The organism is Pseudomonas sp. DCA-1, assembly GCF_046523955.1.
GTDB classification, from domain to species: Bacteria; Pseudomonadota; Gammaproteobacteria; order Pseudomonadales; family Pseudomonadaceae; genus Aquipseudomonas; species Aquipseudomonas putida_Y.
The window spans coordinates 2,614,226-2,670,258 of sequence record NZ_CP169881.1 but is presented as its reverse complement, the minus strand read 5'-3'; the positions used below and the strand labels follow the sequence as shown (position 1 = coordinate 2,670,258).

General features: G+C 62.0%; 51 protein-coding genes and 3 pseudogenes (2 of these 54 running past the window's edge). 31 read left to right on the top strand and 23 right to left on the bottom strand.

Annotated elements, in window-relative coordinates:
* The 4 genes from nrfB to ACE4QZ_RS12505 all read left to right on the top strand — a co-directional run.
* Positions 1-1,646, top strand: partial view of a cyclic di-3',5'-guanylate-activated glycosyltransferase NrfB gene (nrfB, locus tag ACE4QZ_RS12520; RefSeq protein ID WP_103444481.1) — the 3' portion only. 529 nt of this gene lie to the left of the window's left edge; 1,646 of the gene's 2,175 nt are visible here — the last part of the coding sequence; the start codon falls outside the window, past its left edge; it ends in the stop codon at positions 1,644-1,646.
* Positions 1,643-4,624, top strand: a complete 2,982-nt coding sequence (locus ACE4QZ_RS12515) for a phage receptor (RefSeq protein WP_410480449.1) — start codon at positions 1,643-1,645, stop codon at positions 4,622-4,624. Before nrfB ends, ACE4QZ_RS12515 begins: the two co-directional genes overlap by 4 nt.
* Positions 4,624-5,463 (top strand): DUF4434 family protein, encoded by an 840-nt coding sequence (locus tag ACE4QZ_RS12510; RefSeq protein WP_279934707.1) that lies wholly within the window; start codon positions 4,624-4,626, stop codon positions 5,461-5,463. Before ACE4QZ_RS12515 ends, ACE4QZ_RS12510 begins: the two co-directional genes overlap by 1 nt.
* 122 nt (positions 5,464-5,585) lie before the next feature.
* Positions 5,586-6,677, top strand: coding sequence for a sensor domain-containing diguanylate cyclase (locus ACE4QZ_RS12505; RefSeq protein ID WP_021782956.1), 1,092 nt, complete (start codon positions 5,586-5,588; stop codon positions 6,675-6,677).
* A 34-nt stretch (positions 6,678-6,711) separates the two neighbouring features.
* On the opposite strand, the gene ACE4QZ_RS12500 is transcribed toward ACE4QZ_RS12505, so the two are convergent.
* On the bottom strand, positions 6,712-8,010 hold the full coding sequence (locus ACE4QZ_RS12500) for an ATP-binding protein (protein ID WP_021782955.1): 1,299 nt from the start codon (positions 8,008-8,010) through the stop codon (positions 6,712-6,714).
* Positions 8,011-8,016: 6 nt separating this feature from the next.
* Positions 8,017-8,718, bottom strand: a complete 702-nt coding sequence (locus tag ACE4QZ_RS12495; protein ID WP_279934711.1) for a response regulator transcription factor — start codon at positions 8,716-8,718, stop codon at positions 8,017-8,019.
* A 163-nt stretch (positions 8,719-8,881) separates the two neighbouring features.
* Here ACE4QZ_RS12495 and ACE4QZ_RS12490 point away from each other — a divergent pair, with 163 nt between their 5' ends.
* The 3 genes from ACE4QZ_RS12490 (at position 8,882) to mobA (ending at position 13,834) form a co-directional block, all read left to right on the top strand.
* Complete coding sequence (locus tag ACE4QZ_RS12490) at positions 8,882-10,057, top strand: efflux RND transporter periplasmic adaptor subunit (protein WP_028697189.1); 1,176 nt, start codon at positions 8,882-8,884, stop codon at positions 10,055-10,057.
* A gap of 11 nt (positions 10,058-10,068) precedes the next feature.
* A complete protein-coding gene (locus ACE4QZ_RS12485; protein ID WP_279934713.1) occupies positions 10,069-13,197 on the top strand; it encodes an efflux RND transporter permease subunit in 3,129 nt (1,042 codons plus the stop codon).
* Positions 13,198-13,258: 61 nt separating this feature from the next.
* Entirely contained in the window at positions 13,259-13,834 is a 576-nt protein-coding gene (mobA, locus tag ACE4QZ_RS12480) for a molybdenum cofactor guanylyltransferase MobA (RefSeq protein ID WP_021782951.1), read from the top strand.
* 207 nt (positions 13,835-14,041) lie between these two features.
* On the opposite strand, the gene ACE4QZ_RS12475 is transcribed toward mobA, so the two are convergent.
* The 5 genes from ACE4QZ_RS12475 to peaA all read right to left on the bottom strand — a co-directional run bounded on the left by ACE4QZ_RS12475 (position 14,042) and on the right by peaA (position 20,372).
* On the bottom strand, positions 14,042-15,715 hold the full coding sequence (locus tag ACE4QZ_RS12475) for a fatty acid CoA ligase family protein (RefSeq protein WP_279934715.1): 1,674 nt from the start codon (positions 15,713-15,715) through the stop codon (positions 14,042-14,044).
* A 134-nt stretch (positions 15,716-15,849) separates the two neighbouring features.
* Positions 15,850-16,971, bottom strand: a complete 1,122-nt coding sequence (peaD, locus tag ACE4QZ_RS12470) for a quinohemoprotein amine dehydrogenase subunit beta (RefSeq protein WP_021782949.1) — start codon at positions 16,969-16,971, stop codon at positions 15,850-15,852.
* 31 nt (positions 16,972-17,002) lie between these two features.
* The gene (gene qhpC / locus ACE4QZ_RS12465; protein ID WP_014590799.1) at positions 17,003-17,326 is read right to left on the bottom strand and encodes a quinohemoprotein amine dehydrogenase subunit gamma; all 324 of its coding nucleotides are present in this window, start codon (positions 17,324-17,326) and stop codon (positions 17,003-17,005) included.
* Between the two features lies 1 nt (position 17,327).
* A complete protein-coding gene (gene peaB / locus ACE4QZ_RS12460) occupies positions 17,328-18,758 on the bottom strand; it encodes a quinohemoprotein amine dehydrogenase maturation protein (protein ID WP_084851053.1) in 1,431 nt (476 codons plus the stop codon).
* A gap of 48 nt (positions 18,759-18,806) precedes the next feature.
* A complete protein-coding gene (peaA, locus tag ACE4QZ_RS12455; RefSeq protein ID WP_031322210.1) occupies positions 18,807-20,372 on the bottom strand; it encodes a quinohemoprotein amine dehydrogenase subunit alpha in 1,566 nt (521 codons plus the stop codon).
* A gap of 403 nt (positions 20,373-20,775) precedes the next feature.
* Between peaA and ACE4QZ_RS12450 the strand changes: the two genes are divergently transcribed.
* Both ACE4QZ_RS12450 and ACE4QZ_RS12445 read left to right on the top strand, forming a co-directional pair.
* The gene (locus ACE4QZ_RS12450; protein WP_021782946.1) at positions 20,776-22,269 is read left to right on the top strand and encodes an aldehyde dehydrogenase family protein; all 1,494 of its coding nucleotides are present in this window, start codon (positions 20,776-20,778) and stop codon (positions 22,267-22,269) included.
* 138 nt (positions 22,270-22,407) lie between these two features.
* Entirely contained in the window at positions 22,408-23,721 is a 1,314-nt protein-coding gene (locus tag ACE4QZ_RS12445; RefSeq protein WP_103444484.1) for a hypothetical protein, read from the top strand.
* Between the two features lie 37 nt (positions 23,722-23,758).
* On the opposite strand, the gene ACE4QZ_RS12440 is transcribed toward ACE4QZ_RS12445, so the two are convergent.
* Genes ACE4QZ_RS12440 through ACE4QZ_RS12425 form a run of 4 tightly spaced genes read right to left on the bottom strand, consistent with a single transcriptional unit; the run spans position 23,759 to position 29,356 of the window.
* Positions 23,759-25,051 carry an NAD(P)/FAD-dependent oxidoreductase gene (locus ACE4QZ_RS12440; protein ID WP_103469734.1) on the bottom strand — a complete coding sequence of 431 codons (1,293 nt, stop codon included), beginning with the start codon at positions 25,049-25,051 and terminating at the stop codon, positions 23,759-23,761.
* The gene (locus ACE4QZ_RS12435; RefSeq protein WP_021782937.1) at positions 25,044-25,721 is read right to left on the bottom strand and encodes a peptidase S8; all 678 of its coding nucleotides are present in this window, start codon (positions 25,719-25,721) and stop codon (positions 25,044-25,046) included. Before ACE4QZ_RS12435 ends, ACE4QZ_RS12440 begins: the two co-directional genes overlap by 8 nt.
* Positions 25,711-27,444, bottom strand: coding sequence for an ABC transporter ATP-binding protein (locus ACE4QZ_RS12430; RefSeq protein WP_279934720.1), 1,734 nt, complete (start codon positions 27,442-27,444; stop codon positions 25,711-25,713). The genes ACE4QZ_RS12435 and ACE4QZ_RS12430 overlap by 11 nt, the downstream gene beginning before the upstream one ends.
* Before the next feature lies 1 nt (position 27,445).
* The gene (locus ACE4QZ_RS12425; protein WP_021782935.1) at positions 27,446-29,356 is read right to left on the bottom strand and encodes a sigma-54-dependent Fis family transcriptional regulator; all 1,911 of its coding nucleotides are present in this window, start codon (positions 29,354-29,356) and stop codon (positions 27,446-27,448) included.
* A gap of 182 nt (positions 29,357-29,538) precedes the next feature.
* Here ACE4QZ_RS12425 and ACE4QZ_RS12420 point away from each other — a divergent pair, with 182 nt between their 5' ends.
* Positions 29,539-29,739, top strand: coding sequence for a hypothetical protein (locus ACE4QZ_RS12420; RefSeq protein ID WP_157829265.1), 201 nt, complete (start codon positions 29,539-29,541; stop codon positions 29,737-29,739).
* 65 nt (positions 29,740-29,804) lie between these two features.
* Here the strand turns inward: ACE4QZ_RS12420 and ACE4QZ_RS12415 are convergent, their stop codons facing one another.
* Positions 29,805-30,806: a zinc-dependent alcohol dehydrogenase family protein gene (locus ACE4QZ_RS12415; RefSeq protein ID WP_021782933.1), complete on the bottom strand. Its 1,002-nt coding sequence runs from the start codon at positions 30,804-30,806 to the stop codon at positions 29,805-29,807.
* A gap of 107 nt (positions 30,807-30,913) precedes the next feature.
* Between ACE4QZ_RS12415 and ACE4QZ_RS12410 the strand changes: the two genes are divergently transcribed.
* Positions 30,914-31,792, top strand: coding sequence for a LysR family transcriptional regulator (locus ACE4QZ_RS12410; protein ID WP_279934728.1), 879 nt, complete (start codon positions 30,914-30,916; stop codon positions 31,790-31,792).
* 62 nt (positions 31,793-31,854) lie between these two features.
* On the opposite strand, the gene ACE4QZ_RS12405 is transcribed toward ACE4QZ_RS12410, so the two are convergent.
* Positions 31,855-32,679 (bottom strand): AraC family transcriptional regulator, encoded by an 825-nt coding sequence (locus tag ACE4QZ_RS12405; protein WP_021782931.1) that lies wholly within the window; start codon positions 32,677-32,679, stop codon positions 31,855-31,857.
* A 130-nt stretch (positions 32,680-32,809) separates the two neighbouring features.
* Between ACE4QZ_RS12405 and ACE4QZ_RS12400 the strand changes: the two genes are divergently transcribed.
* Together ACE4QZ_RS12400 and grxC are read left to right on the top strand one after the other, a co-directional pair.
* Positions 32,810-33,328, top strand: coding sequence for a carboxymuconolactone decarboxylase family protein (locus tag ACE4QZ_RS12400; protein ID WP_021782930.1), 519 nt, complete (start codon positions 32,810-32,812; stop codon positions 33,326-33,328).
* Positions 33,329-33,341: 13 nt separating this feature from the next.
* Positions 33,342-33,596, top strand: a complete 255-nt coding sequence (gene grxC / locus ACE4QZ_RS12395; RefSeq protein ID WP_021782929.1) for a glutaredoxin 3 — start codon at positions 33,342-33,344, stop codon at positions 33,594-33,596.
* A 116-nt stretch (positions 33,597-33,712) separates the two neighbouring features.
* Here grxC and ACE4QZ_RS12390 read toward each other — a convergent pair whose 3' ends face one another.
* Both ACE4QZ_RS12390 and ACE4QZ_RS12385 read right to left on the bottom strand, forming a co-directional pair.
* A complete protein-coding gene (locus ACE4QZ_RS12390; RefSeq protein ID WP_279934731.1) occupies positions 33,713-34,099 on the bottom strand; it encodes a putative quinol monooxygenase in 387 nt (128 codons plus the stop codon).
* Positions 34,100-34,314: 215 nt separating this feature from the next.
* Positions 34,315-34,569 (bottom strand): annotated as a pseudogene (locus ACE4QZ_RS12385) (alcohol dehydrogenase catalytic domain-containing protein); the annotation flags it as partial.
* A gap of 105 nt (positions 34,570-34,674) precedes the next feature.
* Here ACE4QZ_RS12385 and ACE4QZ_RS12380 point away from each other — a divergent pair.
* The 3 genes from ACE4QZ_RS12380 (at position 34,675) to ACE4QZ_RS12370 (ending at position 36,788) form a co-directional block, all read left to right on the top strand.
* A complete protein-coding gene (locus ACE4QZ_RS12380; RefSeq protein ID WP_101196012.1) occupies positions 34,675-35,565 on the top strand; it encodes a LysR family transcriptional regulator in 891 nt (296 codons plus the stop codon).
* A gap of 114 nt (positions 35,566-35,679) precedes the next feature.
* A complete protein-coding gene (locus tag ACE4QZ_RS12375; RefSeq protein WP_031322204.1) occupies positions 35,680-36,258 on the top strand; it encodes a TetR/AcrR family transcriptional regulator in 579 nt (192 codons plus the stop codon).
* A 53-nt stretch (positions 36,259-36,311) separates the two neighbouring features.
* Positions 36,312-36,788, top strand: a complete 477-nt coding sequence (locus ACE4QZ_RS12370; RefSeq protein WP_021782924.1) for a DUF1348 family protein — start codon at positions 36,312-36,314, stop codon at positions 36,786-36,788.
* A gap of 206 nt (positions 36,789-36,994) precedes the next feature.
* Here ACE4QZ_RS12370 and cynR read toward each other — a convergent pair whose 3' ends face one another.
* On the bottom strand, positions 36,995-37,876 hold the full coding sequence (cynR, locus tag ACE4QZ_RS12365) for a transcriptional regulator CynR (protein ID WP_028697198.1): 882 nt from the start codon (positions 37,874-37,876) through the stop codon (positions 36,995-36,997).
* Positions 37,877-37,986: 110 nt separating this feature from the next.
* Between cynR and ACE4QZ_RS12360 the strand changes: the two genes are divergently transcribed.
* Entirely contained in the window at positions 37,987-38,646 is a 660-nt protein-coding gene (locus ACE4QZ_RS12360) for a carbonic anhydrase (protein ID WP_028697199.1), read from the top strand.
* 38 nt (positions 38,647-38,684) lie between these two features.
* Complete coding sequence (gene cynS, locus ACE4QZ_RS12355) at positions 38,685-39,155, top strand: cyanase (RefSeq protein ID WP_021782921.1); 471 nt, start codon at positions 38,685-38,687, stop codon at positions 39,153-39,155.
* A gap of 70 nt (positions 39,156-39,225) precedes the next feature.
* Here the strand turns inward: cynS and ACE4QZ_RS12350 are convergent, their stop codons facing one another.
* Complete coding sequence (locus ACE4QZ_RS12350) at positions 39,226-40,092, bottom strand: DMT family transporter (protein ID WP_101196010.1); 867 nt, start codon at positions 40,090-40,092, stop codon at positions 39,226-39,228.
* Between the two features lie 121 nt (positions 40,093-40,213).
* Between ACE4QZ_RS12350 and ACE4QZ_RS12345 the strand changes: the two genes are divergently transcribed.
* The gene (locus ACE4QZ_RS12345) at positions 40,214-41,596 is read left to right on the top strand and encodes a PLP-dependent aminotransferase family protein (protein WP_021782919.1); all 1,383 of its coding nucleotides are present in this window, start codon (positions 40,214-40,216) and stop codon (positions 41,594-41,596) included.
* A 19-nt stretch (positions 41,597-41,615) separates the two neighbouring features.
* On the opposite strand, the gene ACE4QZ_RS12340 is transcribed toward ACE4QZ_RS12345, so the two are convergent.
* Together ACE4QZ_RS12340 and ACE4QZ_RS12335 are read right to left on the bottom strand one after the other, a co-directional pair.
* The gene (locus ACE4QZ_RS12340) at positions 41,616-42,950 is read right to left on the bottom strand and encodes an ATP-binding protein (protein ID WP_028697200.1); all 1,335 of its coding nucleotides are present in this window, start codon (positions 42,948-42,950) and stop codon (positions 41,616-41,618) included.
* Positions 42,947-43,606 (bottom strand): response regulator transcription factor, encoded by a 660-nt coding sequence (locus ACE4QZ_RS12335; RefSeq protein ID WP_021782917.1) that lies wholly within the window; start codon positions 43,604-43,606, stop codon positions 42,947-42,949. The genes ACE4QZ_RS12340 and ACE4QZ_RS12335 overlap by 4 nt, the downstream gene beginning before the upstream one ends.
* A 132-nt stretch (positions 43,607-43,738) precedes the next feature.
* Between ACE4QZ_RS12335 and ACE4QZ_RS12330 the strand changes: the two genes are divergently transcribed.
* The 7 genes from ACE4QZ_RS12330 (at position 43,739) to ACE4QZ_RS12300 (ending at position 49,925) form a co-directional block, all read left to right on the top strand.
* Entirely contained in the window at positions 43,739-44,062 is a 324-nt protein-coding gene (locus ACE4QZ_RS12330; protein ID WP_101196008.1) for a PepSY domain-containing protein, read from the top strand.
* A gap of 91 nt (positions 44,063-44,153) precedes the next feature.
* Complete coding sequence (locus ACE4QZ_RS12325) at positions 44,154-44,624, top strand: DUF2271 domain-containing protein (RefSeq protein ID WP_021782915.1); 471 nt, start codon at positions 44,154-44,156, stop codon at positions 44,622-44,624.
* Between the two features lie 25 nt (positions 44,625-44,649).
* Positions 44,650-46,830 (top strand): PepSY domain-containing protein, encoded by a 2,181-nt coding sequence (locus ACE4QZ_RS12320; protein ID WP_021782914.1) that lies wholly within the window; start codon positions 44,650-44,652, stop codon positions 46,828-46,830.
* Positions 46,820-47,785, top strand: a complete 966-nt coding sequence (locus ACE4QZ_RS12315; protein WP_021782913.1) for an FAD:protein FMN transferase — start codon at positions 46,820-46,822, stop codon at positions 47,783-47,785. The genes ACE4QZ_RS12320 and ACE4QZ_RS12315 overlap by 11 nt, the downstream gene beginning before the upstream one ends.
* Positions 47,786-47,837: 52 nt before the next feature.
* Positions 47,838-48,539 (top strand): VIT family protein, encoded by a 702-nt coding sequence (locus ACE4QZ_RS12310; protein WP_031322201.1) that lies wholly within the window; start codon positions 47,838-47,840, stop codon positions 48,537-48,539.
* Between the two features lie 113 nt (positions 48,540-48,652).
* On the top strand, positions 48,653-49,129 hold the full coding sequence (locus ACE4QZ_RS12305; protein ID WP_021782911.1) for a GNAT family N-acetyltransferase: 477 nt from the start codon (positions 48,653-48,655) through the stop codon (positions 49,127-49,129).
* Between the two features lie 130 nt (positions 49,130-49,259).
* The gene (locus ACE4QZ_RS12300) at positions 49,260-49,925 is read left to right on the top strand and encodes an SOS response-associated peptidase (protein ID WP_103469739.1); all 666 of its coding nucleotides are present in this window, start codon (positions 49,260-49,262) and stop codon (positions 49,923-49,925) included.
* A gap of 266 nt (positions 49,926-50,191) precedes the next feature.
* Here ACE4QZ_RS12300 and ACE4QZ_RS12295 read toward each other — a convergent pair whose 3' ends face one another.
* Complete coding sequence (locus tag ACE4QZ_RS12295) at positions 50,192-50,572, bottom strand: cupin domain-containing protein (RefSeq protein WP_021782909.1); 381 nt, start codon at positions 50,570-50,572, stop codon at positions 50,192-50,194.
* A gap of 108 nt (positions 50,573-50,680) precedes the next feature.
* On the opposite strand from ACE4QZ_RS12295, the gene ACE4QZ_RS12290 reads away from it, so the two are divergent.
* Entirely contained in the window at positions 50,681-51,571 is an 891-nt protein-coding gene (locus tag ACE4QZ_RS12290) for a LysR family transcriptional regulator (RefSeq protein ID WP_103462429.1), read from the top strand.
* 400 nt (positions 51,572-51,971) lie between these two features.
* Here the strand turns inward: ACE4QZ_RS12290 and ACE4QZ_RS12285 are convergent.
* From ACE4QZ_RS12285 to ACE4QZ_RS12275, 3 genes and pseudogenes are all read right to left on the bottom strand, one after another.
* Positions 51,972-52,226, bottom strand: a pseudogene (locus ACE4QZ_RS12285) (GrpB family protein); the annotation flags it as partial.
* An 81-nt stretch (positions 52,227-52,307) separates the two neighbouring features.
* On the bottom strand, positions 52,308-52,850 hold the full coding sequence (locus tag ACE4QZ_RS12280; RefSeq protein ID WP_279934740.1) for an AAA family ATPase: 543 nt from the start codon (positions 52,848-52,850) through the stop codon (positions 52,308-52,310).
* A gap of 454 nt (positions 52,851-53,304) precedes the next feature.
* Entirely contained in the window at positions 53,305-53,418 is a 114-nt protein-coding gene (locus tag ACE4QZ_RS12275; protein ID WP_410480448.1) for a DUF2199 domain-containing protein, read from the bottom strand.
* Positions 53,419-53,722: 304 nt separating this feature from the next.
* Here ACE4QZ_RS12275 and ACE4QZ_RS12270 point away from each other — a divergent pair, with 304 nt between their 5' ends.
* The 4 genes and pseudogenes from ACE4QZ_RS12270 to ACE4QZ_RS12255 all read left to right on the top strand — a co-directional run.
* Positions 53,723-54,007, top strand: coding sequence for a type II toxin-antitoxin system Phd/YefM family antitoxin (locus ACE4QZ_RS12270; protein ID WP_028697205.1), 285 nt, complete (start codon positions 53,723-53,725; stop codon positions 54,005-54,007).
* Positions 53,973-54,272: a Txe/YoeB family addiction module toxin gene (locus tag ACE4QZ_RS12265; protein ID WP_028697206.1), complete on the top strand. Its 300-nt coding sequence runs from the start codon at positions 53,973-53,975 to the stop codon at positions 54,270-54,272. The genes ACE4QZ_RS12270 and ACE4QZ_RS12265 overlap by 35 nt, the downstream gene beginning before the upstream one ends.
* Positions 54,273-54,437: 165 nt before the next feature.
* A pseudogene (locus ACE4QZ_RS12260) lies at positions 54,438-54,724 on the top strand (site-specific integrase); the annotation flags it as partial.
* Positions 54,725-54,763: 39 nt separating this feature from the next.
* Positions 54,764-56,033, top strand: the 5' portion of a protein-coding gene (locus ACE4QZ_RS12255; protein WP_003248141.1) for an ABC-F family ATPase. The gene runs 317 nt beyond the window's last position; only the first 1,270 of its 1,587 coding nucleotides appear in the window; its start codon is at positions 54,764-54,766; its stop codon lies off the right edge, out of view.

Sequence of the window (56,033 nt, the reverse complement as noted above, 5' to 3'; positions counted from 1 at the left end):
CCATGGAGCTGCGCCTGTTCAACTACCTGCTGCCGAACAAGGACATGATCCAGATCCCGGTGTATCCCTACGCACCGGAGTGGAAGGGCTTTACTGCCGGCCACTATGTCGACGAGTTTGCCGAAAACCACGGCAAGGACGTGATCGTGCGCGAAGCGCTGACCGGCCAGGTGCCCAGTGCCGGCGTCGGCACCTGCTTCAGCCGCCGCGCCATCAGCGCACTGCTCGAGGACGGTGACGGCATCGCCTTTGACGTACAGAGCCTGACCGAAGACTACGACATCGGCTTTCGCCTGAAGCAAAAGGGCATGAAGTGCATTTTCGCCCGCTATTCCATCACCGACCCAGCGCTGACACTGAAGCAGGAATGGCGCCCGGGCATGAGCCGCGAATTCTCCCAGGTGATTTGCGTGCGCGAGCACTTCCCGCGTGACTGGCAGCATGCCATCCGACAGAAGTCGCGCTGGATCGTCGGCATCGTGTTCCAGGGCACCAGCAATCTCGGCTGGAGCCGAAAAGGTGCGCTCAACTACTTCCTCTGGCGTGACCGCCGCGGGCTGTTTGCCTACCTGCTGAGCTTCCTGGTCAACCTGTTATTGCTGGTGTTGCTGGCCATGTGGCTAGTCACGGTGCTTGCGCCGGAGTCCTGGCGCTTCATGTCGATCCTCAGCGACAGCTGGTTGCTGTCGAACCTGCTGTGGCTGAACGGCCTTTTGCTGCTCAACCGGCTATTCCAGCGCGCCTGGTTCGTCACCCGTTTCTATGGCATCGGCGAGGGCTTGCTGTCGGCGCCGCGGATGATGTGGAGCAACTTCGTCAACTTCTTTGCCAACCTGCGTGCCCTGCGCCAGGTAATGGAAATGGGAGATTCGCGGCGCGTGGCCTGGGACAAGACCACCCACGAGTTCCCCGCCATCGCCGCCCCGGCTCGCACACCACTGGGCCAGCGCCTGGTGGCCAAGGGCCTGATCACCGACGAACAGCTGCAGCAGGCGATCACCAGCCCGGTTCGTCGGCGACTGGGCCGCGAATTGCTACTGCGTGGCTGGCTGAACAGCGAGCAGTTGGTGGCCACCCTGGCCGAGCAACTGGATCTGCCCTGGGCACCGCTGAACCCGTTCAAACTCGACCCGCAACTGATCGCCAAATTGCCACGCAAGCTGGCCACCCATTATGGTGTACTGCCAGTGGACGAAGACGGCGACACGCTGATCCTGGCCAGTGAAAGCCCGGTCAGTCAGGTGTCGCTGGGCGTGATCAGCCGCCAGCTGAAGCGCCCGGTCAAGGCACGCCTGGCTCCCCAGGGCCGGGTAACGCTTGGCCTTCGCTACCACTACCCAAGCCGCTGGCAGCATCAAGAAACCCGAGACATGCTGGCCGTGCTTGAACGCCACCAGGACGACGAAGCGCTGCTGGAACGGGTCTGCCATCATCAAGTGATGCTAGGCGCGCTACTGCAGGTGCGCGGCATGGTCCCTGTCACCCTGTTCAACCAGGCGTTGATCGACTTCGACCCCGAACACCAAAGCCTCGGCGAGCACCTGATCGCCCGCGGCATCATCACCAGACAGGTGCTGGAGCAGGCCCTGATCGAACAGGCCAGTGAACAGCAAGTAGCGATTGATCTGACCCGGGAGGTGGCATGAAGCCGCGTTTTTCCCTCACCTTTACTGGCCTGCTGCTATGCTCCGCCGCCCTGCCCGTTGCCGCTTCGGCGCCGATGACCGACTTCCAGCGGTTCACCAGCTTTCCGTTCATGGACCGCAGTTATCGCGAGGCCAGGAAAGACAACTGGGCTGAAGTCGAGCGCCTGACCCGCCATGTGCTGGGCCGGGTGCCGAACAACGACGAAGCCCGCGCCCTGCTGGTCGAAGCGCTGGCCCACCAGCGCCGTTACAAGGAGGCCCAAGCGCTGGCCGAGCAGCTAGGCAACAGCCCCGAATACGCTGACGCCCTGCTGGAGCTGCGCCTGACCTGGATCGAGCAGGACCCGCCTCCGGCCAGCCAGGTGGAGCAATGGCTGGGCGCCAGCGACGGCAGCCACCGGATACACCTGTGGCAGGCCTACAGCCTGAGCCTGGCCAAGTTTGGAGGCGCTGCCAAAGCACTGGAATGGCTCAACCAGCTGCCGCCCGGGGAGGACGGCCAGGTACTGCGCCTGGCCCGGGCCAACTTTGCCGAACAGTTGCGCAACTGGAAAGAAACCATCGAGCAACTGCAGCCGCTGGCCGACACAGGCCAGTTACCTGCCGAAGACTGGCAACGCCTGGCCAATGCCTATATCCAGCAAGTCGACGAGAAGGGCCTGACTGCGCTGCTGGCCCACGCCCCCTCCGCCGCAGCGGCCAACCGCGCCATTGCCGTCGGCCACCATCAACAGGCCCAACGCTGGCTGCAGTCGCTACCGCCTGATCAGCTGCAGCACCCCGAACAGCGCCAACAACTCTGGCAACTGGCCCGCGAAGGCGACGATGCGGCGCTGGTACGGCGCCTGAGCAACGACCTGCAGCGCCCCTGCCTTGAAACGGTCGACTGGCTGTCACATCAAGACCCGGACCTGGCCCGGGACCAGTTCAAGGGCTGCTCCGCCAGTACCAACCCAAAGGCTTATGCCGTGCTCAGGCAGCGCCTGTATGGCGCCCCACCACCACCCCCGCAGCCGCGCACCGCCGCAGAATGGGAACAACGCTATCGGCAGACCGGCGACTTCGCCGCACTGGAGCAAACCACCTTCCTGTTGACCGAACAGGGCTACGGCGATCACGCACGGCAATTGCTGGAGCAGGCCTACGACCGCCACCAGGGCCGCCTCGACCCATCGCTGCTACAGCGTCTGGGCAACCTGTATGCCCGCAGTGACGGCCCACTGGACAGCCGCCGCATGCTCGGCCTGATACCCCGGGTAAACGCCAACACCCGCGCCCAGTTGCTCGGACGGCTGGCCGAGGCCGGCCAGTGCGATGCCGTGCGCCAGGCAGTGCCGGCCAGCCCGAGCGAACCGGGCCAGTACCGCGCCCTGGGCCGTTGCGCCATGCCCGACCAGCCGGGTGAGGCGGTGGTCTACTACCAGGCTGCCGAGCGCCTGGGCGGTCCTGGCAATCGTCTGCCGCTAGCCTACGCACTCGAAGCGGCCGGCGACTCCGAAACCGCCCGGCCCATCTGGCGCAGCCTGCCAGACAGCGCCTTTACCGATAATGCCCGCCTCACCGCCGCACGCGGCGCGCTGAATGCAGGCGACGCTGATGCAGCGCGCCGCTACTGGGACGCTGCCGCGCACCAAAGCGCCGACGACTGGGCGTTGGGCGCCGCCATCGCCCAGCGCCAAGGTGACCCGCAGACCGCGCTGGGCTTCCAGCGCCAGGCCCTGGCGCACAACCCGCGCGCCGATCACTACTACGCCGCATCCGGCACTGCGCAACTGGCCGGTAACAGTGCGCAGAGCACCGCCTGGCTAGCCGAAGCCGTGCGCCTGGCTCCCGACCAGCCGCGCTATCGCGCCGACTACGGCATGCGCCTGGCTGGCTCGACGGACAAGGCTCAGCGCATGCAATCGATCCCCTACCTTGAGCGCGCCACTCGCGACTTCCCCGAGGACTACCGCCTTGGCGAAACACTTGCCTTGCGCTACGACGAACATGCAGACAGCGCTGCGGCACGCCGCGAACTGCGCCGCATCCTCGACGTAGAGCAGAACCTGGTCGACGGTGATGACGAATACGGCAGCCTGGAGGCCCGCAAGTACCGCCAGCGCCGCGCCCACGAGAGCCTGTCGCGTCGCGACACCATTACCCTGGCCAGCACCTGGTCGCCGGCCGGCACCTCGACCAACGACAAATTTCTCGACAACGGCCAGCGCAGCGGCAGCTCGCGCCGGGCGCAATCGCAGAACGTGCAGTTGGCCATGTGGGACCATGCTCTGGGCGAGGAGCCCAGCCGCAATGGCAGCACCCTGTCAGTGTATGGCCGGGTACTGTTCGGTGGCCAAAGCCGCACCGACTATGCCCAGAGCATGGGTACCGGTGTCGGCCTGCGCTACAAACCGCTCGGCCAGGCCAACCTCAACCTGTATGCCGAGCTTTACCACCAGCGGCAGATCGACGAAACCCACTACCGCGGCCTCAGCCTTGGCCAGTTGCTGAGCCCGGCCAAGGTCGGCGGCAACTGGGGCGATTTGCGCCACCACGCCGAATCGAGCAATGACCTGCTGCTACGCGCCACCGCCTCGTTCCTCGACCAGGGAGGCTGGCGCAACGACTGGCGCATCGATGAGGACGACTGGAACGAACGGTTCCTCTACCTTGATGCTGCCTGGTGGACCCGTGCCGGCGATCATGCCTGGCTGTCGCGCTACCAGCAGGGCCACGCCTGGAAGCTGCCGGGCAGCTCGCCGCAAACCCTCATGCCCTACGGCTTTGTCGAGTTCTCCAGCCAGGACCCCAGCAACGACTGGCGCCAGGACGCCCGCGCCGGGGTTGGCGTGCGCTGGCAATGGTGGTTCGACGACGACCGCTACAACGCCTACCGCGGCTCGCTGAAAGTGCGTGCCGAGTACCAGCAATCGTTGGGCGGTAACCTTTACGAGCGCGCCAACGGCGTGCTGGTCGGTGCGGAGATGACCTTCTGATGCGTGCGCTCATCGCCTTCTGCCTGCTGGCCCTGTGCCTACCGGCCACAGCTGACCAGCGCCTGTTCTACCAACCCCTGAACCGCGATGCCAGCGTCACGCCTGCCCAGTGGCAGCACCTGTGGCAAGCCACCGCGGCCCAAGGTGGCAAAACCCTGATCGTGCAATGGAGTGCCTATGGCGACAGCGATTTCGGCGGAGCCAAAGGTTGGCTGGCCAACAGCCTGCGCACGGCGCGTGCCGAAGGCCTGCAGTTGGTGCTGGGGCTGTACATGGACCCGGCCTACTACCAGCGCCTCGACGAGCTGGATGGCGAAGGCCTGAACAGCTACTGGAAAGCGCAGCTGGGGCGCTCGCTCAGCCAGTACCAGCAACTGCGCCAGGCCTGGCAGTTGCCAGTGGATGGCTGGTACCTGCCCATGGAACTGGACGACCAGCATCTACGCGAGGCCGAACGGCGTGATGCGCTGTACAGCCAGCTACAGGCCTTCAACCGCCAGTTGGACAAACCGTTGCATATCAGCGCCTTCAGCACAGGCAAGCTGTCGCCGCGGGTCAATGCCGTCTGGCTGGATCAACTGGCCGGCTTGGGCTTGACTGTGTGGTGGCAGGATGGCGCCGGCACCGGGCGTTTGCCGGTGTTGGTACGTCAGGGCTATGAGCAGGCCCTACCGTGCCGGGTGGGAGTGGTGCGCGAGGCGTTCCGCCAGGTGAGCGCACCGGATCAGGCGTTTCGGGCAGAGCCTGCCGAGCCCCGGCTGGGTAGCGGGTGCCATGCCGAGGCAGTGTTTGCCCTGCGCTACCGGCCCTGGGCCCAAGGTGTCTTGCCACAGCAATGAGTCGCCAGGGCCGGCCTCTTCGCGGGTGAACCCACAGGCCCCCAAACCGTACGTTCCCTGTAACAGCGGGTTTGCCCGCGAAAGGTCCAGGCCTGAAAAAGTAGTAGCCTCAGGAGCCCCCGATGCTCAAGACCATCGAAGCACACGTACGCCAGCAGGTCGCGCCTGCGGCGCTGCGCGCCGAGTTCCGCCAGCACGAATTCGAGTCCATGCGCTCGTTCTGCCTGCTGGTGTTCTGCATCAGCGTCCTGATCTGGCTGGTCTTCGACCTGATCGTCAGCTTCCTCGGCGGCCAAGGCTTCACCTGGCTGTCCTTTCTGTTCATCACCCTGCTCGGCGGCCTGATCGTGGTGCTGCGTTTCACCCGCCGCAGCCATCACTTCGACGTGCTCAACCTGCTGTTCATTACCGTCATCACCCTGGGCATGCGCCTGGTGATCGAAGGCATCCCGATAGCTCTGCGCCCGGTGTGGTTGGTGCTTGGGGTATCCACCGTCCTGTATGCCATGTCGGTGCTGCCGGTGCGGCGTTGGTCATTCTTCTGCGCCATGGTCATCACCTGGGTGGTGCTTTGTCCGTTCTACCACACCCGCATAGCGCCCGACGGGCTCGAAGGCGCCATGCTGATCAGCTATGCCGTGTTTCTAAGCGGCCTGGTCAGCTACAGCTACCTGCAGATCCGCAAAACCAAGCTGCACAATTTCTACCTGTCCAAGGTGTTGCTGGAGCAAGCCTACGTCGATGCCCTGACCAACATTCCCAACCGCCGCTCGTTCATGGCCCAGGCCGACCGCCAACTGCGGATGGCGACGTCCGGGCAGTTCCTGGCGATGATCGATATCGACAATTTCAAGCGGGTCAATGACCGCTTCGGCCATGACGTGGGCGATGAAGTGCTCAAGCGCGTGGCCCTGCATATCAAGGCGAGCATGGCCGATCAAGCGTTTGCCCGGCTGGGGGGTGAAGAGTTTGCGATCTTCTTTGAAGGGCTGGATCAGCAAGGAGCCGAGCAGCGAGTGGCAGCGCTGTGCCAGCGCGTACGCGAGGACGTTGGCGAGCACCCGGTCACCATCAGCATTGGTCTGGCCAGGGTTGACCGGGGAGAGAGCCTGACTACAGCACTGGTCCGCGCCGACCAGGCGCTATATGAAGCCAAACACACCGGCAAGGATCGCTTTGTATTGTGGTCCAGCCAACTGGCAGAGCAGGATTAGCAGGCCCGGTCCCTTCGCGGGTGCAGCCAACCTATCATCCGGCGGGCAAACGAATCCTGAACTGCGCCCCACCCAGCGCCGACTGTGCCAGAGTCAAGGTGCCACCCTGCCCCTCGATCGCCCGCCGGCTGATTGCCAACCCAAGGCCAAAACCACCGGTGTTGCGATCGCGGCTGCGGTCCAGGCGATAGAACGGCTGGAACACCCGCTCGCGCTCCTCCACAGGCACGCCAATCCCGTCATCCTCCACCGTCAGCAGGCAGGCGCCGTCGGCTTCCAGGCGCAAGCGCAGCAACAGGCTTTCATCGCAATAGCGCATGGCATTGCGCACCAGGTTCTGCACCGCGCGCGCCGTCAGCCGCGGGTCCAGTACAAAGCGCGGCAACTCACCCTCGGCCCGCACTTCCCACTGGATACCCCGGCCATCGAGTTCCTCGGCGAAGCCGCCAAGCACACTGTCGACCAGTTCCAGCAGCGATACCTCCACCCGCTCCCGCGCCTGGTCGGCGTTGTACAACCGGCTGTAGGACAGCAGTTCCAGCACCAGCTCATCCAGCTCGCGCACATGCCCGACCAGCTCCAGCAGGCGCTTGCGGCTGGCTGGCGGCACTTCGTCGAACAGCAGCACCAGGCCGAAATCCAGCCGGGTCAGTGGCGTGCGCAACTCGTGCGATACCGCATTGAGCAGCTCACGCTGCTGGTTGACGTGGCGTTCAAGGTCACTGGCCATGGTGTCGAATACCCCGGCCAGTTCACCAATGTTGGAGTGAGGCGAAATGTGCGTGCGCTCGGCCATCTGCCCCTGGCCCAGGCGCCGAGCGGTCTCTTTGAGGCGCTCCAGATCACGCCAGTGCGGCCAAACCCACAGCAGCAGGCAGCCTAACATGGCTGCACCGATCAATACGGTTACACCCCACGACAGCACGTTGATGTCCAGCGGGTCTGGCGGGGAATGCAGGCGTACCAGCCACTCCCTGTCCAGCGGCGCCAGCACCGTTTCGTAATAGCCCCACTCAGCAATGCGCACTGCGTGCAGACCATGCTCCAGTCGCGCCTGCTCTTCATCGCTCAAACCGGCCTGGTCCATGCGCAGCAGCTGCAGTTGCAGCGGCGCGAAATCACTGGCCAGCTCTTGCTCCACCGCTGGCCACTGCTCACGCGGGGCCTGGCGGAACTGGCGCACGATCAACGCTTGTACACCCTTGGCCTGGTCCAGGTTGTAGGCCATGAACCGGTCGCGGAACAGGCCGACGATGGTGTCAGGGATGAACAGCAACGCGCCGGCGTAGGCGACGATGATCACCAGGTAAAGCCGCACCAGGATCTTGAGCATGGCCGGTCAGCACTCCCACTCGACACGGCTGAACAGGTAGCCCTTGCCCCACACGGTCTTGATCTTGCGCGCTTCGCCGGCGTTGTCGTCGAACTTGCGCCGCAGTTTGGAAATGGCCACATCAACGGAGCGATCGGTGCCATTGAACTCTATGCCACGCAACTGTTGCAGGATACGGTCGCGGTTCATCACCTCACCGGCATTGCGCGCCAGCACCACCAGCAGGTTGTACTCGCCGCTGGACAGCTCCACCTCTTCGCCGCGCCAGCTCACCGTACGCTCATCCAGGTCGATGCGCAGGCCACCGATAAGGATCAGGTCGTTTTCCAGGCGCGGCTCGTGGACACTGCTGCGGCGCAGCAACGTGCGCACGCGGGCCAGCAGCACGCGTGGCTCACAGGGTTTGGTCACGTAGTCGTCGGCCCCCATTTCCAGGCCAAGCACCTGGTCATGGCTGTCGTCGCGGGCCGTCAGCATAAGGATTGGCAGGGTCTGCGACTCCTGGCGCAGCAGCCTGCACAGCTGCAGGCCATCGATGCCCGGCAGCATCAGGTCAAGGATGACCAGGTCAGGCCTTTGCCGACGGTACTCGTCCAGCACATGATCGCCCCGGGCGATCACCTGGACATGGAAGTCGTTGCGTTGCAGGTAGCTGGCGATCAGCTCGGACAGGGCGCTGTCGTCTTCGACCAGGAAAATGTTCGGCATAGGTGCTTGGGAGTCTGGGTTGAAATAAGCCTGTGCAGAATATAGAACCCGACCACTCGACAGGATCATTCTTCACACTTTTTCACACTCGCCCTACAGGTATTAACAGCCGCCCAGGCAGCGTCTGCCTTAGCATATACACGGTCATCATCGGAAGATCCGCATGCCTACTACCCTCTCCCCGTGCCTGCGCCCGTTGGCGCTCATGGCATTGCTGAGCCTGTCCCTGGCCGGTTGCAGCGACAGCGCCGAACCAGACGAACAGGCTCCCACTGCGCAGGTGCGCGTGGAAACCCTGCAACTGCAGCCACTGGCCATCAGCAGTGAACTCAGCGGCCGCATCCTCGCGCCACGCACCGCCGAAGTGCGTGCGCGGGTCGCAGGTGTGGTGCTCAAGCGGGTGTACCGCGAAGGCAGCGACGTCAAGCAGGGTGATGTACTGTTCCTGATCGACCCGGCGCCGTTCAAGGCCGACCACGACAGCGCCCGCGCCACGCTGGCCAAGGCCGAGGCCACCCGGTACCAGGCGCGCCTGCAAGAACAGCGCTACCGCGAACTGGTCGACGACAAAGCCGTCAGCCGCCAGGAGTACGACAACGCCAAGGCCAGTTTCCTGCAGGCCGATGCCGAAGTGGCCGAAGCCAGGGCGGCGCTGGAGCGCGCCCGGTTGAACCTCGGCTATGCCACCGTGACCGCGCCGATTTCCGGCCGTATCGGCCGCGCCCAGGTCACCGAAGGCGCGCTGGTCGGGCAAAACGAAACCACCCCGCTGGCGACCATCCAGCAGCTGGACCCGATCCATGCCGATGTCACCCAGTCTACCCGTGAGCTCAACGCGCTGCGCCGCGCCCTGCGCGCTGGCGAATTGCAACAGGTGGGCGACGGCCAGGCACGCGCCACGCTGATCCAGGATGACGGCAGCGCCTACCCGCTGCCGGGCAAGCTGCTGTTCTCCGACATCAGCGTCGACCCCAGCACCAACCAGATCACCCTGCGCAGCGAGTTCCCCAACCCGGACCTCGACCTGCTGCCTGGCAGCTACGTGCGGGTACGCCTGGAGCAAGCGGTGCAACCCAAGGGCCTGAGCGTGCCGCAACGCGCCATCCTGCGCGACAGCGCCGGTGTGCCCAAGGTGCTGGTGGTAGACCCGCAAGCCCGGGTCAGCGACCGCCAGGTTGTACTGGGCAGCGCCCAAGGCGACCGCTGGATCGTCAGCGAGGGCCTGGCGGCCGGCGAGCGGGTGGTGGTCGAGGGCCTGCAGCACGTCAAGGCCGGTGACCAGGTGCAGGTCGACAATACGCCCGCTGCCCCACCCATCGCACAGCATACCGGCCAGTGAGGGCCTGATTCATGCCGCAATTCTTCATCGATCGCCCGGTATTCGCCTGGGTGGTCGCACTGTTCATCCTGCTGGCCGGCGCGCTGGCCATCCCGCAACTGCCGGTGGCCCAGTACCCCAACGTGGCACCGCCGCAGGTGGAAATCTACGCCGTGTACCCAGGTGCCTCGGCGGCGACCATGGACGAAAGCGTGGTCAGCCTGATCGAGCAGGAGCTCAATGGCGCCGACAACCTGCTGTACTTCGAATCGCAGAGCAGCCTGGGCAGCGCCACCATCACTGCCACCTTCGCCCCGGGCACCCACCCGGACCTGGCTCAGGTCGATGTGCAGAACCGCCTGAAGGTGGTCGAGTCGCGCCTGCCACGCCCAGTTACCCAACAGGGCCTGCAGGTAGAGAAAGTGTCCACCGGCTTCCTGCTGTTGGCGACCCTCACCTCCGAAGACGGCAAGCTCGATGAAACCGCGCTGTCGGACATCCTTGCACGTAACGTGATGGACGAAATCCGCCGCCTCAAGGGCGTCGGCAAGGCCCAGTTGTATGGCTCCGAACGGGCCATGCGCATCTGGATCGACCCGCGCAAGCTGATCGGGTTCAACCTCACGCCCAACGATGTGGCCGAAGCCATCGCCGCGCAGAACGCCCAGGTCGCCCCTGGCAGCATCGGCGATCTGCCCAGCCGCAGCACCCAGGAAATCACCGCCAACGTGGTGGTCAAAGGCCAGTTGAGCAGCCCCGAAGAGTTTGCTGCGATTGTCCTGCGTGCCAACCCGGACGGCTCAACGGTCACTATAGGGGATGTCGCCCGGGTTGAAATCGGTGCCCAGGAATACCAGTACGGCACGCGCCTGAACGGCAAAACGGCCACCGCCTTCAGCGTGCAGTTGTCGCCCGGCGCCAACGCCATGGAAACCGCCACCCTGGTGCGGGCGAAGATGCAGGACCTGGCGCGCTACTTCCCGAAAGGCGTCAAGTACGACATCCCCTACGACACCTCGCCGTTCGTCAAGGTGTCGATCGAGCAGGTCATCAACACCCTGTTCGAGGCCATGCTGCTGGTGTTCGCAGTCATGTTCCTGTTCCTGCAGAACCTGCGCTACACGCTGATCCCGACCCTGGTCGTGCCGGTAGCATTGATGGGCACCTTCGCCGTGATGCTGGCCTTGGGCTTCTCGGTCAATGTGCTGACACTGTTCGGGATGGTGCTGGCCATCGGCATTCTGGTCGACGATGCCATCGTGGTGGTAGAGAACGTCGAGCGCATCATGGCCGAAGAAGGCTTGCCCCCCAAGCAAGCCACGCGCAAGGCCATGAGCCAGATTAGCGGTGCAATCGTCGGCATCACACTGGTGCTGGTGGCGGTATTCCTGCCCATGGCCTTCATGCAAGGCTCGGTGGGGGTGATCTACCAGCAGTTCTCGCTGTCGATGGCGGTGTCGATCCTGTTCTCGGCGTTTCTCGCCCTCAGCCTGACCCCGGCTTTGTGCGCCACCCTGCTCAAACCCGTGGCCAAGGGCGAGCACCATGAACGCAAAGGCTTCTTCGGCTGGTTCAATCGCCGCTTCGAAAGCATGAGCAACGGCTACCAGCGCTGGGTGGTGCAGGCGCTCAAGCGCAGCGGCCGCTACCTGCTGGTGTACGCGGTGCTGCTGGCGGTGCTGGGCTACGGCTTCAGCCAGCTGCCTACGGCGTTCCTGCCCACTGAAGACCAGGGCTACACCATCACCGACATTCAACTGCCGCCGGGCGCCAGCCGCATGCGCACCGAACAGGTAGCCGCGCAGATCGAGGCGCATAACACCGAAGAACCGGGCGTGGGCAACACCACCTTGATCCTGGGCTTCAGCTTCTCCGGTAGCGGGCAGAACGCGGCGCTGGCCTTCACCACCCTCAAGGACTGGTCCGAGCGCAGCGCCGACGACAGCGCTCAGTCGATCGCCGATCGCGCGACCATGGCCTTCACCCAGCTCAAGGACGCGATAGCCTACTCGGTACTGCCGCCGCCCATCGACGGCCTCGGTGAGTCGACCGGTTTCGAATTTCGCCTTCAGGACCGTGGCGGCATAGGCCACGCCGAGCTGATGGCTGCCCGTGACCAGTTGCTCGAAAGCGCCAGCAAAAGCAAGGTGCTGACCAACGTGCGCGAAGCGTCGCTGGCGGAAAGCCCGCAGGTACAACTGGAAATCGACCGCCGCCAGGCTAACGCACTGGGGGTGTCGTTTGCCGATATCGGCACGGTGCTGGACGTGGCCGTGGGCTCCAGCTACGTCAACGATTTCCCCAACCAGGGCCGTATGCAGCGGGTGGTGGTGCAAGCCGAAGGTAACCAGCGCAGCCAGGTCGAAGACTTGCTGAACATTCACGTGCGCAACGACAGCGGCAAGATGGTGCCACTGGGCGCGTTCGTTCAGGCCCGGTGGGTCAGCGGCCCGGTGCAGCTGACCCGCTACAACGGTTACCCGGCGGTGTCGATCTCAGGCGAGCCAGCCGCCGGCTACAGCTCGGGCGAGGCCATGGCCGAAGTCGAGCGGCTGGTGGCGCAGCTACCGGCCGGTACCGGCCTGGAATGGACCGGCCTGTCACTGCAGGAGCGGCTGTCCGGTAGCCAGGCCCCCCTGCTGATGGCGCTGTCGCTGCTGGTGGTGTTCCTGTGCCTGGCTGCACTGTACGAAAGCTGGTCGATCCCGACTGCGGTGCTGCTGGTCGTTCCGCTCGGTGTGCTCGGTGCGGTGCTGGCGGTGACCTTGCGCGGCATGCCCAACGACGTGTTCTTCAAGGTTGGCCTGATCACCCTGATCGGCCTGTCGGCGAAGAACGCCATCCTGATCATCGAGTTCGCCAAGCATCTGGTAGACCAGGGCGTGGACGCCGCCGACGCCGCCGTGCAAGCGGCCCGCCTGCGCCTGCGGCCGATCGTGATGACTTCGCTGGCGTTCATCCTCGGCGTGGTACCTCTGGCCATCGCCAGCGGCGCAAGCTCTGCCAGCCAGCAGGCGATTGGCACCGGGGTGATCGGCGGCATGCTCAGCGCCACGCTGGCGGTGGTGTTCGTGCCGGTGTTCTTCGTGGTGGTGATGCGCCTGTCACAGCGACGCCAGGCGCATGACAGCGACGGGCAACCCGTGCCCCGCGAAAGCTGACTGGACAAGCCCCGCGTGAAATGGGAGGGTTCCCGGCAATGACTGCCCGGAACCCTTTTTCATGCCTGACGCACTCCCCCCCTGCTCCATCCTCATTCTCGCCGGTGGCCGCGGCCAGCGCATGGGCGGCCGTGACAAGGGCCTGGTGGACTGGCAAGGCGAGCCGTTGATTGCACATGTTCATCGAGTGGTGCGGCCACTGAGCGACGACCTGGTGATTTCCTGCAATCGTAACCAGGCGGCTTACCGGCCATACGCCGACCGGTTGGTGGGCGATGCAGAAGCCGACTTCCCCGGGCCGCTGGCGGGGGTGATTGCCGGGCTCAGGGTGGCGCGTCATGGGTGGGTGGTGGTGCTGGCCTGCGATGCGCCGCTGGTTGATCGCGAATTGATCGAGGGCCTGCTGCGGCTGGCAGTGACCGGTAACAGCGCGGCAATGGTGCGTCAGGGTGGTTTCTGGCAGCCGATGTTCAGCGTACTGCCCAAGCGGGTGTTGCCGGTGTTGGAGCAGGCCTGGGCAGCAGGTGAGCGAAGTTTGCAGAAGGCCCTGCTGCGCGAGGCGGTGCAAGGGCTGGAGTGCGCCGAGAGTGATCGCCGGCTAAGCAACTTCAACAGCCCGGACCGGCTGCAAGACTGAGGGCATGACATCGCCCCAACAGGTAATCCACAACACTTAAGGACTGTGATGATCTTGTGGGAGCGGGCATGCCCGCGAATACGGTGGCGGCAGCAACAGTGAATGGCCAGGGGGACGGGCTAGCAGGGCCGGCCCTTTCGCGAGTAAACCCGCTCCTACAGGCTACCGCGCACAAGGCTGTTGCCTTCAGCTTGCGCACGTAAAAGGTCATCTGGAAGACAGCTCTTCGACACTAATCTCGCGCATCCGGAATTTCTGCACCTTGCCCGTAACCGTCATCGGGAACGCGTCGACAAAACGGAAATACCGGGGCACCTTGAAGTGTGCAATCCTTGCCCTCGCCCACTCACGCAACGCTTCTTCACTGGCAGTATGCCCCGGGTGCAGCCGCACCCAGGCCACGATCTCTTCACCGTACTTGCTGCACGGCACGCCAATCACCTGCACATCGGCCACCGCCGGGTGGGTGAAGAAGAACTCCTCCAGCTCGCGCGGGTAAATGTTCTCGCCGCCGCGAATGATCATGTCCTTGCTGCGCCCGACAATACACACATAGCCATGCTCGTCCATCATCGCCAGGTCGCCGGTGTGCATCCAGCCGTCTACGTCGATGCTCTCGGCGGTGGCTTTGGGGTTGTTCCAGTAACCCAGCATCACGCTGTAGCCGCGAGTGCACAGTTCGCCGATCTCGCCACGCGGGACAGTGTTGCCTTCGGTGTCCACCACCTTGCTCTCCAGCCGGGGCTGGGTGCGACCGACGCTAGTCACGCGACGCTCCAGGTCGTCAGCGGCACCGGTCTGCAAGGACACCGGGCTGGTCTCGGTCATGCCATAGGCAATCTGCACTTCGGCCATGTGCATCTCGCCAATCACTCGGCGCATCACCTCGATCGGGCAGGTCGCGCCGGCCATGATCCCGGTGCGCAGGCTCGACAGGTCGAATTCACTACGCTGCGGATGGTCCAGTTCGGCAATGAACATGGTCGGCACGCCATACAGCGCAGTGGCTTTTTCCTGCGCCACTGCCCGCAACGTGGCTAGCGGGTCGAAGGCATCGCTGGGGTAAATCAATGCGCTGCCGTGGGTCATGCAGCCGAGGTTGGCCATGACCATGCCGAAGCAGTGATACAGCGGCACCGGCACCACCAGCCGATCGTGCTCGGTGAGGCCCAGGCTTTCGCCGACCATGTACCCGTTGTTGAGGATATTGCTGTGGCTAAGGGTGGCTCCCTTGGGGAAACCGGTGGTGCCTGAGGTGTACTGGATGTTGATCGGGTCGTCGCAATGCAGTTGTGCCTGGCGTGCGGCCAGGGCCTCCCCGCTGACAACCTCGGCACGGGCCTGCAATGCGTTCCAGGCCAGAAACCCGGGCGGTGGCGACAGCGCCAGGCTGACCACGCCACGCAGCTCGGGGAAGCGCTCACAGATCAGCGCGCCCGGTTGGCGGCTGGCCAGGCCCGGGAGCAGGCCCTGCAGCATGGCGTGGTAATCGGAGGTCTTGAAGGCGTCGGCACAGATCACCCAGCGGCAGCCGGACTGGCCAAGGGCGTAGTCCAGTTCGCTGGAACGGTAGGCCGGGTTGATGTTGACCAGGATCGCGCCAACCTTGGCGCTGGCGAACTGGGTAATGCACCACTCGGCGCAGTTGGGTGCCCAGATGCCAAGACGGTCACCGGGCTGCACGCCCAGGGCCAGCAGCGCGCGGGCGTGCTGGTCGACGGCGTCGCCCAGTTGCCGCCACGTGTAGCGCAGGGCCTGATGGTGCACCACCAGCGCCTCACGGTCGGGGAAGCGGGCCACGGTGGCGTCGAAGGCGTCGCCGATGCATTGGGTCAGCAGGGGCTTGTCCTGGTTGCCCTGGGTGTAGCTTGGCTGGGGCATGGGCGTTCTCTTGTTGTTCTTGTGTTTTCTGTGCTGGCTTCTTCGCGGGTGAACCCGCTCCTACAAAAAGCTGCACCGGCCTCAAATGTGGCGCCGTCCTTTGTAGGTTTACCCGCGAAGAAGCACACACCGTTTTAGCGAACGAACACCTGCGGCGTCGTGGTAGACATGTCACCACCCGGCAGCTTGATGTTCTTCACCTTTTCCAGCGTATCCGGGTTGAACACCGCCAGGTCATTGAAGGTGCCACCCAGGTAAAGCTTGTCGCCCTTCTTGTCGAACGTCACGCAGTAGTAGGTGTGCTCCAGATTAGCCGCCTTGATCAGCTTGCGCTGTTTGATGTCGTACTTGGCCAGGCGGTTGAGCACGCCGTAGATCTGGTTCGGGTCCTTGGGCGAGCGCAGGCCGGTGAAGTACAGCTCGGTCAGGTCGGCGAACTCCTGGGTGTGGGTCTTACCGGTCTTAAGGTCGATGCTCAGGTAGCCATACAGCGGTTCGGCGGTGGCCGGGTCCTGCTTGTCATCCTTGAATTTGGCAATGGTGTACAGCATGGTGAACTCATGGCGCGGGCTCTGGTGCGGCCAGAAGTACAGCACATCCGGGGCGCTGTAACCTTTGCGGTTCCAGTTGCGCAACGGCAGGGCCACCGTGTATTTGCCGGTCTTCACGTCCATCTTGTAAATATCCGGCCCGGCAACGTACAGGCTGCCATCGTCGGAGGCGCGCATCAGATACACCTGGCGCGGCATCGGGAAGGTGCGTACGGGCTTGGCCTGAAGGCCATCAGCGGTGCTGAACACCTCCAGCCGCGGTGGTTTGACCACGTAATGGTCGTTCAGCATCTGGGTCGGGTTGACCGTGGCGTACACCTCTTTGCCATCGGGGCTGATGGCGAACGAGTATATCGACCGGCCAACTTCACCGGCTACGCTGGACAGGTTGGCGTGGAAGGTGTTCTTGCAGGTGTCCAGGTCAATGCCGTAGATGTCGCCGTAATGGTTGTTGAGCACGTAGGCGGTGCGGTTGTCCGGCGCCATCATTGCGGTGCCAGGGCCGAACTTGTCGGGCATCCGGCAGCTTTTGAAGACCGTGTCACTGGCCACATCGACCACATGCAGGTTGTTTGGGTAGTTGGTCACGATCATGTATTCGTGGCCAGCCTTCAGTGCCGGGCCAGTGTCGTCGGCCTGTGCCAGCCCGGCGCAAGCCATGGCGGCGATGGTGAGCGCCAATGGCGCGCAGCGTCCAGCTTTCATGCGGTTTCCCCTTGTCATTCTTGTTGGGCCGTCACTTGTCTTTCGGGAACACGGTGCCGAGGTTGCGCCAGTCCTCTGCCGAGTTGGTCGCCTGGGCGTTCCAGTCCTGGTAGGTGCTCATCATGTCCGGCACCTGGGCCGGCCACCAGCAAGGGTCGGAACAACCATAAAGGTCAGCCTCCATCGGCTGGCACAGCGAGCTCACGCCGCCAAAGGCGTCCACCTCCCAGCCCGGGTCGGTAGTGGCCGTGCAGCCTGCCACCGCGCTCATTGCCATCACTTCTTCGACACGGTCTTCGGCGGCGGCCTGCTCCAGGATGCGCGCCTTGTTGTTCAGGGGCTTCAAGTGCTTCATGTCAATGCGCCTTCCGCGGGGTGATGTAGCGATCGATGAAGGCCGGGTTGACGGCCATGATGCGGCTGTAGACTTCAATGCCGAAGTCCACCCAGTCGCGCATCAGTTCGCAGTAGTGGTAAGTCGGGTGCTGCGGGTCGCCGTAGCGCGCATAGCTTTCGTGGTAGCAGCCGCCGGAGCACAGGTTGCGAATACGGCAGCTTTCACAGCCGGTGTTGCTGCGGTCCAGGCGCTGCGACAGGAAGTCGTTGAGCTGCGCCTGCTTCACGCCCTGGTGCACGTTACCGAAGGTGGGCAGGCTGGAGCCGGTGAAGCGGTGGCACAGGTTCAGCTCACCTTCGTGGTCCACCGCCAGCATCTTCAACCCGGCGCCACACGGCAGGGCCTTCTTGTGGCCTTCGTGGATGTCGGTGATCAACTGGTGCAGGTTGGAGAAGCCGATGTTGCGGTGCTCCAGTGCCGCCTCCAGGTAGCGCCGGCCGAGTGCCTTCATGTTGGCGAAGACCTGCACCAGCTCTTCGCCAGTCAGGTTGAAGTCGGCCATGTCGCCGGAGGTAACCGGGGCAAAGCCAACCTCGGCGAATCCCATTTCGTTGAACAGGTGGTTCCAGATGGTTTCAACGTCGGTAATGCCACGGGTCAGCGTAACCCGCGCCCCCACCGGCCGGCTGGTGTAGCGCGACAGCAGCAGGTCGGCCTTGCGCCGCACCACGTCATAGGTGCCCTGCCCGCCCACGGTAATACGGTTGCGGTCGTGCACGGTCTTGGGGCCATCGATGCTGATCGACAGGCCAAAGCGGTGGGCGTTGAGCCAATCGATGATTTCTTCGGTCAGCAAGGTAGCGTTGGTGGTCATGATGAACTCCACCTGCTTGCCCGCTTCGGCGAAACGCCGCTCGCAGTAAGCCACCATGTGCTCGATCAACGGCCGGTTGGACAGCGGTTCACCACCGAAGAACACCACGCTGTAGCGCTGCTCGTTGGGTGATTCCTTGAGCAGCATCTCCACCGAGGCTTCGGCGGTGGCGGTGCTCATCTTTTTGCCGGCGGAAGGCTTGTCCAGGTCTTCCTTGTAGCAATAGGTGCAGCTGAGGTTGCAGCCGGTGTTGACGTTGAGCACCACGGTGTTCAGCGCGGTGCGCTCGACCTGCCTGAGGGCGATTTCCGGGGTCAGCGGCGAGCCGTCGCTGACCAGCTCCAGCGCGATCAGCTCGCGCAGGGTGTCCTGGATATCGTCGCCGGCAAACTGCTGGCCAAGGCGCTGCATCAGCTCCTCGGCCGAGCAGCCTTGCTGGCGCAAGGTGTCGATGATGCCGCCGGTCACCGCATCAGCGGTGAACAGCGAACTGCTGGGGATGTGGAACAGCATGCGGTCGGCATCAACCTGTACTTCGTGCAGGTTGCGTTCGACCAGGTTCAGTAGTACGCCCATGGCGACCTCCCGATAATCGATCCGTTGGAAAACCGTTGCAGCCTGCCGTTATGGCAGCGGCGGGTTGTTCCAGCGCTGTACGGTGACGATCATGTGCCCTTCGCCGGTCTGGCCACCGTCGGCCAGCGTGGCGATGACCTTGAGGTTACCGGCGTTGTTGGTCATCATCTTGCGCTCCGGGTTGGGCCCGGCGCCGCCTGGCACGAACACGCCATCGGCCTGCATCTGCCCGGCGAACTTGACGTCTTCATCCTCGACAGCACGCTCGTTGAACGGCTCGACCTTCCAACTTGCCGGCAGGTAACCGATACGCAATGGCTGGCCATCGGCATCCTTGCCCCAGGCTTCAGCCTCGAAACGCCCCTGCACTTTCGGCACGGAGGCGCCGTTCTCGCCAATGCGCGCGATGGAGAACGCCGGCACGACCTTCACTTCGTCGACTTTGTCGTAAACCGCCAGGTTCACGCCCTTGAGCGCACCTACCGCCACCTCGCGCAGGCCTGGCCTGGCATCGGCCGCGGCGCGGGCCTTGACCCTTACCAAGGTCGGGGTCTGCTCCAGCACTTCGGTCACTTCCACCCCGGCGCCCAGGTCCGGCTTGCCAGACAGGCCGCTGCCAACCAGGGTAATTTCGCTTTCGCCGCCGGCCTTGATGAACGCCGGTTGCACCGCCAGCAACTGCGCCTTGCCTTCCTTCACGGCGCTGAAGTCCAGGCCGCGCTCATCGTGATCGGCTTCGAACATACGGCCTTTCATTTCGCCATCCAGCGCAGCGAACACCTGACGCAGGTTGGTATCGCCAACCTTCACATTGCCGCGCCATTCATAACCGTTGTACAGGATGGCCGAGCCGCTGCCGTTGAACGGTGTACCGTCGGCGTAAGCACCCTTGACCTCGACCTTGAAGGTATCGCCCTCTCCGGCCGTGACGCTCATCACCCCACGTACATCGCCCTTGGCCAGCATATGGCCGCTGAATGCCCACTGCCCCGGCAGTACGTCCGCCTTGGGTTTGGCCTTCTGCCATTCGGCCCAGGCGGTGCTTTCCATCGGGTAACGCTTGGCAAGGTCCGGCACCACTTGCTGCAGGGCGATCGGCAGCCAGTCGCGGTCACGCGCCTGGGCCTGGTATTCAAGGGACGGCCATTGGCCAAGGTGGAAGTTGACCAAGTGTTCCCACTCCTTGGCCGGACGCCGTTGCAAGGCAACACGAGCACCCGAGTGGCAACGGCCACAGGTCTCGCTGAGCTGGGTGTCGAAGTGCTCGACGGTATTGAGCCGGCGCTCCATGGCGTAACGCACGCCATCGGTTTCGCTAGGCGCCAGGCCCTGCTTGTCGGCCAGGTATTTGACCAGCGTGCGACGGTCGTCGTCGCTGATCTGGAGGCCATGCATCACCTGCATGCGGGCGATGCTCATCAGCCAGCCTTCCGGCGTCTTGCGCTGGTGGCTGATGCGGCTATAGGTGTCGTTGCCTTCGGGGATATGGCACCCCATGCACTTGTTCTGCAACAGGCTCGGGCCCTGCTCGGCCGCCATGGCCTGGGTGCTCAGCAGCGCGGCGGCGACCAGCGCCAGTTTGCCCGCATGCCGCCGGAGTCGAGTCGTCTTCAAGGTCAGACCTCCACGGTTGTTGTTCTTATCGTTTTCGCACGCTTTGGTACAGCAGGTGTGCATGTGACGGTTGTGATACAGGAACTGTGCCAGTTGCGGTAAAAGCGTTTCCTTTCAACCTTTTAAGCGGTTTTCGAGGTTTGGCCAGCAGCCAAGTTGGCCATTTGCAGCGTGCCATTTCGCGACAGGGTGTTTCATGTTGAGACAGGGCCCGCGAAGACGCCGAACAGCCACTGTTTCACCACCGTCTCACACCGTCTCAATGTGCAACAGCGCAACCCGGCAATCGCGACCTTGCGCTCAGGCAAAACCCAACGCCCACAACGCTTTGCGGCCATCTGCCCACGTTGGCACGGCCATTGCGCCAGTGCCCGTCACATCCAATGACAAGAGGCACAGCCCCATGCTTTCCGAACTGCCCATCCTGCCTGCCACCCGCGCCTTTCTCGAACGCAAGCTGAAGATGCGCATCGGTGCCGACTGGCAGGACGCCGCCAGCGGTCGAACCCTGTCGTTCCGCAACCCGGCCACCGGCGAGGTGCTGGGTGAAGTGCCGGCCGCCGAGGCCGAAGATGTCGACCGCGCCGTGCGCGCTGCGCGCCAGGCCTTCGACGACTCGCCCTGGAGCCGCATGCGCCCACGCGAGCGGCAGAACCTGCTGTGGCGCCTGGCCGACCTGATGGAGCGCGATGCGCGTCAGCTGGCCGAACTGGAATGCCTGAACAATGGCAAGAGCGCCGCCGTGGCCCAGGTGATGGACGTGCAACTGGCCATCGACTTTCTGCGCTATATGGCGGGCTGGGCCACCAAGATCGAGGGTAGCACCGTCGAAGCGTCCATGCCGCTGATGCCCAACGACCAGTTCCACGGCTTCGTGCGCCGCGAAGCAGTGGGCGTGGTTGGCGCCATCGTTGCCTGGAACTTCCCACTGCTGCTGGCCTGCTGGAAGCTCGGCCCGGCCCTGGCCACCGGCTGCACCGTAGTGCTCAAGCCTGCCGATGAAACCCCACTGAGCGTGCTCAAGCTGGCCGAGCTGGTCGACGAGGCCGGCTACCCGGCCGGCGTGTTCAACGTGGTTACCGGTACTGGCCTGAACGCCGGCGCCGCGCTCAGCCGCCACCCCGGCGTAGACAAACTGACCTTCACCGGCTCCACCGAGGTCGGCAAGCTGATCGGCAAGGCGGCCATGGATAACATGACCCGCGTCACCCTGGAGCTGGGCGGCAAGTCGCCGACCATCGTCATGCCTGATGCCAACCTGCAGGAAGCCGCAGCCGGTGCGGCCACGGCGATCTTCTTCAACCAGGGCCAGGTGTGCTGCGCAGGCTCGCGACTGTATGTGCACCGCAAGCACTTCGACAACGTGGTGGCCGACATCGCCGGGATCGCCAATGCCATGAAGCTGGGCAACGGGCTGGACCCGGCGGTGCAGATGGGCCCGCTGATTTCAGCCAAGCAGCAGGACCGCGTCACTGGCTACATTGAGCTTGGCCGCGAACTGGGCGCCACTATCGCCTGCGGGGGTGAAGGATTCGGGCCTGGTTACTTCGTCAAGCCGACGGTGATTGTCGATGTGGACCAGCGTCATCGCCTGGTGCAGGAAGAAATCTTCGGGCCGGTGCTGGTGGCGATGCCATTCGATGACATCGACGAAGTGATCGGCATGGCCAACGACAACCCCTACGGCCTGGGTGCAAGCATCTGGTCCAACGACCTGGCCGCGGTGCACCGAATGATCCCACGCATCAAGTCCGGCTCGGTGTGGGTCAACTGTCACAGCGCCCTCGACCCAGCACTGCCGTTTGGTGGCTACAAGATGTCCGGCGTCGGTCGCGAGATGGGCGCAGCGGCCATCGAGCATTACACCGAGCTGAAATCGGTGTTGATCAAGCTCTGATCCTTTTCCTGTGCCGGCCTCTTCGCGGGTGAACCCGCTCCTACATCAGATAACACATGCCTTGTAGGAGCGGGTTCACCCGCGAAGAGGCCGGTACAGGCGATACAAAAACAACAATAACAACCATGGAGCAAACCCATGAGGCACACACTCGCCTGCACATTGGCCCTGCTGTTAACCGCACCCGCCACCCACGCCTACGAGCTGTACAACCACGATGGCACCAGCCTCAACGCCAACCTCGAAGCCCTGTTCGGCGTCTTCCATAGCGAGGAAAGCTTCAACCAGGCCGGCAACCGCCAACCCGGCAGCACCGCCTGGCAGGAAGGCTACGTAAAATACGGCCTCAGCGGCAGCCAGACCCTGGCCGATAGCGGCACCCTCTACGGGGCCTTCAGCCTGCTCAGTTCCGCCACCTGGGGCGATGGCGACGCCGCCGGCCTGACCTTGGGCGACGAACGTCGCACCGCCATCGAAGACCTGTACCTGGGCTGGCGCTCGGCCAACCTGTTTCCGGCGCTGGGTGAAGATGGCGTCGACATTTCCGGTGGCCGCCAGGTCGTCACCCTGGGTGATGGTTTCCTGATCCAGGGTGACCCGGTAAACCTGGGCAAGGTCGACCTGGGGGCCAACTTCGATCGCGGCGGTGCCTACTACCTTGCTGCACGCAAGGCCTTCGACCGCACCGCCGTGCTGCGCCTGGGCGGTAACCAGGGCTGGCGCGGTGACCTGATGTGGTTGAAGTCCGACAACCACTACCAGGCCGACACTTCCCTGGCGGTAGCCAACCTGGAGCACGTCACCGACACCGGTACCGTCGGCCTGAGCTGGATCCGCGGCCTCGACGTGGACCAGCGCTATGCGCAGATCATGGGCCTGGAACACCGCGACGGCATGGACACCGCCAGCCTGCGCGGGCGCGGCAACCTGGGCGTCAAAGACCTGGAGCTGGCCGCCGAGTACGTGACCCAGGACAAGAGCGGCGGGCGCGAGAATGCCTGGTACCTGGAGGGCAACTGGACCTTCTCCCAATTGCCCTGGTCACCTACGGCCACCTACCGCTACAGCCGCTTCTCCGAAGGCTTCGACCCGCTGTTCTATGGCCTGAGCCGGGGTTACGGCACCTGGTTCCAGGGTGAAGTGGCAGCCAACTATGCCGGGCCGTTCAACAAGAACAGCCAGGTGCACCATGTAGCGCTGAAGGGCAAGCCACGGGACAACCTGACCGTCGGCGCGCTGTACTTCGACTTCGACACGCTGGACACCGACCAGGGCAACCTTGGCGGGCGCGAGCTGGACCTGTATGTGGAATGGATGGTCAACGACCACCTGCTGATCAGCCCGGTGGTGGGGTTCTACAAGCCGGAGCGCAGTGCGGCCAATGGCGGCACGCAGCTGGGTGGGCGGGATACCGGGACTTACATGCAACTGGTCGTCGGTACCTTCTTCTGATCCGACATCCTGGGGCTGCTTCGCAGCCCCGACAATCTCAAACCAACCCCTGCTCCCCCAGCCACCGCCGCACCATCCTCTGCTGTTCACCCGCAAGCCCTGACAACACCGCCTCAACAGGCCGGCCACTGCGTATTTTTTGCACCACAGGTGCCAGTTCCACCCCCTGCAAATGCCACACCCCCAACGGCTGATCCGCTGTCACCACCACCTCTGCTGCATCCACCAGCCCATCACGCAGTACAGGCCGTCGCTCAACCCGCACCGCTTGCCAATCAGCCGCCTGATGCAGGGGGTGCGCATCCGGCCAACCCTGGCGCCGGGCCCAGAACGGTTGCCCCACCCGGCGTTGTTCCTGGGCATAGAAATCCCGGCCAATGCGGGCAAAACGCAGGAACAGCTGCTCGACCCGCTGCTGGTGAAACTGCCGCGCCAGCTCAGCCCGCTCAGGCCTGCGCAGCAACGTATTGATCACCACCGGCGCCTGCAATGCCGAAGAGAGCGACTGAAAAATCCCGTTGCCCGACAGCGGGTCAACGGCCATCGCGGCATCCCCCACCCGGATCCAGTCCTGCCCGACACATTCACCTGCCAGAATGGCGGTACTGCTGCGTGCATGCACCTGTGCCGGGATCAATGCCTGACCGTCGAACAGCTCGGCTACCAACGCGCTGCGGCCCCGCAACGCCACGCAGTAAGCTGCCAACCCAGCTTTCCCCGGCAGCCCGGCAGCCTCCTGGGTGACTTGCCAGTAACAGCGGCCATCTTCCAGCCGTGCCATCCACGCCCAACCATCCTCCAGGCTCTCCACCGCCGACGCAGGCGCACCGGGGCTACCCTGCCAGACATTGAGCAAGCTGACCGTTTCCGGCCCACGCAGGCGGTCTGCGGCCAGGGGAGCCTGTCGGCCTCGGGCCTCAACCAGGAAATCAGCGGTCAGCACCTGCCCATCGTCCAGGCGCACATGATGACCGCCCCCCTTCACGACCTCACGCACCCGCCCCTCGACCACACGTACACCTGCGCGCTGAAGGTCTTCGCGCAACGCCTGGTCAAAGCGTTGCCGGTCGAGCAAAAACTCCTGGTTCATGTGCAGGTGCTGGCCGTTCCAGTGCACCTGGCGGGTGGCCGGCATGGCCGCTTGGCTCAAGGCCCCGCCAAGCCCTGCGTGCCGCAAGCCCTCCAGCACCCGCAGCGAAACGCCTTCAACTGCCGCGAAACGGCGCCACTCCGACACCACTGTCACGGTGTGACCCAGCCGCCGCAAGCCAATGGCCGTGGCTGCACCCGCAGGGCCGGCCCCCAGCACCACAATGCGCGGCTCAACCATGGCTGGGCCCTCGACGCTCTGGGCCGATGAAAGCCGCGTGATCGCGCAACCAGTCATGGACCTGCTGGCGATCCCTGCCCGGCTCGTCACGCAGCAAAGCCGCAATCCTTCCGCTCAAAGCCGCACAGCCCAAGCTCGCACCCGCTCGGCCGCCCGCCCCCACATAACCGCCAAAGTCCGCCTGCCGGGTGCCAAGCCAGGACCACTGGCCGGGCGCACAACGCGCATCACCGGTCAGTCGAATCACACCCGGGTAGCTGGCCGGGTATACCGGCCCACCCTGTGCCGGGCTGGATGCACACAACAGCACGCCAGCCGCCAGCGCCTCGGCACAAGCCTGATGCAGCACGGGCCGGTCCTGCTGCAAGCCCAGGCTGAGATTGACCAGCGTGGCCCCCGATTCCACCAGCCACAGCAATGCGGCAGCCACCTGCAACGCACTGGTGCTGGCCTGGGCGCTGAACACCTGGGCCACCAGCACCGACACCGGACCGGCCTCGTGTTGCAAGCTGGCGAGCACCGCACTGCCGTGCCCAAGTTGGTCGGGGAGCATTTCACCTTCGCGCAACTGGCCGTCCTCCAGCCAGAAACGGCGGGCGCCCAGCAAACCGTTGGCCTGCGCCGGCGAGCAGCCGCTGTCGATGATGCCAACACGTACGTCAGTGCCCATGTTTGATCACCTCCTGCGCCAGATTCTGCAACTGGCCGTCATGCAGTTGCAGGTGCAGGTCGGCATCGGCCAGGGTCGAAGCCCGGTGGCTGATCAGAATACGCGTGCGGCCAGCGAACAACTGGTCGATGGCCGCGATCACTTCACGCTCGGTGGCTTCGTCCACCGCCGAAGTGGCCTCGTCCAGCACCAGGATCGCCGGGGCCTGCAATACCGCGCGGGCGATGGCAATACGTTGCTTCTGCCCGCCAGACAACTGCTGGCCACGCTCGCCCAGCAGGCCGTCCAGGCCCAATGGCAGGCTGTCGACCAGGCTGTCCAGCCGCGCCAGGCGCACCACCCGCTCCAGTTCGTCACGGCTGGCCTCGGGCACGCCATAAGCCAGGTTCTGCGCCAGGGTGCCACGGAACAACACGATGTCCTGGCTGACCACTGCGATTTGCCTGCGCAATGCAACAAGGTCGAGGTCGCGCAGGTCGACGCCGTCCAGCAGGATGCGCCCGGCATCCGGGTCGTAGAAGCGCTGCAGCAGGTCGATCAGGGTTGACTTGCCCACCCCGGAGGCACCACTGATGGCGACTTTCAGGCCACCCGGGATGCTCACCTGCACGTTTTTCAGTACCGCACCCTGGCGCCCCTCATGGGCAAAGCTCAGCGCCTCGAGGCGTAACTCGCCGGGGCCAAAGGGGATGGGCTGCGGGTTGGCGGTCTGATGTACCGCTACCGCCTCCTGCTTCAGTTCCATCACCCTTCCCAGGCTGACAGCCATGCGCTGCACCGCCACGTACAAGCCCAACAGGCTCTGCACCGGCCCAACCGCCATACCCATGTAAGTAGAAAAAGCGATCAGCGCGCCCAACTGCCAGGTGCCTTGGATAACCCACCAACCACCCACCAGGAACGCGCAGGCGCGGCACCACGAGGTCAATGTGCCGGGGATGGCCTGGGTGAAGAATTCGGTCACCTGCACCTTCAGCAACTGGCGCATGTAACCTTGCCCAAGCTGGTCCAGGCGCCCTGCTTCCCGGCCTTGCTGGCCGGCCGCCTGGATGAACTTCATCGCCGGCAGGGTCTCGACCAGAAAAGACGACACATCCGCCGAGCGCTCACGCAAGTTGCGCACTTCGCGCTCCACCTTGCGCCGCATCCAGCGCAGCCACAGCACCTCGATCGGCACCAGCAGCGCCAGCAACAGCGACAACTGCCACGACAGCATCAGCATCAACGCCACCGCACCCACCAGGCCGATCACCGCCGACACCGCCGAGAACAGCGAGTCCACGGCAAAGCGCTGGATCTCTGCCACATCGCCATCCAGCCGCGAAAGAATGTCGCCGATACGCCGCCGCCCGTAGAAGGTTGGCGACAACTGCTGCAGATGGCGGTAAAGATCGTCGCGCAAGGCGAACAGGATGCGCCCCGACAGGCGCGTATGCAGGTAGCGGTTGACGCCGGCCAGCACCGTGCCCAGCAGGCCCGCGCCGATCATGATTGCCGCCATGTGCCAAAGCGTTTGGTAATCCTTGGCCAGCAGCCCTTCGTCGATCAGGGTCTTGACCAGCCAGGGTTGCGCCAGCGCCAGCAGCGATGCACCCAGCGACAAACCGAGCAACAGGCCGATGGCACGCCGGTGTGGGCGCACGAAACCATACAGCCAGGCCAACGCCTGGCGCATGAGTACAGGGTCGCTGGAGTCCACCAGCCTTGCGAACAGGCCGCCCACGTCAGCCGCGCAACTGCTTGAGCTTGCGGTACAGCGTCGCCCGGCTGATACCCAGCGTCTCGGCGGCGGCCGAGACGTTGCCCTGGTGGCGTGCCAGAGCACCGCGGATCTGCTCCAGTTCATTGTCCTTGAGGCTGCCGGAGGGCGCTGTGCTGCTCGCCAGCTCGTCCAACAGGCAGTCGGTAAGGTGATCGAGGGTCAGCACCTGCTCGCCATCCTCGCGCATGGCCAGGGCGGTGCGCACCACCATTTCCAGCTGGCGGATGTTGCCTGGCCAGTCGAAGCCTTCGAGCAACGCGGTCAACGCCGGGTCGAGGGTTACGCCACGCGCATCGGCCTTGTCCAGCAGGCCCTGGATGATCGCCGCCAGGTCGTCGCGTTCGCGCAGGGCCGGCAGGCGCAGCGACACACCGTTTACCCGATAGTACAGGTCTTCACGGAAGTGTTGTTCCTGGACCAGGCGCTTGAGGTCGCGGTGGGTGGCGCAGATCAGCGCCACGTCGATGTCCTGCTCGTCGCCCGCCCCCAATGGTGCTACGCGGCGCTCCTGCAATACCCGCAGCAGGCGTGCTTGCAGGGCCAGCGGCATGTCGCCGATTTCGTCGAGAAACAGCGTGCCGCCATGGGCCTGCATCAGCCGTCCGACCATGCCGCCCCGGCGCGAACCGGTGAAGGCGCCCTCACGGTAGCCGAACAGCTCGGACTCGATCAGCCCTTCGGGAATGGCCGCGCAGTTGACTGCCACAAACGGTTTGTCGGCACGCGGGCTGGCCTGGTGCAAGGCGCGAGCGACCACTTCCTTGCCGGTACCGGTCTCGCCCAGCAGCAGCACCGGCAGGCCATTGCCCAGCCCCTGGCGGGCCATGCGCAAGTTGCGCGCCAGCCGTGGATCACCACCGGCCAGGGCGTCGAGTGCCGGCGACTGCTTGCCCAGCACCGGCTTGCTTGCCGGCGTGCTGCCATTGACCCGGCCATGGCGTGGCAACTGCAAGGCACGGAAGTGGAACTCGCCCTTGGCCGTCTGCACACTGCTCACACCGCCCTGCCACAGGCGCGCAATGAACGCAGGTGACCGTTCACCGAGCAGGTCAGTGCTGCGCCGGCCAATCAGCTCATGGCGCGGCACCTGCAACAACTGGCAGGCACTGTCGTTGGCGGCCAGCACTTCACCGTCCAGGCTCAGGGCCAACAGGCCGTGCCAGGCACTGTTGAGGTACTGCGGGCGGCTGTGGAAGGCAAGCACCAGCTGCTCTGGGTGGCACAGGCCAAACAGGCGGCTTTCAATGTTGCCGGCCGCCAGCATCAGGGTCGACAGGCTGTCCTGCGGTTGCGCCATCACCCCTTCGCGGGTGATGTCGAGCACGCCGATCACCTCGCCGCGCGGGTCGCGCAAGGGTACGGAAGTACAGGAGAACGGGCTCAGACGGTCAAGGTAATGTTCGCCGCAGTTGATCAGCGTCGGCCGGCCTTCGACCACGGCCGTGCCGATGGCGTTGGTGCCACGCAGCGATTCGCTCCAGCAACTGCCCGGGTGCAGATCGCGCAGGCCCTCGCGCTGCAGCACGTGCTTCTGGCCTTCGATGGCCAGCACGTTGGCCTGGGCGTCGCCGAGGATGACGATGCCAGCCTTGCCCTGGCGCGCGACCAGGTAGTCAAGTTCTGGGGTGACGGCATCGATCAGCAGGCGGTTGCGCTCCAGCAGCAGGCGCAGGTCATGGCCCTGTTCCAAACCCAGGCCGACCTGTTCGCCCTGCAGGCAGTCCAGGCCGTGGCCCAGGCTTCGGCGCCAGGAGGCGTCGATCTCATCACGCAGCATGCCCAGCGGTAGTTCGCCTTCGCTGGCCAGCTTCAACCGGGCCTCGCGGGATTCGTGCAACGGGTCGTGGGCGTTTGTTATTAGTTGTCGCGCCATTTTCTACTCCGGCTGTGCCCCGCAATGTGACGGGGTACGGGCTTGGGAATTTTCCGCAGTGTGCGGGAGAAATGGCTGGCCGTCATCTGGTTGATGGTTCGAGGGGGGTGACCAGAATCTTGGGTAGGAGCAACGGTCTTGCTCAATTTCTAAAAGCTGGCGCCATCCCTGTGGGAGCGGGCTTGCCCGCGAACAAGGGCGAAGCCCGTGCCATCCACGACGGCGACGGCAGGAATACTGCGACGATGAAGGTGCTCCTCGCCAAGACCCCGCCTTTCCTGTTTTCGGACACGGATCTGAAAGACGTGGTAGTCCAGCGTGTTTCCAACGGCCTGGAGCATCTGCGTGTGAAACGCCAATTTTACCCTTGGGCAGATTCGTGAAAGCCAGCCAGGGCCAGAAGCGGGCGCTACTGGCCGGTAACTGCTGATTAATGAAGCTCTGGAGGCTAATCGCTTACCAACTGGATAACCGTCTTGCCCCTGCCACGACCTTCCGCGACCTGTCGGAATGCGTCGTTGACCTCGTCCAGTGCAAACTGGTGCGGGTCCACCCGGATCGCCAGTTGCCCGGCATCGGCCAGAACAGCTGCCTCGCGCAGAATACTTCCGTGGTGTTCGCGCCCCTTGCCGGTCAGTAGCGGTGCCAGGGTGAATACACCCGAGTAGGTGGCACTTTTGAAGGATAAAGGCGCGAGACTGTGCTGGCCCCAACCGAGGCAGCTGAGTACGTGCCCGGTATACGGTTTTACTGCCTTGAATGACGCATCCAACGTGCTGCCGCCAACGGTGTCATAAACGATGTCGAAACCTTCTCCAGCCGTATATTGTTCGACATAGGCCTCTACACCCTGCGCCTGATAATCAATCGCCGTGGCTCCTAGCGAGCGGATGAAGTCTAGACTGCTCGCGGAGCCGGTGGCGTAGACTTCGGCACCGCGAGCCTTGGCCAATTGCACCGCAACTTGGCCGACGCCACCTGCGCCGCCATGAATCAGCACCCGCTGACCACTATGAACATTGGCGCGATCAACCAGACCTTCCCAGGCGGTGATGAAAACCAACGGCAACGCGGCAGCCTCACGCATGCCGAGCGCATGCGGCTTTGATGCAATCAGCCTGGCATCCACGGCGATGTATTCGGCCAGGGTGCCTTGGGCGCCCCCGATGCCGCCGGCCATGCCGAAGACCTCCTGGCCAGGCGTGAAACCATCAACCGCCTCGCCCAGTTCAACGACCGTACCAGCGAGATCCAGGCCGAGCACGGCCGGCAGCGCCTGGCGGGCATGAGCGCCTGCACCGACAGCGATCTTGGTGTCGAGCGGGTTGACCCCTGCGGCGTGAATCCGCACCAGGACCTGCCCCTTGCCGGGCACAGGACGGGCGATGTGGCGCACGGCCAGCGGGGTCTGGGCGGATTCGGCGATAGCGGCAAGCATGGTCTGATTCATGACGGGAACCTCTGAATGAGTGGACGCTTACAGGTTGCACCGTCTTCCTCATTCCGATAAGAAACTAAATTTGCATATTACTTATTCCCCAAAGAGGCCCAATAGCGATGGATCTGTTCGACAGCATGCGCATCTTCGTGCGCGTCGTGGAGCGTGGCTCGTTTTCGGCAGTGGCTCGGGAGCTGAACATGGGGCAGCCGGCAGTCAGCAAGCAGGTCCGTGCGTTGGAGCAGTACCTGGGCGGAGCCGTGTTTGCCCGCAGCACCCGGCACCTCGCCCTCACCGATCAAGGGCAACGTTTCTACAGCCACTGCCAGGAAATTCTCAGCCAGCTAGAGCATGCCACGCGCAGCTTCGCCAGCGGCCAGGAGCAGATCGCCGGCCCCCTGCGAATTGCCGCACCGGTCAGCTATGGGAGGCTGTGCATAGCGCCCCTGATCGGGACTTTTCTACAGCGACATCCCGATGTGCAGATCGACCTGCGCCTGAACGATTACAACGAAGACCTGCTCATGGAAAACATCGACCTGGCCATCCGCATTGGCGTGGTGAAGAGCGAGGGACTGGTGGCCGTGCCCCTGGGCACCAGCACACGGCGAGTCTACGCTGCACCGGCCTATCTCGATCGCCATGGCCGGCCACGCGAGCCCGCCGAACTGGCAGGCCACAACTGCATCGCCTTCACCTTGCTTGAGCATTACGACCGCTGGCACTTCACCCGTCGTGGCGAAGCACTTGAGGTTGCAATCAAAGGCAACGTCACCAGCAACAACAGCGAGGCCATTCGTGAAATGGTCCTAGCCGGCCTGGGCATCTCCCTGTCTCCGCAATGGCTGTTTGCTGCGGACTTCGAGCAGGGTGGCGTGTGTAGCCTGCTCGACGAATACCAGACGACCGCGCTGCCGGTCAGCGCCGTGTTCAGCCGTGAGCGGCGACGCTCGGCAAGGACGATGGCGTTCATCGAATTTCTTCGGGAGAACGTATAAGCCACCCCGTTGGGGCACGGGACCTCGCTCATTGCCTCGCGCGCAAATCTGTCGAGCAGGCGTTATACCGCATCCTGCTGCAGCCATTGCGTCGGGCTTGCGCCCACCTTGCGGCGAAAGGTTCGGGCCAGCGCAGAAGGGCTTTCGTAGCCGACCTCATCGGCGATCAGGGCAATGGGGCGCCCTTCGCGAAGGCGTTTCTGCGTCAGGCTGATGCGCCAGTTCGCCAGGTAGTCCGCGGGGGTGATACCCACGATCTCGCGAAAGTGCGCGGCAAAGCTCGCCCGCGACATGCCCGAAAGATTCGCCAGTTCCGCCACGGACCAATTGCGCTGCGGCTCATCGTGGATCCCCACAAGCGCGCGGGACAGCTGAGTGTTGGCCAACCCGGCCATCATTCCCGAGGCGATGCTGCGGTTGGCGATGAGGTGGCGAAGCAGTTGAATGATCATCAGCTCGAACAAGCGATTGAGAATGACATCACGACCACACTCATCTCCAAAGGCTTCTTCGAACAGCCAGTGAAGGGTGCCATCAAGGCCTTGCAATTCGCCGAGGGGCTTGATGATGAAGTCCGGCAAAGCCAGGGTCAGCGGGTTGTTGGCGCCGCCATCGAAATGCAGGGTGGCGCAAACCAATTCCGCCTCATCGGCTTCGGTGGCCAGCAAGTGGTGCTCCTGCGGGCGCACCGCCAGAATCAGGCTGGGTTCGGTCAACTCGATCAGCTGGCCACGCTTGCCCCTGAAGGCCAGACGCCCCGAGCGCAGCAGGTGGGCGTGGCCGACACTGTGTTGTCCATAAAGGTGGGTTGTTCCGCAGAACCCACCCTGGTGAAACGTGGATGCGTGCAGGTTGAAGTGCTTGAGCAGTGTCGATAGTCGGTCCATAGCGCGCTCAGATTTAGACGATCTGTTGCATACCTTCGACGATCTGAAGCCGAAAGAAAAGTCTGCCTCCCTAGTATGGACTCCAGGCTTGATAGACAAGCCGTTTTGATCAACCTAGTGGAGAACTACCATGACTCGCATCGCTACTCTCTCGCTGGACCAGGCCCCTACTGGCTCGCGCGCAGCCCTCGAAGGCATTCAGAAAGGTCTCGGCTTCATCCCCAATGCATTCAAGACCCTGGCTCACTCTCCGGTCGCACTCAACGGTTACCTGGCCCTCGCCCAAGCCTTGGGTAAAGGCTCACTGAGCGCCGTCGAGCGTGAAGTCGTTGCCCTCGCCACCTCGCAAATCAACGGTTGCGACTACTGCCTGGCGGCACACACCTTCTTTGGCGGCAAGGCTGGGTTAAGCGATGAGGCCGTCAGGCAAGCCCGAGCCGGCACACTCAGCGCGGTTGCCGCGCTGGCCCAGCAGATCACCGCAAGTCGCGGCCAGTTGAGTGACGAGCAGATCGCTGCAGCGCGTGAGGCGGGCCTTACGGATAGCAAGATCGTGGAGGTAGTGGCGCAGGTCACGCTGTTAACCCTGACCAACTACCTGAACAACATCGCCGCTACCGATATCGACTTTCCGCCATCGGCAAGCTAGGAGGGTAACCACCATGAGCCACGTGACGATCTACACCACCCAGCACTGCCCTTACTGCGTGAGCGCCAAGCGACTGCTGTCGAGCAAGGGCATTACCCCCGACGAAATCGACGTTGAACAGTCACCCCGGCACTTGGCGGAAATGATGCAGCGATCCCAACGCCGAACCGTCCCACAGATATTTGTTGGCAAGGTGCATGTCGGCGGCTTCGATGACTTGGCGAGTCTGGATCGCAAGGGCCAGCTCGAAGCATTGCTTAGCGCTTGAAGTGTAAAGACAAGTCGTGGACGCCAAGCCTGACCCTGTTTGCCCTCCGCTCTTGCGTGTGCCTACGTGCCGATGCTGCTGGCAGTAACGCCACAGTGGCCAAGGCCTGGCCTGCCTCAGGGACAGGGCGCAACGGCAGATGACACCGGGTCAAGGAAGATCAGTTGCAAGGGCTCCGCCAACAACTGTTCGGCCTGCTCGGCAAACCGCTGGAAGTGAGCGGTGGTCAGGTGCGCGTCCAGGGCCTGCTGGTGGTCGAACGCCTCGCGCATGTAGAACGTCCCGGGCTCGTCGCTGCGTTCGAACAGCATGTAGTCGCGGTTGCCGGGCTCCGCCCGAGTCGGTTCGATCAAGGCCAGCAAGGCCGCTTTCAGCTTTGCTCTCTGGTCTGGCTTGGCCTTGAGGATGGCGAGGGAAACGAGGGGGTAATCTTGTTGGTTCAAATCAAGCTCCTGGTCAGTTGCAAGGCGCAGGCGCGGTACTGCCTGCTTCAAGGTGTGCATGCGTTTCGCCGGGCGTGGCGCCGTGAGTAAGCGCGGCGCAGAAAAACACGGTTCGTTTAACCCTGCTTGTTCCTGGCGGGCCGGATCGGCCGGTCCGCCGTGGTCTGTCATACGCGTTTCAGAAGCCCTCCAGGACGATCTTGCCACGCGCCTTGCCACTCTCGACCAGCGCATGGGCACGGCGCATGTTGGCGGCATTGATGAGGCTGGCGACTCTGATCTCCGGGCTTGAACAGGGTCACCTGGGCCCCGACTTCGCGGACGATTCCGGCCGCGTCCCAGCCGAGGATTTTCGGCTCTCCCGTGAAAGTTCCGGCGCGTACCTTAGTGTCGACAGGGTTGACCGACACGGCTTTGACCTCGACCAGAAGGTCCCGGGTCCCAGGGCTGGGTTTAGGCATAAAGATGTCTTGAAGAGACGCAGGGTCTTCGATAGGCAAGCCTTTGTGGATGTAACTGATCGCTCTCATAGGCACTCACTGCTGAATGTGGTTTGATCTGGCATTGAGTCTGGCGTGCCAGGCGGCCGGAAAAAACGGACCCTGCCCGTCAACACTTTCATTGCAGGAGTGATAATGATCCGTCTCGACGACCTGGGCATCTTCGTTCGCAGTGCCGCGCTGGGCAGCTTTACCGCGGCGGCCCATGAGGCCGACCTGCTGCCCGGCCAGGCAGCCGAGGCAGTCAAGCGCCTGGAGCGTGAACTGGATGTGCGATTGTTTGCCCGCACCACACGCAGCTTGCGCCTGACAGCCGAGGGCGAGCAGTACCTTCCCTCGGCCCTTGTCGCCCTGGAAGCCCTCAGGCACGGGCGCGACAACCTGCGTCAGGAAAGCGCCCAGCTCAGCGGAACCTTGCAGGTGGCCGCGCCCTCCGATCTGGGACGCAACGTGTTGTTGCCCTGGCTCACGGCGTTTCGCCGAGAGCATCCACAGTTGAACCTGCGCTTGTTTCTCTCCGACCAGATCGCCGATCTTTTTCGCGATCCGGTAGATATCGCCATCCGCTATGGCCTGAACGCCGACGCCAACTATATAGCCCTGCCACTGGCGCCCTGGAACCGCAAGGTACTGGTGGCCTCGCCCGAGTACCTGGCGCAGCAAGGCAACCTGCAAGCCCCTGAAGACCTGCTCGAACACCAGTGCTTGCTGTACATGCAGCAGGGCCGGGTCTACGACAAATGGCAACTGGGAACGCAGACCGTCCAGGTGCGTGGCGCCCTGCTCTGCGATGACGCCGATATCGCCCGGCGCTGGGCCGTGGCCGGCGAAGGAATAACCTACAAGTCCTGGCTGGATGTGAGCGACGATGTACTGGCAGGAAGGCTTGTCGTGCTATTGCAGGATCACCCCGGGCCGGCCATGCCGCTGAGTCTGGTGTGCCCACACCGCAAGCAGTTGTCGCCTGCGGTAAGGCACCTTCACGCCTGGCTGTCCAGCCGCTTCGCCGAACTGGAGCGCGACTGATCAGCGGGAAGCCAACCCCCCCTGATCGAAAGCATTCCGGCGCCCCGCTTGCGCGCAATCGAATAATTTCAAGAGATGCTTGACCAGGGAGAACGATCGTTCTACTCTGACTACATGGATAAGCCAATGACCGACACACGCGAAAAAATCCTGGCGACTGCCGAGAAGCTTATTTACGAAAACGGGATTCATGCCACGGGCATGGACCTCTTGGTAAAGACATCTGGCGTAGCACGTAAAAGTATTTATCGTTATTTTGCGAATAAAGACGACGTAGCCGCAGCGGCACTCAATGCACGCGATATACGCTGGATGAAGTGGTTTAGAAGTGAATGCGAAAAAGCGCAAACGCCAGAAGCGCGCATCCTTGGAATTTTTGATGTACTCAAAAGTTGGTTCGAGTCTGACGGTTTTCGCGGATGTGCGTTCATCAACACAGCCGGAGAGGTTGGTGACGCAGACGATCCTGTTCGGCAGATCGCAAAACTGCATAAACAAAAGCTGCTGGACTACACGCTAGAGCTGACCAGCGCATTACGGATTAACGATCCGGCTGGCTTGGCCAAGCAACTTTTTTTGATGATAGAGGGCACGATAACCGTGGCCCACGTCATGGGTGACTACACCGTTCTCGATAGTGCAAGAGAAATCGCAAAGATATTACTCAAGGACGTACAGCACGCAAGCGTTTGACGTTAAAGCAACACCCACTCAACTTAACCATCCAGAAGATTGGAGGCACCACCATGTCCAACGAACACACTCGTCCGCCACTTCCTCCTTTCACTCGCGAATCGGCGATTGAAAAAGTCCGACTCGCCGAGGATGGTTGGAATACTCGCGAACCCGAAAAGATTGCACTGGCCTATACGCCGAACACCCAATGGCGTAACCGTACCGAGTTTGCAAACAATCGTGAAGAAGCTCAGGAATTCCTCACTCGCAAGTGGAAGAAAGAGCTGGACTACCGCTTGATCAAAGAGCTCTGGGCCTTCACCGACAACCGCATCGCCGTCCGTTACGCCTACGAGTGGCACGACGATTCGGGCAACTGGTTCCGCTCCTACGGCAACGAAAACTGGGAGTTTGAAGCCGATGGCTTGATGCACCGCCGTTTCGCCTGCATCAACGACATGCCCATCAAGGAAAGCGAGCGCAAGTTCCATTGGCCCCTGGGTCGCCGGCCGGATGATCACCCAGGCCTGACTGAACTGGGCCTGTAGGTCCTGCTAAACCTGATTCTTTTACATAGAGGATCAGGTTTTTTTGTTTGCCAGAAGCCCATCTTGCTCAGGCCGTCCTCAACCGCGACCTCAGCCCTGACCGCGCCGAGCGACGGTATCAGTTCCAGCACGAAGACCCATGGCCTCGACGATCACCGGGTTAATCGTAGTAGTGGAGATCGCGTTGTACCTACGCGGCCTCACGCCTAAAGATCGCTGGATACTTCTTTAACCAGTTCGATGAACACGCGCACGGCTGCGCTCAAAAAGGCCTCTTTTCGCCGCATGAGTACGGCCGTTCGCTGCAAGCGTTCTGGCTCCAGCGTGATGGCCACCAGATCGTCATGGGCCAAGGCAATTCTGGCAGGCAATAAAGTCGACAGCGTCGTCCGGCGAATGATTTCAATCACTGCGCCAAGGGCATTGACCTCCATCTGCACTTGCGGGCGAATTTCGTGTTTGCGGAAGTAGCGGTCAATTTGTTCGCGAGTGGCAAACTCTGGGCTGAGCAGAACCATAGACTCAGCACTCAGCGCCTGCGATGCAATGGACCGCTCCTCGGCCAGGCGGTGTCTGCGGCTCACCACTAAAGCGAGGGTTTCGCTCAGTAAGGAAACGGCCTCGATGTCCGGAGAATTTATTTCATCGAACGCAATACCTACGTCCAGTTCTCCCGCCAAAAGCAGCTCCTCGATGCGCTCCTGAGAGATCTCTTTCAGGTTGAGGGTGATGTTTGGATACCGGAAGTGAAACGCCTCGATCAGCGGCCCCACCAGATAGGTCGTGAATGTCGGCGTGACGGCTACGCGCAATGAGCCGCGGCTGAGGTCGCTCACGTCATGGATGGCACTTTTACCTTCCCGCAGTTCCTGCTGAGCACGGCGCGCATAGTGAAGATAGACGTCTCCGGCATCCGTCAAACGTGTTGCGCGGCCTGAGCGGTCGAACAACTGGGCGCCAAGACTTTCTTCCAACTGCCTTACCTGCTGGGAAAGGGCTGGCTGAGATACGTGCAGCGCCGCTGCAGCCTTGGTGAAACTGAGGTGCTCCGCCACCGCAAGAAAGTACTGGATATGTCGAGCGAGCATGGCCTTACCCATAAGATTATCTGATTGTATGCATAATAAATTAGACTTTTACCTTATGTCATGCGCTGCTTAATCTTTGTCTCACACCCAGCGACATCGAGACAGCCACCATGAAAGCGATCATCGACGGTTTTCTGAAATTTCAGCAAAACGCCTTCCCGGAGCGGGTCAAACTGTTCAAGGACCTGGCCACCCAACAAAGCCCAAAGGCACTGTTCATCTCTTGCTCGGACAGCCGGCTGGTGCCTGAACTGGTTACCCAGCGCGAACCAGGCGATCTGTTTGTAATCCGCAACGCCGGCAACATCGTGCCCTCCTATGGCCCGGAACCGGGCGGCGTTTCGGCCTCGGTCGAATACGCGGTGGCTGGCCTCAACGTCGCAGACATCGTGATCTGCGGCCACTCGGACTGCGGCGCGATGACCGCCATTGCCACCTGCAAGTGCCTGGACCACATGCCTGCCGTATCCGGCTGGTTGCGGTACGCAGACTCGGCCAAGGTGGTCAACGAAGCCCGTCAGCACCCGGACGAGCCGAGCAAAGTCGCTGCCATGGTGCGCGAAAACGTCATCGCGCAGCTGGCCAACATCCAGACCCACCCATCCGTGCGTCTGGCGCTCGAAGAAGGCCGCGTGACCCTGCATGGCTGGATTTATGACATCGAGACCGGATGCATCGACGCCTTTGATGGCAGTACCGGGACCTTCGTGTCTCTCGCAGCAAACCCGGAAGTCCACGCCGTTTCCCAGCAAGCCAGGCACGTTGCCTGAAACCTTACCTGTACCTTTGCCTACCCAGGAGATTCACCATGATCCAGACTCAAGCTACCCGCACTGCTCGCCAGGAACTGACCGAGACCATCATTTTGGCCAAGGCCCGCAAAGACCTCTCCTTCGCCGAAATAGTTGACGGCACCGGCCTGTCCGAAGCTTTCGTTACAGCAGCACTGCTCGGCCAGCATCCGCTGCCTGAAAGCGCCGCGAAGGTCGTAGGCGAGAAACTCGGCCTCGATGCTGATCAAGTCGCGCTGCTGCAATCGATGCCTATCCGCGGCAGCTTCTTCGACGGCGTGCCGAGCGACCCGACCATCTACCGTTTCTACGAAATGATGTCGGTATACGGCACCACCCTCAAAGCACTGGTGCACGAGAAGTTCGGCGATGGCATCATCAGCGCCATCAACTTCAAGCTGGACATCAAGAAAGTCGAAGACCCGGACGGTGGCCACCGCGCTGTGATCACCCTGGACGGCAAGTACCTGCCTACCAAGCCTTTCTGATGCAATTCAGCCCGGCGTCAGACGGCGCCGGGCTACATCCAACCTTGTTTGACAGGGAATGACGCTGTACTTAGGCATATTTCTTAGCCCCGTAAACGCAGATGACAGCACCCAGCGTCACGAGCAGCATCGTCCAGCTGACATGCTCGTGCAGAAGCAACGCTGCCAGCCCAAGCCCCATGAAGGGCTGAAACAGTTGCAGTTGGCCCACAGCCGCAATCCCCCCCTGGACGAGCCCTCGGTACCAGAACACAAACCCGATCAGCATGCTGAACAGTGAAACGTAGCCAAAGCTGAGCCACGCAGGGGCACTTACCCTGGCAAAGTCATCAGGGGCTGGAAGATTGACCACCGTCAGCAGCAGCATGAACGGTAACGCTACCAGCAATGCCCAGCTGATCACCTGCCATCCCCCCAATGTCCGCGACAGGCGCGCGCCTTCGGCATAACCCAACCCACAGACCGCAACCGCAGCCAACATCAGCAGATCGCCCACCGCCGATGCCTCACCTCCGTTCATCAAGGCATAGCCAGCGACCAACCCGGCACCTGTCAACGAGAACAGCCAGAACAATGGCCGAGGTCGTTCACCGCCCCGCAGAACGGCAAAGCCTGCGGTACACAATGGCAGGAGCCCGACAAAGACAATGGAGTGAGCAGAACTGATGTGCTGAAGGGCAAATGCGGTCAGTAGCGGGAAACCGATAACAACGCCGAGCGCTGTTACGGCCAAGGGCGACAAGTCCTCCCGTTTGGGTCGAGGCTGGCGTAGCACGATCAGAAAAAGCGCGCCCAGCATGGCGGCAATGGTTGCCCGGGCACAGGTGAGGAACGTCGGTTCGAAGTCGGCCACTGCCACTCGGGTTGCCGGCAACGAACCCGCAAAGATGGCGACGCCTATGAAGCCGTTGATCCACCCGCTTGCTGATTTTTCCATCGGTAAGTCCTCGATAAGCCAAGGCTCAGTACATCACCGACAGGCTCACCCAGGCCATGTACAATCCAATACACTTCAACCAAACTGTTATGCATATGACTCCAGCACAGTTGAGGGTGCGATGAAACGGGACGGAACGCGAATTCGAGCTGTCATGGGTGAAATCCAGTCGCGGATCGCCTCTCGAACCTACACACCAGGCGCGAGAATTCCCTCGGTCCGCGCTATGGCGCAGACCATGCAAGTGTCGGTTTCTACGGTTCTTGAGGCCTATGAAAGGTTGATGGCAGAGGGTGTACTCAATTCTCGCCCTGGCTCCGGCTTTTACGTAGCCGGACCAGTGGCGCCCTTGGTACTCACCGAACTAGGCCCCAGGCTTGATCGTGAAGTGGACCCGCTGTGGATCTCCCGCCAGTCGCTTGAAACCGCTAGCGATGCGTTGAAACCGGGGTGCGGGTGGCTACCTCCCTCCTGGATGTTCGAAGCGGGCTTGCGGAAAGCGCTTCGAACCGTTGCCCGTTCTGACACGCTGAAACTGACTGAGTACGCCTCACCGCTTGGGCATCTGCCACTCAGGCAATTCTTGTCACGAAGGCTGACAGGCATCGGGATCGAAGCCCCTCTCGAGCAGATCATGCTCACGGAGTCCGGCACCCACGCCATCGACCTGATCTGCCGTTTTCTGCTGGAACCGGGGGACACCGTGCTGGTCGACGATCCCTGCTATTTCAATTTTCACGCACTGCTCAAAGCGCACAGGGTCAACATCGTAGGCGTACCCTATACGGCAACGGGCCCGGACATCGATGCTTTTGGCGCTGCCCTGCTAGCGCATGCTCCCCGGTTGTACATAACAAATGCAGGCATCCATAACCCAACCGGCGCCACCCTGTCTCCGGTCACGGCGCACAGGCTGCTGAAGCTGGCCGACAACTCCAGCCTGGTGATTGTAGAGGACGACATCTTCGGGGATTTCGAGAATGCACCAGCGCCACGGCTGTCTGCCTTCGATGGTCTCTCTCGTGTCATCCAGATAGGCAGTTTTTCCAAAACCATCTCCGCGTCGATTCGATGCGGCTACATCGCGGCTCGCAGTGACTGGATCCAGAGCCTGGTCGATCTCAAGATTGCGACTACATTCGGGGGTGGCCGCCTGGCCGCGGACATCATCCATCTGGCGATTACCGATAGCGGGTACCGCAAACACATGGAAAGCGTTCGCCTCAGGCTGGCCGAGGCCATGGAGAGAACGGTAGCGAAACTAAGGGCCGTTGGTATCAAGCCCTGGATAACGCCCCAGTCAGGCATGTATGTCTGGTGCCAACTCCCTCAAGGCACGGATGCAGCCACGCTGGCCCGGGCTTGCTTGAATGAAGGTGTAGTGCTGGCGCCCGGAAATGCGTTTAGCCAGTCCATGACTGCGGGTGATTTCATCCGTTTCAACGTTGCCCAATCGGCTGATGCCAGGATTTACGAAGTGTTGAAACGAGTGCTGAGCGCCTGATAGCGAGCCCCATGGACTTTCATGATGGGGCAAGCGGTAACCAGATGCAGACCTCAAACCCATCCTGTCGACCTGTTGCCGGGGAGACCAATTTCATCCGCGCGTTTACCCCCTGCACGATGGTTTTGGCAATCGCCAAGCCCAGCCCCGAACCACTGATCTCACTGTGACCACGCACAAAACGCTCGGTCAGGTGTTCTAATACAGGCTGCGGCACTGCCGGGCCACTATTGACTACCCGCAGCTGTGCCTGCTCGGTGAGGCTGACTTCGACCGGCTGGTCCGTTGCACCATACTTCAGCGCATTCTCAATCAGGTTGCGCAGCAGGATGCCAAAGGCGTCCGGGTCAATGATCGAATACACGCTGGTCTGGCTTGGCAACCGCAACTCGATGCGCTGCCCGCTGCGTTGGTTCCACTCGTCCACGCCATGGGCAAGCAACGGGATCAGGTCTTGTGGCGTTTCGGACAACAGCCCGCCGCCCTCGGCTTTGGCCAACTGCATGAGCTTTTCTGAAAGCCTTGAAAGCTCATGCAACGCGTGTTCGATCTTCTGTGCACGTACTCGCAGCGGCCCCTCCGGCGCTTCGTGGTGTAACCGCTGGATCTGCGCCAGGGTCGAGGCCAATGGTGTGCGTAGTTCGTGGGCGCTGTTGGCGGTAAAGCTGCGCTCGGCCTCAAGGGCGTTGCGTAAGCGCTCCAGCAGGTGATTGACCGCCTCAGCCAACGGATCGATTTCTGCAGGCAGGTGCTCCACCTTGATCGGAGACAGGTCACCCACACCGCGCGCTTCAATGGCACGACGGTAAGCCAGCACGCTGCGCAGGCTGAAACGCACCAATAACCAGGTACCCACCAGGCTGACAGGAATCAACACCATGAGGGGCAACAACAACGCAAACAAGGCCTCCCGCGCGGCTTCACGACGATGACCAAGCGGTTCGGCCACCTCGATGAACAGCGTCTGACGCAATGCGCTAGCGCCATACAATCGGTACTTTTCAGAAGTGGAGAAGCCTTCAGTTGGTTGTCGGTTGAAAATCTGCGGGTTGGCGTCGTGAGATTGCATCAGAATCTTGCCCTTGGCATCGCGCACCAGGTAAGTCAGGTATTCCTTGTGCATCTTCAGTGTCGCGACGTGTTGTGCTGTCCGGGATTCTTCCCGGTTGCTGATTTCCAGCACGGCCAAGGGCAGAATGCGTTGTGCAGTTTCTTCCAACGCGCTATCGAACGCTTCGTTCAACTCATGCCGCACCACTAGCCAGGCACCCACTGTCGCCACCAGCCAGAGTAAAGTCATACCAAGCGTCAGCCCTAGACCGAGACGTATTTGCAGGCTCGAAGAAGGCTTCATGCGGACATTAACCGATAGCCCATGCCTCGCACGGTTTCGATCAGCTCGCGTCCGAGTTTTTTACGCAGACGGCTGATGTATACCTCGATGGTATTGCTCTCGATTTCGGCGCCAAAAGCATACAGCCGCTCTTCGAGCTGCGACTTGGACAGTAGCGCGCCGGGGCGTTGCACAAACGCCTCGAACAGCGCCCACTCCCGCGCCGTGAGGTCCACCGTGGCACTGCCCCGTTGCACCGTGCGGGCACTCATGTCGACCTGCAAATCACCGAGTTTGATCTGTGGATTGGGATTGCCGCTATAACGCCGCCCCACCGCTGCCACGCGGGCCGAGAGTTCAAACAGGTCGAACGGTTTGACCAGGTAGTCATCGGCACCGGCGTTGAGGCCGGCGATACGATCGGAAATCTGATCCTGGGCGGTCAGGATAATCACCGGGGTCACGTCTCCTGCCGAGCGTTGTTGACGCAGAAAATCCAACCCGCGCCCGTCCGGGAGCATCAGGTCCAGCAAGATCAAGTCGTAAGGCGTGCTGCGGACGCTGTTGCGCGCGTGGTCCAAGCGCTGTACCCAATCGACGGCGTGGCCATCATCGGCAATCTGCTCGCGCACCGCTTCACCCAGGCCAGGAGCGTCCTCGACCAGTAGAACCCGCATCTGACACCTCCTGTGATGGTTGTCTTGCAGCACCTTAATCGCCTTGCCTGACGTGAATCTGAAAATTCAGCTGGCTGTCAGGAAGGCCCTTTAGGTTATGCCACAGACGCCGCCCTCGACAGGAGACAAGTCATGAAATCAGGTTTTATTGCCAATGCCACGCTGATGGGCTTGCTGCTCAGCGGTTACGCCCTGGCCGGTGACGACTGCAGCGACCCGGTCAGCGACTGGCAACCTCGCGAAACCCTGCGTCAGCAGGTAGAGCGGCAATACGGTTGGCGCGTGCAGCGCATCAAGGTCGACGATGGCTGTTACGAACTCAAGGGCCAGGACCGCAAAGGCAATGACATCGAAGCCAGCTACTCCCCGGCATCGCTGCACCTGAGGACACTCGAGGTCCATTTCCGCAATGACGGCGACGCCAGGGACTATCTCGGCAGCCCGCTCGCCGAATGACAACTCACCTGTCTATGAATTTTCCTGCCGTTCAGGTTGCTGTCAGCCGGCAGGTCCAGGCTCTCGACCTAACGATCAAGAGGACACGCTCATGAAAAAGATCATCGCAGCAACCTGCCTCATCGGCGCCATTACCCTGCCGGCGCTGGCCCAGGCCCGTGAAGTGACCTTGACCACGCAGCTCAAGGACTACAGCGGCAATGATGCCTACCTGGCGATCTACGTCACCGACGCCAATGGCCAGTACCAGAAAACCCTCTGGGTGGCCGGCAAGAAGGCCAAATATTACAAGCACCTGGCCGACTGGGCCCGTGGCAGCGGGATGAACCCGAGCGAGTTCGACGGGGTCAGCGGCGCCAGCGTCGGCAGTGGGCGCACGCTGAAAGTCAGCGTAGAACTGGCGGACACCCTGATTGATGCCGGGTATCAGATCCGCATCGACAGCGCCGTCGAGGACAAACGCGACGCCCGCGGCGATGTCAGCGTGCCGCTGACATCCAAGGGTGCAGGCAAGCCCGCGACCGGCAGTGGCTACGTCGACTCCTTTACTTACGATCTGTAGCACCCGCCACCTCCGGAGGCTGAACATGCTTCGTCAGTTCCATTCCCTTCCTGGCCTGATCGCCGCCCTGTTGGTCATGGTATTGGCCATCAGCGGCGCGATCCTGTCTGTCGAGCCGGCGCTGGAACGTCTGCACAATACGTCCACTTCTGCCGGGCAACTCAACGTCGGCCAACTTGCCGGGCGCGTTGCCAGCCACTTTACGGGGGTGGAGCAGATCCAGCGCTCAGCGTCCGGCACGGTGATCGTCTACTACAACCAGAACGGCAAGGCCGGGGCGGAGAAGGTCGACCCACTGACCGGCCAAGGGCTCGCCCCTTACGAGCCATCCGCGTTCACCCGCTGGGTGAAAGACCTGCACCGCTCGCTGTTCCTTGGCACGCCGGGCCATGGCGTATCGGGTGTTGGTGCCCTGCTCATGCTGGCGCTGTCAGTGTCCGGCGCGCTATTGCTGGCCCGACGCCTGGGTGGCTGGCGCAACCTGCTGCGGCCGCTGCGGGGCACTTTCAGCCAGCGCTGGCATGCTGAAGTCGGGCGACTGGCCTTGCTCGGGCTGTTGTTGTCGGCACTGAGCGGGGCCTACATGTCCGCCACCACGTTTGGTTTTATCGCCGACGGCAGTCAAGGTGAACCCGCCTTCCCTGCGCACGTCAGCGCCGGTCCGGCCTTGCCGGTGGCGAAGCTGCAGGCCTTGCAGGCCACCGACTTGAACGACTTGCGCGAGCTGGTCTACCCGAGCCCCGGCAACCCCCGCGATGTGTATTCCCTGCGCACAGCACAGGGCGACGGCTACGTGGATCAGGCCAGCGGCGCCTTGCTGTCCTATCAAGCCCACGACCCGATGCTCAACCTCTATGAATTGGTCTACCAGTTGCACACTGGCGAAGGCCTCTGGTGGCTGGGCCTGTTGCTCGGGCTCTGCGCCCTCTGCGTGCCGTTGATGAGCGTGACCGGCGTTCTATTATGGTGGCGCCGCCGCAAGGCTGGCCCGAGCCTCCGCCACAACAGCCCTGCGCATGCCGCCGACAGCGTGATTCTGGTGGGCAGTGAAAACAACAGCACCTGGGGTTTTGCCAAAACCTTGCATGACGCCTTGCACCAGAGCGGCCATCAGGTGCACAGCGCGGCGATGAACGACTGGTTGGGCGATTACCGTAGTGCCCAACGGGTGTTCATCCTCACCGCGACCCACGGTGACGGCGATGCGCCGGCCTCGGCTTCGCAGTTCCTGGCGCGGCTGGCCAAAACCGGCATCAAGCCCGGCCTACCCTTTGCGGTGCTGGGCCTGGGCGACCGCCAGTTTGCGCAGTTCTGTCAGTACGCCCATCAAGTGCAGGACGCCATGTTGCAGGCCGGTGGCTCGCCATTGCTGGGGCTGGAAACCGTCAACCGCCAGTCCCCTCAGGAGTTTGCGCGCTGGGGCCACGCGTTGGGCGACGTGTTGGGGCACGCGCTGGCGCTGGTTCATACCCCGCAGCGGCCGCGTACCCATTCACTAGAGCTGACAGAGCGGATTGCCTATGGCGAACAGGTAAATGCACCGACCCATGTCCTGCGCTTCAAAGCGCGCGGCGGACTGCCGAGCTTTCTGGCCGGCGACCTGGTCGGGATTCTGCCCCCGGGCAGCCCAATCCCGCGCTTCTACTCGCTGGCCAGCGGTTCCCAGGACGGCGTGCTCGAGATCTGTGTGCGTAAACACAACGGGGGCATGTGCTCGGAGTTTCTTCACGGCCTGGACATTGGCGCGCAGATTGACGCCTTCATTCAGCCCAACCCGCAATTTCGTCCGGCATCGGGCACGCACCCGGTAATCCTGATCGGCGCCGGTACCGGTATCGGTCCTTTGGCCGGCTTTATCCGCAACAACAAGGCCCGACACCCGATGCACTTGTATTGGGGCGGGCGCAACCCGGCCTCGGACTTTCTCTACGAACCGGAACTCAACCAATTCTTGTCGGACCGCCGCCTTACGCAATTGCACGCCGCCTTTTCTCAGGTCCCGGAGCGCAGCTACGTACAAGACCGGCTGATCAGTGATGCCCTCGCCTTGCGCCGGCTGATTGAAAAAGGTGCCCAAGTGCTGGTGTGTGGCAGTCGCGAAATGGCCAAAGGCGTAATGCAGGCCCTGGATGAAGTCTTGGCGCCCCTCAACCTCAGCGTGCTGACCCTCAAGGCACAAGGACGCTACCGTGAAGATGTCTACTGAGTTGCAGCGTTACAGCCTGAACGGCGAAACCATGGGCACCCGCTACACCGCCCTGTTTTATGCCGGGGCCGGGCTTGATACCGACGAAATTGGCCAGCAACTTGCCCGCGCCGTGGCCCGGGTGGACCAGCAAATGTCCACCTGGAAACCCGACTCGGACCTTAACCGCCTCAATGCCGCCCCCGAGCAGCAATGGGTGTCGGTACCCAACGAACTGACCACGGTGCTGTCTGCTGCATTGCGCGTCAGCCGGCAAACCGGCGGCGCCTTCGACATCGCTGTTGGTGACCTGGTGAACGCGTGGGGCTTCGGCCCAGCGGCGCGGCAGGTCACAGCGCAGGGAATCGGCACAATTGCGCCGCGCACCTGGCTGTCAGCCGACGCCGCATTGGAGGTTGAGCCACAACGCAATCAGGTACGCAAGCGCGCGCCGGCGAACCTTGACTTGAGTGGGATTGCCAAAGGTTTTGGCGTGGATGAACTGGCCCGTTGCCTGGAAGGGTCAGGTATCACTCGCTACCTGGTCGGTATCGATGGCGAAATGCGCGCCCGGGGCGTCAAACCTGACGGACAATGCTGGGTCGTGGCCCTGGAAAAGCCCAAAAGGGGCGTGCGTGAGGTCATGGGTGTGATGGAACTTAGCGATACCTCAATCGCGACCTCCGGCGACTACCGACAGTGGGTCGACGTGGCCGGTCAGTCCTATGCTCACACCATGAACCCGGCCACCGGCGCGCCACTGCGCAACTCGCTCGCCGCCGTCACCGTGGTGGCGGCCTCGTGCATGCTCGCCGATGCCTGGGCCACGGCGCTGATGGTCCTGGGCGAAACCGAAGGCCCTCGTCTGGCTCAGGAGCGCGGGATGGACGCGCTGTTCGTGCTGCGCGAGGGCGAACAGTTCAAAGAAATATCCATTGTCGGCGGACAGTTGCAGGCGCAAATTGAAACCCGCTGACGCCGGCTGCAAGTCACTTGAACCGTCTGATGACAGGGAGCCCCGTTAAACAGTGAAATTCATGCACAGACACACTGAGGCACACAGAAGCGATCGTATCGGCTGGTTGCGCGCCGCTGTCCTGGGTGCCAACGACGGCATTGTCTCTACCGCCAGCCTGCTGATAGGCGTCGCGGCCGCCGACGCCAGCCATGCCACGTTGCTGGTCACCGGAATGGCGGGGCTGATGGCCGGGGCCATGTCCATGGCCGCTGGCGAGTACATTTCGGTACATTCCCAGGCCGATACCGAACGGGCGGACTTGTCCCGCGAACGGGCAGAACTGGCCAGAGACCCGAAAGCTGAGCACATCGAACTCGCCAACATCTACATACATCGCGGGGTAGCACCCGAGCTGGCGCATCAAGTGGCCGATCAACTGATGGCTCATGACGCATTGGGCGCCCACGCGCGGGACGAACTGGGCATCAGCACCACGCTCGCCGCCAAACCCTTGCAAGCCGCCCTGGCGTCCGCCGCCAGTTTCGTGGTGGGCGCCGCCTTGCCACTGGCGGTGACTTTTGTCGCGCCGGAGCACAGCGTGGTGCCTTGGATATCGGGCATGTCATTGGTATTTCTCGGGTCATTGGGGGCTATTGCCGCCAAGACTGGCGGGGCCAGCATCATGACGGGCGCCTGTCGGGTGACCGTCTGGGGGGCGCTGGCCATGGGCGTCACGGCTCTGGTGGGCCGCTTGTTTGGCGCGGTGGTCTAGCGTAAGAAGCGGACCTCAGGCCGTGCAGTCGGCGGCCTATGAATCGATCCGCACTGGTGCAGTTCGGCCAGGGCGCTATACATCAGGTTTAAAGCGGTTTGAAAAGGCACATCATGCAACTGCATTTCCGACCTCTCAGCGACGCCTCCATCGCTGACATCATCGCGCTCAACAACAATCCCGATGTCTTACGCCAAATGCCCTTGGGTCGTCCCGACTTTGACGAAAGCAAGTGCAAGGTGTGGGTCGCCCAAAAAGAGGCCCAATGGGCACTGAATGGCTATGGTCCCTGGGCTTTTTTCGTTGAAGATGAATTCGCCGGCTGGGGTGGCCTGCAGCAGGAAGACGGTGACGCTGATCTTGCCTTGGTGCTTCATCCAGACTACTGGGGGCTTGGCAGAGTGATTTTCGATGAGATCGTACGGCGCGCTTTCCAGGAGATGGGGCTTGAGTCGATCACCCTGTTGCTTCCACCAACCAGAACACGAATCAAAGGTATTCTTCGCCTGGGGTTTCGCCTTGACGGAGAGGTGGATATCGACGGCACGCCCTTCTCGCGCTATCGGCTACTCGCCACTGCAAAACATTGACGTGTTGGCTGGATCGCCGGGGCACGCCCCCTGCCCTTTTTGGATTGCGGTATACCCATCCGTCAGCCGCATGACGCGCTGGGTGGCGATACACCCAAGCGCTATGCTTGCTCAGGCAGGAGGGCCGCGCATGTGTGGAAGGTTGAGCCAGTACCGAGGCATACACGATTTTGTCGAAACCCTGAGCCTGCCAGAGGCCTGGCGGAACAACGTCGGCGACCAGCCACTTGGCCGGTACAACGTCGCGCCGACCACGCCGGTGGCAGTGCTGCGAATGGATGAGGCGGGCCCGCGGGCGGACCTGGTGAGATGGGGATGGCGGCCCCATTGGGCGACCGACCGTGCTGCGCCGATCAACGCCAGGGTCGAAAAGGTGACACACGGCCCCTTCTTCCGGGCAATCTGGCCGCACCGAGGCATAACGCCGATCGACGGCTGGTATGAATGGGTCGATGAAGGCGGACCGAAGAAACAGCCGTACTACATCCGACGCTGCGACGGGCGCCCTTCCCTTTGCGCCAGCATCGGCCAGTTCGCTGGCGGCGAGCATGATGGGTTCGTCATCATTACGGCCGATGCCCAGGGCGGAATGGTAGATGTGCACGACCGCAGGCCAGTGGTTTTGGCCCCAGACCTTGCGCGTGAGTGGATGCAAACCACGACGCCGGGCGAACAGGCCGAGCAGATGGCGCTCAACCTGGGCGAGCCAGCCGAGGCCTTCGAGTGGTATCGAGTGAGCACAGCCATTGGCAATGTGCGCAACCAAGGTGCCGAACTGATACAGCCGCTTCAGTGATGCGGTAGTAAGTTCTTCCGGCTCGAGTACCGGCAGCGCAACATCACCGAACGGATGTTTGGCTGGCTGAAAGAGAGGCGCCCTCACGAAAACGCATCAGTTGGTTCGCGAATTGGTCCGAAGGGCTTCGCCCAGCGCCTATGCCGCTCCGGCATAACATGCTCCACGCAGGTGCATGCTCTGCCGGCAGATTGTAGCGTCAATCATCCAAAGACCTGGTTGAGCGCCTAAATCTCGAATGTGAAAACATGGGCGCTGTCATTGAATCAAGCTGGATACAATTGATCATCTATCGAGACTGTAAGTGGCGAACGTTCTCCGCCGGTATGGAGTGTGGTATCCGTTTCAATCAACATGACCGCACATTCATCTTCGGCGATCGGTTTGTGTCGCACCCGTTTGGGAATAATGCAAAACTCCCCTGCATTCAAGACAATGGTGCGATCTTCGAGCTGAATGCAAAGCGTGCCATAGATTACTGAAAACATCTCGTCTTCATGTTCGTGCGCATGCCAAACAAATTCTCCTTTCAGTTTTGCAATTTTGACGAACTGGTTATTGACGCGACCGAGGACTCGGGGCTTCCAGTATTCTGTGAGCGTATCCAGTTCATTTCGTAGGTTGATGCTATCCAAGGTGTTGATCATTCTTGCTCATGTCCATGTGTCAGTCTGTGCCTTGCAATCTAAAGAGGAGCGTGAACTTTGAGTAGCGACGAATTATAATGCCGCTATTAACACTGCTAATGGCTTGACATGAACAAAACTCACAACCTTGATCTGGCACTGCTCAGAGCCTTCGTCGAGGTGGCGGATACTGGGAGCATGAGCGTTGCGTCAGTCAACCTGCACCTGACACAAGGTGCTGTTAGCCAGCGAATCAAACGTCTGGAGGCATTCCTCGACTGCCAGTTATTGCTGCGTGATACACAGGGCAGTCGTCTGACGGGTAAGGGAAAATCGCTGCTGCCAGACGCCCGTCGTCTGCTACGAATGCATGACGCTTTCTGTGCCTCCATTGGTGGAAGGGAATCAGCAGCCTCGGTGCGCCTTGGGCTCCCCTTCGATATGGCCGGAGCCCCGCTTGCCCACTTGCTCAAAGCTTTTAGTAATGCCTTTCCGAGGGTCGAGGTAAAGATCTTCAGCGCTTCTTCGACGGATCTCGACCAAGCGTTCACCAACGGCAAACTCGATCTGGTGATCAGTCAAGGCCCGACCAACGTCGAATTGGGCGAACGGTTGGCTGTGGATCAACTGGTATGGTTGGGCAACGAGGTAACAGCAGCACAGCGGCCATTGGCACTGTGCTTTCTGACTGCGAATTGTGCCTTTCGCGATACCGTTTTCCAGCGTCTGGACGAAGAAGGTATTGTTGGAAAGATGGTGTTCGAAAATGCATCAGCCGATACCACATTGACCATGGTTCGCAATGGGCTTGCGGTTACGCCTTGGCTGCAACGCCTAGCGCCCGAAGATATCATCCTGCCATTGCCGGATTGTGGGCTACCGACACTGCCCGAATTCGCGGTACGGTTGCAGTCGTTGGATGATGCTACTCGTCCTGTTTCTGATCTTGCCGATCTTATCAGGGATCATTTCAAGCGCTCAGATATCTCACTCGCCGAAAAAACGGTAGGCATTAGTTAAAGCGCCCCACATGCGTTGAGTTCGGTGGGGGCCTTGAGGTGTTCATCATGAGATTTTTGGCGCCTGCCAGATCGAGCGCCGCCCGCGCGGCGCATCGCGAGCTGCGCTCGCTCCTACGTTTGTTTCGGGCCAGTCATGCCTGTGACAGGCGCGCGCGACCGCCTGGTTTGTACCACGCGCTACTGAGCCATGCGCCAAGGCGTTCGCGCGCAAAATCCTCAGGAACAATTGGCCCGTAACAAACGTAGGAGCGAGCGCAGCTCGCGATGCGCCGCGCGGGCGGCGCTCGATCTGGCAGGCGCCAAAAACCTCATGACGAACAATTCCAGGCCCCACCGAACCCAACGCCATGATCGGGGGTCCGCATCTCGCCAACATTGCGGCGGTAGAAGTGGTGTCATTCCGACAGGTCACTGCCGCGCACATAGCCCAACGTCAGCAACACCTCGTCTCGCGCTGCCTCATTGCGATGCTCTGAAACCTCGACCAGCACATCGATCTCAGGCTTGGCTGCAAGTTGCGGTACAGCCGTGCTGCCTACATGGTGAATGGCGAGAAGCTCATCGCCGAATACCGAGGCCAGCAGCACTTTAACCGCCTCATACCGTTGCGGCCATGCGGTATCGTAAGCCGTGATCTTGCTGGTCAGCGCCATGAGGGCCTCCTTGGGCAAGTGAAAATGTCCTGATGCGCCTACACGGCAGGCGCCTGCCGCCACTCAAGCGCGATCTGGCATCTAATGACCTTGCACAACCTGATCAGGCTGCGTGCCCATACTCGCGAGAAAAACATCGGTATCCCGATTGGTTCGTAGGCAGACCACGCGACAGCCCGACGGGGCCGTCGCCACGAATCGCTTTATCGCCTCCCGAGACGAGTTTTTCGTCCGCCACATGAACCTGAAAAACTCCGGCAGGTTGGCCAGCAACTCCGGACAGTTGTCCGGTAAGTCAGGCCGGGATCGACCGCGGTTTAACACCGTTCTGAGGAGCACGCGCCAGAATCGAAGCGGAGCCGAGCGATCAATCCATATCAACATGTCAGCGCGGGCCAGCCGGTTGTTCCATGTGGTCGAATGCCCGCCTTCGAAGATCCAGCGCTCACGGGCCTCGACCTCATGACAAAGACGCGTCTTCTCGTCCCGGCTCCGCTCGACCCACCCTGGCTGCCAATGAATCGTGTCGATGTGCACGACCGGCAAGCCAGTGCGCTCGCCAAGCTTGCGCGCCAGGGTACTTTTCCCAGCCCCTGGCTGACCAATAATCATCACCCGCTGCATTCAAGCTCCCTCTCGCCATGCCTGCTGAATTTTGGGCGCGCGATTCTACGGCAATGGGCGACGCGGTCAACTGCAAGCGCACTCATGCTCTGGGCGTCCTTCACAAGTCGGCAGCTGATCACTGCTCAAGTGGTGTAACTCATCATGGCGCTGGCCACTGAGTTCGCCGTTTGGGTGATCACGGCCGACAGCTTGGCTTGAGGATTATCGCTGACCGTCTCGAAAGCCTTCAATTGCATGTAGCGTCTTTGCAGGCGCCACGCGTCGTTCTGCACGCGGATCGCCGCAGAGAGACTGCCTGGGGCCTGGTAGTCGGCCCTGTCAGCCGCAATTGAGCGTGAAGGCCGTTGGTGTCACCAAAAGTCGGTATGGAGTTGGCAAGGGATACGGAAAACGGTGGTTCAGAGGACTGATGGGGGGCATCCCACTGCTCGTAGATACGTTCAAAATCTGGTTACATGAGTTCGACCCATACCCCCCCGCTATAGGGCTCATCACGCTGCAATACGGGAAGAGGTAGCGTTGCCCGGACAAAGAATCGTTCGGCGGAAAACAAGCTCAATGTCATCGCTGGCGTGTTCCTTTCCGCACTCATTGCAGATCATCTCAAAAGCTCCCGTTGCATCTACCGGTTTAATGCCTTGTACAACGTTAGGGACAATGGCTGCGGTTGCCAGCGACGGCTGGATCCATCTGGACACCTTTGGCCTGTGGCTACTGGAATGACGATTCTGATCCAGATGAGAGAACACTGTGAGTCACTACGGAGCCGCTGTGCGGGCCGACTGGCTTCACTTTCTTAGTACTTTGGGCGTCGCCTGTGGCGGTCCAAAGAGCAACCCTTACCCGGGCAGAGCCCGGAGGATGGACAAATGCACGTACTGACTTTTAGCCAGGCACGCGCCGAACTGAAGCAGACAATGGATGATGTTTGCCGGGACCATGAGCCCGCCGTAATCACGCGACAGCGTGGCGAACCCGTAGTGATAATGTCCCTGGAGGACTACAACGGGATGAACGAGACCATTCACCTGTTGGGATCGTCCAAAAACGCTTCGCGCTTGCGCTCATCCATCGATCAGCTCCGGGACGGCCAGGCCTTGGCGAAGGAGCTGGACCTCAATGAGCAAGAACCAGAAGCAGCGGAACAAGGATGAAGCCCGCGACAAGGTAAGCGTGAAGTTCACCAAAGAGGGCTGGGAGGATTACTGTCACTGGCAGAGTGCCGACCTCACCATACTTGGCAACGTCAACCGCCTGATTGACGTGTGTCTACGCACCCCCTTCACGGGTATTGGCAAGCCTGAGCCGCTGAAAGGCGATTTATCTGGCGTGTGGTCCCGTCGCATCACCCGTGAGCACCGTCTGGTCTACTTCTTCGAGGCCGGTATGCTCACCGTTCTGCAATGCCGCTACCACTAAAACGACTAAAGCACTGTACTGTGCTGTGCGCGAGCTGCCTCCGCCACTGTTACAAGGGCGGTCGGTGAACGAAATCACACGCGCGGTCGTTTGGCGCTGGGTGTCCAGTTCTTAGGGATAGGCTATCCGCAGGCTCACGCAGAGGTGCACTACCGCGCTGCACGGGAATCGCCGTTCCTCTTGCCGCCCGGTAATAATGGGGAGCACGTCAAGCAGATGTCGGACCTGCACCACCAGTAGCGGCCAATCCTGAAAGGTTTGGGCATCAGGTACCGCCCCCGTATAACTGCCGCCACACCTATGCGACAATATGCTCAATGTCTGGTCTCAACCCCGCATTTATCGCCCAACAGCTCGGGCAAGGCGTGCAGATGCTCTTATCGACTTATGCGCGCTGGATTAACTCGTCTAACGACTGGCAGGAGCTGGATAAGCTCCAAATTGGTCCGTAGCTGCGAAGAAGCCACGTAAGTTATTGATAGGTAAGCTCCTTGATCTCCACCGCTAACATCACCATGCAGTTCGGCTCCAAGCCACTGTTCGAAAACGTTTCCGTCAAATTCAACAACGGCAACCGCTACGGCCTGATCGGCGCCAACGGTTGCGGCAAGTCGACCTTCATGAAAATCCTCGGCGGCGATCTGGAGCCGTCCGCAGGCCAGGTCATGCTCGAGCCGAATACCCGCCTGGGCAAGCTGCGTCAGGACCAGTTCGCCTACGAGGAATTCACCGTGATCGACACGGTGATCATGGGCCACGGCCAGCTGTGGAAAGTCAAAGCCGAGCGTGACCGTATCTACTCGCTGCCGGAAATGACCGAAGAAGACGGCATGGCCGTCGCCGAGCTGGAAACCGAATTCGCCGAAATGGACGGCTACACCGCCGAGTCCCGCGCCGGTGAACTGCTGCTGGGCCTGGGTATTCCACTGGACCAGCACTTCGGCCCGATGAGCGAAGTGGCACCGGGCTGGAAGCTGCGTGTACTGCTGGCCCAGGCGCTGTTCTCGGACCCGGACGTGCTGCTGCTCGACGAACCGACCAACCACCTGGACATCAACACCATCCGCTGGCTCGAAACGATCCTCACGGCGCGTAACAGCACCATGATCATCATTTCCCACGACCGGCACTTCCTCAACAGCGTCTGCACCCACATGGCTGACCTGGATTACGGTGAGCTGCGCCTGTTCCCGGGCAACTATGACGAGTACATGACCGCAGCCACCCAGTCGCGTGAGCAGCTGCTGTCGGACAACGCCAAGAAGAAAGCCCAGATCGCCGAGCTGCAAACCTTCGTCAGCCGCTTCTCGGCCAACGCCTCCAAAGCCAAGCAGGCCACTTCACGTGCCAAGCAGATCGACAAGATCCAGCTGGCCGAGGTCAAGCCGTCCAGCCGCGTCAGCCCGTTCATTCGCTTCGAACAGACGAAAAAACTGCACCGCCAGGCTGTGGTCGTCGAGAAAATGGCCAAAGCCTTCGACGACAAGGTGCTGTTCAAGAACTTCGACATCACCGTCGAAGCGGGCGAGCGCGTTGCGATCATCGGCCCCAACGGTATTGGCAAGACCACCCTGCTGCGCACCCTGGTCGGCGAGATGACCCCGGATGCCGGTTCGGTAAAGTGGACCGACAGCGCCGAAGTGGGCTACTACGCCCAGGACCACGCCCACGACTTCGAAGACGACATGAGCCTGTTCGACTGGATGGGCCAGTGGACCTCTGGCGAGCAGGTGATCCGCGGCACCCTGGGGCGCATGCTGT

Coding starts and splice junctions, on each gene's coding strand:
- ACE4QZ_RS12390 (WP_279934731.1), bottom strand. CDS start 34,099: ATGCACACCTTGAAGCAGGCAGTACCGCGCCTGCGCCTTGCAACTGAC.
- grxC (WP_021782929.1), top strand. CDS start 33,342: ATGAGCCACGTGACGATCTACACCACCCAGCACTGCCCTTACTGCGTG.
- ACE4QZ_RS12500 (WP_021782955.1), bottom strand. CDS start 8,010: ATGCTCAAGATCCTGGTGCGGCTTTACCTGGTGATCATCGTCGCCTAC.
- ACE4QZ_RS12415 (WP_021782933.1), bottom strand. CDS start 30,806: ATGAATCAGACCATGCTTGCCGCTATCGCCGAATCCGCCCAGACCCCG.
- ACE4QZ_RS12360 (WP_028697199.1), top strand. CDS start 37,987: ATGAAAGCGATCATCGACGGTTTTCTGAAATTTCAGCAAAACGCCTTC.
- ACE4QZ_RS12345 (WP_021782919.1), top strand. CDS start 40,214: ATGAAACGGGACGGAACGCGAATTCGAGCTGTCATGGGTGAAATCCAG.
- cynS (WP_021782921.1), top strand. CDS start 38,685: ATGATCCAGACTCAAGCTACCCGCACTGCTCGCCAGGAACTGACCGAG.
- ACE4QZ_RS12425 (WP_021782935.1), bottom strand. CDS start 29,356: ATGGCGCGACAACTAATAACAAACGCCCACGACCCGTTGCACGAATCC.
- ACE4QZ_RS12375 (WP_031322204.1), top strand. CDS start 35,680: ATGGATAAGCCAATGACCGACACACGCGAAAAAATCCTGGCGACTGCC.
- ACE4QZ_RS12270 (WP_028697205.1), top strand. CDS start 53,723: ATGCACGTACTGACTTTTAGCCAGGCACGCGCCGAACTGAAGCAGACA.
- ACE4QZ_RS12485 (WP_279934713.1), top strand. CDS start 10,069: ATGCCGCAATTCTTCATCGATCGCCCGGTATTCGCCTGGGTGGTCGCA.
- ACE4QZ_RS12320 (WP_021782914.1), top strand. CDS start 44,650: ATGCTTCGTCAGTTCCATTCCCTTCCTGGCCTGATCGCCGCCCTGTTG.
- ACE4QZ_RS12435 (WP_021782937.1), bottom strand. CDS start 25,721: ATGGGCACTGACGTACGTGTTGGCATCATCGACAGCGGCTGCTCGCCG.
- ACE4QZ_RS12300 (WP_103469739.1), top strand. CDS start 49,260: ATGTGTGGAAGGTTGAGCCAGTACCGAGGCATACACGATTTTGTCGAA.
- ACE4QZ_RS12265 (WP_028697206.1), top strand. CDS start 53,973: ATGAGCAAGAACCAGAAGCAGCGGAACAAGGATGAAGCCCGCGACAAG.
- ACE4QZ_RS12450 (WP_021782946.1), top strand. CDS start 20,776: ATGCTTTCCGAACTGCCCATCCTGCCTGCCACCCGCGCCTTTCTCGAA.
- ACE4QZ_RS12495 (WP_279934711.1), bottom strand. CDS start 8,718: ATGCCGAACATTTTCCTGGTCGAAGACGACAGCGCCCTGTCCGAGCTG.
- ACE4QZ_RS12275 (WP_410480448.1), bottom strand. CDS start 53,418: ATGACATTGAGCTTGTTTTCCGCCGAACGATTCTTTGTCCGGGCAACG.
- ACE4QZ_RS12295 (WP_021782909.1), bottom strand. CDS start 50,572: ATGATCAACACCTTGGATAGCATCAACCTACGAAATGAACTGGATACG.
- ACE4QZ_RS12290 (WP_103462429.1), top strand. CDS start 50,681: ATGAACAAAACTCACAACCTTGATCTGGCACTGCTCAGAGCCTTCGTC.
- mobA (WP_021782951.1), top strand. CDS start 13,259: ATGCCTGACGCACTCCCCCCCTGCTCCATCCTCATTCTCGCCGGTGGC.
- peaD (WP_021782949.1), bottom strand. CDS start 16,971: ATGAAAGCTGGACGCTGCGCGCCATTGGCGCTCACCATCGCCGCCATG.
- ACE4QZ_RS12330 (WP_101196008.1), top strand. CDS start 43,739: ATGAAATCAGGTTTTATTGCCAATGCCACGCTGATGGGCTTGCTGCTC.
- qhpC (WP_014590799.1), bottom strand. CDS start 17,326: ATGAAGCACTTGAAGCCCCTGAACAACAAGGCGCGCATCCTGGAGCAG.
- ACE4QZ_RS12475 (WP_279934715.1), bottom strand. CDS start 15,715: ATGCCCCAGCCAAGCTACACCCAGGGCAACCAGGACAAGCCCCTGCTG.
- ACE4QZ_RS12325 (WP_021782915.1), top strand. CDS start 44,154: ATGAAAAAGATCATCGCAGCAACCTGCCTCATCGGCGCCATTACCCTG.
- ACE4QZ_RS12305 (WP_021782911.1), top strand. CDS start 48,653: ATGCAACTGCATTTCCGACCTCTCAGCGACGCCTCCATCGCTGACATC.
- ACE4QZ_RS12280 (WP_279934740.1), bottom strand. CDS start 52,850: ATGCAGCGGGTGATGATTATTGGTCAGCCAGGGGCTGGGAAAAGTACC.
- ACE4QZ_RS12350 (WP_101196010.1), bottom strand. CDS start 40,092: ATGGAAAAATCAGCAAGCGGGTGGATCAACGGCTTCATAGGCGTCGCC.
- ACE4QZ_RS12440 (WP_103469734.1), bottom strand. CDS start 25,051: ATGGTTGAGCCGCGCATTGTGGTGCTGGGGGCCGGCCCTGCGGGTGCA.
- ACE4QZ_RS12370 (WP_021782924.1), top strand. CDS start 36,312: ATGTCCAACGAACACACTCGTCCGCCACTTCCTCCTTTCACTCGCGAA.
- ACE4QZ_RS12335 (WP_021782917.1), bottom strand. CDS start 43,606: ATGCGGGTTCTACTGGTCGAGGACGCTCCTGGCCTGGGTGAAGCGGTG.
- ACE4QZ_RS12515 (WP_410480449.1), top strand. CDS start 1,643: ATGAAGCCGCGTTTTTCCCTCACCTTTACTGGCCTGCTGCTATGCTCC.
- peaB (WP_084851053.1), bottom strand. CDS start 18,758: ATGGGCGTACTACTGAACCTGGTCGAACGCAACCTGCACGAAGTACAG.
- ACE4QZ_RS12490 (WP_028697189.1), top strand. CDS start 8,882: ATGCCTACTACCCTCTCCCCGTGCCTGCGCCCGTTGGCGCTCATGGCA.
- ACE4QZ_RS12405 (WP_021782931.1), bottom strand. CDS start 32,679: ATGGACCGACTATCGACACTGCTCAAGCACTTCAACCTGCACGCATCC.
- ACE4QZ_RS12410 (WP_279934728.1), top strand. CDS start 30,914: ATGGATCTGTTCGACAGCATGCGCATCTTCGTGCGCGTCGTGGAGCGT.
- ACE4QZ_RS12505 (WP_021782956.1), top strand. CDS start 5,586: ATGCTCAAGACCATCGAAGCACACGTACGCCAGCAGGTCGCGCCTGCG.
- ACE4QZ_RS12315 (WP_021782913.1), top strand. CDS start 46,820: ATGTCTACTGAGTTGCAGCGTTACAGCCTGAACGGCGAAACCATGGGC.
- ACE4QZ_RS12380 (WP_101196012.1), top strand. CDS start 34,675: ATGATCCGTCTCGACGACCTGGGCATCTTCGTTCGCAGTGCCGCGCTG.
- ACE4QZ_RS12340 (WP_028697200.1), bottom strand. CDS start 42,950: ATGAAGCCTTCTTCGAGCCTGCAAATACGTCTCGGTCTAGGGCTGACG.
- cynR (WP_028697198.1), bottom strand. CDS start 37,876: ATGCTCGCTCGACATATCCAGTACTTTCTTGCGGTGGCGGAGCACCTC.
- ACE4QZ_RS12510 (WP_279934707.1), top strand. CDS start 4,624: ATGCGTGCGCTCATCGCCTTCTGCCTGCTGGCCCTGTGCCTACCGGCC.
- ACE4QZ_RS12400 (WP_021782930.1), top strand. CDS start 32,810: ATGACTCGCATCGCTACTCTCTCGCTGGACCAGGCCCCTACTGGCTCG.
- ACE4QZ_RS12445 (WP_103444484.1), top strand. CDS start 22,408: ATGAGGCACACACTCGCCTGCACATTGGCCCTGCTGTTAACCGCACCC.